Annotated in this window: 32 protein-coding genes and 1 tRNA gene (1 of these 33 only partly in view); 11 read left to right on the top strand and 22 right to left on the bottom strand. The window is 70.6% G+C overall.

Annotated features, from left to right (window positions below):
- The 7 genes from ACFO6Q_RS06150 to pyk all read right to left on the bottom strand — a co-directional run.
- Positions 1–3,059, bottom strand: a 3,059-nt coding sequence (locus ACFO6Q_RS06150) for a DUF7933 domain-containing protein (RefSeq protein WP_380019694.1), incomplete at its 3' end; no start/stop codon positions are given.
- A 393-nt stretch (positions 3,060–3,452) separates the two neighbouring features.
- Positions 3,453–6,542 (bottom strand): DUF4394 domain-containing protein, encoded by a 3,090-nt coding sequence (locus ACFO6Q_RS06145; protein WP_380019692.1) that lies wholly within the window; start codon positions 6,540–6,542, stop codon positions 3,453–3,455.
- 704 nt (positions 6,543–7,246) lie between these two features.
- Positions 7,247–8,257 (bottom strand): class I fructose-bisphosphate aldolase, encoded by a 1,011-nt coding sequence (locus tag ACFO6Q_RS06140; protein WP_380019691.1) that lies wholly within the window; start codon positions 8,255–8,257, stop codon positions 7,247–7,249.
- 116 nt (positions 8,258–8,373) lie between these two features.
- The gene (locus ACFO6Q_RS06135) at positions 8,374–9,426 is read right to left on the bottom strand and encodes a hypothetical protein (protein ID WP_380019690.1); all 1,053 of its coding nucleotides are present in this window, start codon (positions 9,424–9,426) and stop codon (positions 8,374–8,376) included.
- A 16-nt stretch (positions 9,427–9,442) separates the two neighbouring features.
- Entirely contained in the window at positions 9,443–9,883 is a 441-nt protein-coding gene (locus tag ACFO6Q_RS06130; RefSeq protein ID WP_380019689.1) for an energy transducer TonB, read from the bottom strand.
- Between the two features lie 89 nt (positions 9,884–9,972).
- Positions 9,973–10,551 carry a hypothetical protein gene (locus ACFO6Q_RS06125; protein ID WP_380019688.1) on the bottom strand — a complete coding sequence of 193 codons (579 nt, stop codon included), beginning with the start codon at positions 10,549–10,551 and terminating at the stop codon, positions 9,973–9,975.
- A gap of 26 nt (positions 10,552–10,577) precedes the next feature.
- Positions 10,578–12,044: a pyruvate kinase gene (gene pyk / locus ACFO6Q_RS06120; protein ID WP_380019687.1), complete on the bottom strand. Its 1,467-nt coding sequence runs from the start codon at positions 12,042–12,044 to the stop codon at positions 10,578–10,580.
- A gap of 148 nt (positions 12,045–12,192) precedes the next feature.
- Here pyk and ACFO6Q_RS06115 point away from each other — a divergent pair, with 148 nt between their 5' ends.
- The gene (locus ACFO6Q_RS06115) at positions 12,193–12,624 is read left to right on the top strand and encodes an organic hydroperoxide resistance protein (RefSeq protein WP_380019686.1); all 432 of its coding nucleotides are present in this window, start codon (positions 12,193–12,195) and stop codon (positions 12,622–12,624) included.
- A gap of 169 nt (positions 12,625–12,793) precedes the next feature.
- On the opposite strand, the gene ACFO6Q_RS06110 is transcribed toward ACFO6Q_RS06115, so the two are convergent.
- Complete coding sequence (locus tag ACFO6Q_RS06110; RefSeq protein ID WP_380019685.1) at positions 12,794–13,450, bottom strand: TetR/AcrR family transcriptional regulator; 657 nt, start codon at positions 13,448–13,450, stop codon at positions 12,794–12,796.
- 90 nt (positions 13,451–13,540) lie between these two features.
- Between ACFO6Q_RS06110 and ACFO6Q_RS06105 the strand changes: the two genes are divergently transcribed.
- On the top strand, positions 13,541–14,155 hold the full coding sequence (locus ACFO6Q_RS06105; protein WP_380019684.1) for an NAD(P)H-dependent oxidoreductase: 615 nt from the start codon (positions 13,541–13,543) through the stop codon (positions 14,153–14,155).
- A gap of 20 nt (positions 14,156–14,175) precedes the next feature.
- Here ACFO6Q_RS06105 and ACFO6Q_RS06100 read toward each other — a convergent pair whose 3' ends face one another.
- The 3 genes from ACFO6Q_RS06100 to ACFO6Q_RS06090 form a co-directional block, all read right to left on the bottom strand.
- The gene (locus ACFO6Q_RS06100) at positions 14,176–14,853 is read right to left on the bottom strand and encodes an HAD hydrolase-like protein (protein ID WP_380019683.1); all 678 of its coding nucleotides are present in this window, start codon (positions 14,851–14,853) and stop codon (positions 14,176–14,178) included.
- Positions 14,850–16,022: a phosphoglycerate kinase gene (locus tag ACFO6Q_RS06095; protein WP_380019682.1), complete on the bottom strand. Its 1,173-nt coding sequence runs from the start codon at positions 16,020–16,022 to the stop codon at positions 14,850–14,852. Before ACFO6Q_RS06095 ends, ACFO6Q_RS06100 begins: the two co-directional genes overlap by 4 nt.
- An 86-nt stretch (positions 16,023–16,108) precedes the next feature.
- Positions 16,109–16,348, bottom strand: coding sequence for a DUF1272 domain-containing protein (locus tag ACFO6Q_RS06090; RefSeq protein ID WP_380019681.1), 240 nt, complete (start codon positions 16,346–16,348; stop codon positions 16,109–16,111).
- Between the two features lie 168 nt (positions 16,349–16,516).
- Between ACFO6Q_RS06090 and ACFO6Q_RS06085 the strand changes: the two genes are divergently transcribed.
- Together ACFO6Q_RS06085 and ACFO6Q_RS06080 are read left to right on the top strand one after the other, a co-directional pair.
- The gene (locus ACFO6Q_RS06085; RefSeq protein WP_380019680.1) at positions 16,517–16,978 is read left to right on the top strand and encodes an OsmC family protein; all 462 of its coding nucleotides are present in this window, start codon (positions 16,517–16,519) and stop codon (positions 16,976–16,978) included.
- A 71-nt stretch (positions 16,979–17,049) separates the two neighbouring features.
- Positions 17,050–17,126: transfer RNA gene (locus tag ACFO6Q_RS06080), tRNA-Met, on the top strand.
- Positions 17,127–17,454: 328 nt separating this feature from the next.
- On the opposite strand, the gene ACFO6Q_RS06075 is transcribed toward ACFO6Q_RS06080, so the two are convergent.
- Positions 17,455–17,772: a hypothetical protein gene (locus ACFO6Q_RS06075; RefSeq protein ID WP_380019679.1), complete on the bottom strand. Its 318-nt coding sequence runs from the start codon at positions 17,770–17,772 to the stop codon at positions 17,455–17,457.
- Between the two features lie 337 nt (positions 17,773–18,109).
- On the opposite strand from ACFO6Q_RS06075, the gene cysD reads away from it, so the two are divergent.
- Genes cysD through ACFO6Q_RS06060 form a run of 3 tightly spaced genes read left to right on the top strand, consistent with a single transcriptional unit; the run spans position 18,110 to position 21,638 of the window.
- Positions 18,110–19,012: a sulfate adenylyltransferase subunit CysD gene (gene cysD / locus ACFO6Q_RS06070; RefSeq protein ID WP_380019678.1), complete on the top strand. Its 903-nt coding sequence runs from the start codon at positions 18,110–18,112 to the stop codon at positions 19,010–19,012.
- Positions 19,012–20,922, top strand: coding sequence for a sulfate adenylyltransferase subunit CysN (gene cysN, locus ACFO6Q_RS06065; RefSeq protein WP_380019677.1), 1,911 nt, complete (start codon positions 19,012–19,014; stop codon positions 20,920–20,922). Before cysD ends, cysN begins: the two co-directional genes overlap by 1 nt.
- Positions 20,923–20,936: 14 nt before the next feature.
- Positions 20,937–21,638, top strand: coding sequence for an SDR family NAD(P)-dependent oxidoreductase (locus ACFO6Q_RS06060; RefSeq protein ID WP_380019676.1), 702 nt, complete (start codon positions 20,937–20,939; stop codon positions 21,636–21,638).
- A gap of 43 nt (positions 21,639–21,681) precedes the next feature.
- Here the strand turns inward: ACFO6Q_RS06060 and msrA are convergent, their stop codons facing one another.
- From msrA to aceE, 3 genes are all read right to left on the bottom strand, one after another.
- Positions 21,682–22,308 carry a peptide-methionine (S)-S-oxide reductase MsrA gene (gene msrA / locus ACFO6Q_RS06055; RefSeq protein ID WP_380019675.1) on the bottom strand — a complete coding sequence of 209 codons (627 nt, stop codon included), beginning with the start codon at positions 22,306–22,308 and terminating at the stop codon, positions 21,682–21,684.
- A 67-nt stretch (positions 22,309–22,375) separates the two neighbouring features.
- Positions 22,376–24,736 carry a DUF3772 domain-containing protein gene (locus tag ACFO6Q_RS06050; RefSeq protein WP_380019674.1) on the bottom strand — a complete coding sequence of 787 codons (2,361 nt, stop codon included), beginning with the start codon at positions 24,734–24,736 and terminating at the stop codon, positions 22,376–22,378.
- A 351-nt stretch (positions 24,737–25,087) separates the two neighbouring features.
- Positions 25,088–27,787 carry a pyruvate dehydrogenase (acetyl-transferring), homodimeric type gene (gene aceE, locus ACFO6Q_RS06045; protein WP_380019673.1) on the bottom strand — a complete coding sequence of 900 codons (2,700 nt, stop codon included), beginning with the start codon at positions 27,785–27,787 and terminating at the stop codon, positions 25,088–25,090.
- A gap of 255 nt (positions 27,788–28,042) precedes the next feature.
- On the opposite strand from aceE, the gene ACFO6Q_RS06040 reads away from it, so the two are divergent.
- Entirely contained in the window at positions 28,043–30,103 is a 2,061-nt protein-coding gene (locus ACFO6Q_RS06040; RefSeq protein WP_380019672.1) for a hypothetical protein, read from the top strand.
- A gap of 12 nt (positions 30,104–30,115) precedes the next feature.
- Here the strand turns inward: ACFO6Q_RS06040 and ACFO6Q_RS06035 are convergent, their stop codons facing one another.
- The 4 genes from ACFO6Q_RS06035 to ACFO6Q_RS06020 form a co-directional block, all read right to left on the bottom strand.
- The gene (locus ACFO6Q_RS06035) at positions 30,116–30,880 is read right to left on the bottom strand and encodes a response regulator transcription factor (RefSeq protein ID WP_380019671.1); all 765 of its coding nucleotides are present in this window, start codon (positions 30,878–30,880) and stop codon (positions 30,116–30,118) included.
- Positions 30,873–32,267 (bottom strand): sensor histidine kinase, encoded by a 1,395-nt coding sequence (locus ACFO6Q_RS06030; RefSeq protein ID WP_380019670.1) that lies wholly within the window; start codon positions 32,265–32,267, stop codon positions 30,873–30,875. The genes ACFO6Q_RS06035 and ACFO6Q_RS06030 overlap by 8 nt, the downstream gene beginning before the upstream one ends.
- A gap of 165 nt (positions 32,268–32,432) precedes the next feature.
- A complete protein-coding gene (locus ACFO6Q_RS06025) occupies positions 32,433–33,620 on the bottom strand; it encodes a hypothetical protein (protein WP_380019669.1) in 1,188 nt (395 codons plus the stop codon).
- Positions 33,617–35,917, bottom strand: a complete 2,301-nt coding sequence (locus ACFO6Q_RS06020) for an NADP-dependent malic enzyme (RefSeq protein WP_380019668.1) — start codon at positions 35,915–35,917, stop codon at positions 33,617–33,619. Before ACFO6Q_RS06020 ends, ACFO6Q_RS06025 begins: the two co-directional genes overlap by 4 nt.
- Positions 35,918–36,138: 221 nt before the next feature.
- Between ACFO6Q_RS06020 and ACFO6Q_RS06015 the strand changes: the two genes are divergently transcribed.
- On the top strand, positions 36,139–36,702 hold the full coding sequence (locus ACFO6Q_RS06015) for an ECF-type sigma factor (protein ID WP_380019666.1): 564 nt from the start codon (positions 36,139–36,141) through the stop codon (positions 36,700–36,702).
- 10 nt (positions 36,703–36,712) lie between these two features.
- On the top strand, positions 36,713–39,526 hold the full coding sequence (locus tag ACFO6Q_RS06010; RefSeq protein WP_380019665.1) for a serine/threonine-protein kinase: 2,814 nt from the start codon (positions 36,713–36,715) through the stop codon (positions 39,524–39,526).
- Positions 39,527–39,726: 200 nt separating this feature from the next.
- On the opposite strand, the gene ACFO6Q_RS06005 is transcribed toward ACFO6Q_RS06010, so the two are convergent.
- The gene (locus tag ACFO6Q_RS06005; protein WP_380019664.1) at positions 39,727–43,818 is read right to left on the bottom strand and encodes a choice-of-anchor Q domain-containing protein; all 4,092 of its coding nucleotides are present in this window, start codon (positions 43,816–43,818) and stop codon (positions 39,727–39,729) included.
- A gap of 215 nt (positions 43,819–44,033) precedes the next feature.
- Between ACFO6Q_RS06005 and ACFO6Q_RS06000 the strand changes: the two genes are divergently transcribed.
- Complete coding sequence (locus ACFO6Q_RS06000; protein ID WP_380019663.1) at positions 44,034–45,818, top strand: patatin-like phospholipase family protein; 1,785 nt, start codon at positions 44,034–44,036, stop codon at positions 45,816–45,818.
- 254 nt (positions 45,819–46,072) lie between these two features.
- On the opposite strand, the gene ACFO6Q_RS05995 is transcribed toward ACFO6Q_RS06000, so the two are convergent.
- Both ACFO6Q_RS05995 and ACFO6Q_RS05990 read right to left on the bottom strand, forming a co-directional pair.
- On the bottom strand, positions 46,073–47,380 hold the full coding sequence (locus ACFO6Q_RS05995; protein ID WP_380019662.1) for an amidohydrolase: 1,308 nt from the start codon (positions 47,378–47,380) through the stop codon (positions 46,073–46,075).
- Between the two features lie 102 nt (positions 47,381–47,482).
- On the bottom strand, positions 47,483–48,340 hold the 3' portion of the coding sequence (locus ACFO6Q_RS05990; protein WP_380019660.1) for a flavohemoglobin expression-modulating QEGLA motif protein. 396 nt of this gene lie beyond the right edge of the window; the window shows 858 of its 1,254 coding nt (coding positions 397–1,254); the start codon falls outside the window, past its right edge; its stop codon occupies positions 47,483–47,485.

Raw genomic sequence — 48,340 nt, 5'->3', positions numbered from 1 at the left:
CCCTGCGGTGCCCACGGCGTCGTGCTGCCGCCGCGGCGGCCGCCCACGGCCAGGGTGCTCGGCTTGCGCGCCTTCAGCTCCGCCAGCTTCGCCTCACGATCCGGGTTCGATGCGCCCGCCTTGCTCAGACGGTTGCGGTCGATGCGGCTGGTGTGCGGATACAGCACTGCCTTCGCCGCCTCGCGTGCCTCGATCGAGTACGTCAGCGCGCTGCTGCCCGCCGCGTTGGCGATGTTCACCTGCTCCGTCGCCGTCGCGTTCGACGCCACCGTGAAGCTCAGCGATGTCGGGCTCACCGTCGCCGCAGGATCGTTCAGCGGCGTTCCGCCGGTGATCGTGATCGCATTGCCGGCGCTGTCGTAGCAGTAGTCGATCAGCGTCGCCGGGAAGCCGGTGGTGCCGGTCGAGGTCATGTGCGCATAGCCGTAGCAGGTGCCCGCGGCGCAGGTGAACTTGAAGCCGAGGTAGCCGTCGACGCCGGCGCTCCAGTTGGTCGCCACGCCGGTCGCGCTCGAGAAGGTCGAGGACGGTCCGACGACGGCGCCGTTCTGCAGCACCAGCCAGTCGCGCTGGCCGTCCGTCGCCGCCACGCCCGCGTCACCGCCCGACGAGTTCCAGAAGAACGCGAAGGAGCCGCTGCTGCCGTAGGGGTTGAAGTTCCAGCCGCTGAAGGTGTCGTCCGACACCTGGCCGGACACCCAGCCGAAGTAGCTGCCGTCGAGGTCGGTGGCGATCGTGTGGTTGATCGGGTTCGAGCACACCACGCCAGCCGCCGAGGTGACGGTCAGCGTCGCGCTCGCGTCCGCGGCATTGCTGCCGGCGCTGGTCTGCAGCGCACCGGCCGGAATCGTGTTCGTGTAGCTGGCGGCCGCTGCCGACGAGACGTCGACCTTGACCGTGCAGCTGCCCGAAGCCGGAATCGACGAACCGCTGCCCGCCAGCGTGACCGAACCACCGCCGGCCGCCGCCGTGACGGCACCGCCGCACGTGGTCGACGCATTCGGCGCCGTCGCGACGACCAGACCGTTCGGGAAGGTGTCGACCAGATCGCCGCTCAGCGTCAGCGCCGAGGCGTTGTCGTTGGACAGCGTGATCGTCAGCGTGCTCGTGCCGCCTTCCGAAATGCTGGTCGGCGCGAACGCCTTCGCCAGCGTCGGCGGATTCAGGCCGCTCGCGTTGACGGTCAGCGTCGCGGTCGCCTCGGCCGTGCTGTTGCCGGCGTCGGTCTGCAGCGCACCGGCCGCGATCACGTTGTCGTAGCTGCCGTTGACGGTCGAGGTCACCGAGACCGTGACGGTACATGCACCGCTGGCCGGGATCTTCGCTCCGCTGCCGAGGCTGACCGAACCCGCGCCGGCCGTGGCCGTGACGGTGCCGCTCGTGCAGGTGGTGCTGGCCGCAGGAGTCGAGGCCACGACCAGGTTGGCCGGGAACGTGTCGGTCAGCGCGGCGGTCAGCGTCGCTTCGCTCGCCGCCGGGTTGGACAGGTGGATCGTCAGCGTGCTGCTGGCGCCGTTGGAGATCAGCGCCGGCGCGAAGTCCTTCGTCACCGACGGCACGGCGCCGGCGGCGCAGTGCTGGATCGAGGCGTTGACCGCGGCCAGCGCATCGATCTCGCCCCAGCCGGTGGCCTGGTTCGGCACGTTGCCCGGGCCGTCCGACGGACTGCCGGTGGCGACCGGAACCGGATTGGCCGTGCTCATCAGCAGGGTGCCGGTGGTGGCGTAGTCGCCGCGCAGGCACTCGGCCGCGCTCCACATCAGCGCGATCACGCCGGAGGCGGTGGGCGCCGACATCGAGGTGCCGGTTTCGTTGTAGTAGTTCGAGTCGCTGCTGCTGCCCGACGAACGGATGCTCACGCCCGGCGCGACCACGTTCGGCTTCAGGTTCGGGAAGCCGGCCGGATCGGGATAGTTCGGCAGACCCGGATTGGGGTTGTCGGTCGTGCCCTTGTTCGAGTGCGACGCGTACAGGCCGTTGGTGGTGCCGGTCGAGCCGATGCCGAGCACCTTGCCCGAACGCCCCGGATTGCCGACCGTGTTCAGCGGCGGATTGCTCGGATAGCCGCAGTTCGACGCGTTGCCGTTGGAGAACACCGGCACGATGCCGGCCGCGATCCAGCCGTCGATGACGCCTTCGTACCAGTCGTCGTAGCTGCGGCCGCAATCGCCCCAGGAATTGTTGACGATGTCCGGGTGCTTGGTCGGATCCGGCGTACCGCCGCCGGCGGTCGGATACGGCGCCAGCGCCCACTGGCCGCACTCGAGCAGGCCGGCGTCGGTCGCGCCTGCGCCCGACAGGCCGAAGCCGATGCAGGCCACCCATTTCGCGTCCGGCGCGGCGCCGGTCTGCGTGGTCGAAGTGCCGCCGTCACCGACCATCGTGCCCATCGTGTGCGAGCCGTGCGGATCGGAGTAGCGCGGCGCCGCCGAATGGTTGTACGGGTCGTACCAGTTGTAGTTGTGATCGAAGCTGCCGCTGCCGAGATTGCCGCGGTACTTTCCGACCAGCGCCTGGTGCGTGTAGCGCACGCCGGCATCGATGTTGGCGACGACGACGCCGGCGCCCTTGTGCCCCAGCGCCCACACTTCCGGCACCTTGATGTGGGCCAGACTCGATACGGCGTCGTTGAGCTGCCACGGTGCGGTTTCGGTCACCGGCTCCTGCGGCAGCGGAATCTCCTTCTGCACGCGCACCGACTCGACGTTCGGATCGGCTTCGAGCGAGCTCAGCATCGGCGCGGAGAGGCGCGCGATCGCGATGCTGTTGTCGATCCACAGCACGGTGTATTCGTGCGCCGCCTCGCTCAGGCTGTACTGCGAGGCGAGCGTCTGCACGACGCTGGCCTGGCGTGCCGTCGCGAAGTCGCGCAGCGTCTCGTAGACGTAGGTCGCGCGCGCATTGCGCTCGGTCATGCCGAACGCGGAGGACAGATCCGCCTTGCCGCGGAACTTGACCAGTACCGCCGGAGTCTCACCGGCCGTCAGTGCGTTGCGGACCGCCTGTTCGACGGAGACCGCGGCGGCTTGCGTGATGCCTGCCGGTGCCTGCGAAGGCACGGCCGCTGCGGCCGGCCCCGCACCGGCGAGGAACGTCAGCGCTGCGAGCGATGACGCCAGCGAAAGCGTGCGAGGCCATGGCCGGCCCGCGCCGCGTTTTTTCATGTTCGGCATGTAGGTTTTCCCAGGAGATTTGGATCGAACGAACCAAGGGCCGGGCTGCCGTCGAAGCGGCAGGACCGGTCCGGTGGATGCGGAACGCCCGAAACACCCCATGGCGGCCGCATCAGGACCGTTTATCGGATCCGGCCGGACGGCCGCACCTGCCGGAAGTCATGCACGGCGCAGATTCATACGAACGTTCGCGTACATCGACGTTCGTCGATTCCGCCGCCCCAAAAAAAAAGGGCCTCCCCGGAGGGAGGCCCTTGAGTTCACGCATCGATCTTCGAGTTACGGGATCGTGATGGCCTCGCCCACGCTGTTGTAGCCGTAGTCGAGCGCCTGCACCGGGAACCCGCCCGCACTCGTCGTCACGTGCAGGTAGCCGTAGTTCACCGCGCCCGTTCCCTCGTTGTAGAACGCCACGCCGATGTAACCGTCCACGCCCGCTTCGAACGCACTCATGTCCGCGCCCTGCGAGGCCGCCGACACCGGCGAGTCCGGACCGATCGTGTCACCCGACTGCAGCACCTGGAAATCCGTGCCGCCCGGCGTACCCACCACGCCACCGACCACCTCCGCGAACTCCGCCGGCACCATGTCGCCGTACCAGTACACGGCGATCGCCGGCAGGCCCAGCGTGTAGATGTTGATGTCGTCCGCGGTGATGCTGCCGCTGTACGGGTGGAAGTCGCCCAGCGCGAAGTCGAACGCGCTGCCGTCGCCGTCGCCGGTCACCGGCTGGTTGATGTCGCCCGTCACCACGTTCGGATCGCCGGCGCCGTCGAAGCCGTCGGCGAAGATCAGGTCGGCCGGCGAAACCGTCAGCGCGACCGGGATCGAGATCGTCGCCTGCGCCGGATCGTTGGTCGCCAGGCACAGCACCGCCGAGTACGAACCGACCGCGAGCGAGGCGGTGTCGACGGCCGCTTCCACGGACGCGGGCGTGCCGACCGTCACGTCGCCGCTGGTCGGCGAGGCGCTCAGCCAGGCGACGTCGGACGGCGTGCCGCAATCGGTTTCCGCTTCCGTCACCGTGAAGGTCAGGTGGCTGCCCGGACTGCCGGTGTTGCTGACGGTCAGGGTGTCACTGCCGGTTCCGCCGGTTTCGACCGTGAAGTCCAGCGAAGTCGGATCGACCGTGGCCGCCGGAGCGACCTCGCCGACCGCGAACTCGACCGGAACGCCGATGCTGCGATGGGCCGGGTCGTTGCTGCCGACGCACACGTTCGCCGTGTAGTAGCCGTCGACGAGGCCGCTCGGATTGAGCGTCACCGTGGCGACGTCCGCCGCCGCACCGACCTCGACCGTACCGCTGGCCGGCGACACCGACAGCCACGGCACGTCTTCCGGCTGCGCACAGCCGCCGCCCGCGATCGCGATCGCCAGGCCGAACAGCTCGGCGCCGTCGGCGACCGGGGCCACTTCCGTGGCCGCACCGGAGGTCAGGTCGACGGTGTAGATGCTGCTGACGCCGCTGCCCTGATAGCCCGCCCAGTACAGGATGCCGGTCGACGGATCGAAGTCCATGCCCTGCGCGAAGTTCGCGTTGATGCCGGTCGAGCCGATCACCGTCGCGTTGCCGTTGCTCTTGTCGATCGCGATGAGCACGTCGTCGACGATGTCGATGCCGTACATCAGGCCTTCCGGACTGAGCGCGATGTTGACGACGAGCGCGCCGGGATTCAGATCGGGGCCGCTGAGCGGACCGACCAGCGTGGCCGCACCGGTGGTGGTGTTGATCGTGTAGATCGCCGGATCGTCGGCCAGCGCGTACAGGTTGCCGGTGGTGGCGTCCCAACGCATGCTGAGGTACGTGGCGCCCGAGGTTCCGCCGGTGATCGGGCCGATCTCGGTGAGCGCACCCGTGGTCGTGTCGACGGTGCCGAACACGCCGGCGTCGGTGATCACGTACTCCTTGCTGAAGTCGTTGTCGACGAAGCTGGCCGCATAGATCTGGGCCGGAGCCGGGTCGACGATCGAGGTCAGCGTGCCGGGCGCGGCCAGGTCGAGGGACAGATAGTCCTCGTGCGTCCAGCCGGCGAAGCTGTAGGCCGGAACCGTGCCGCCGCCGAGCAGACCCTGCTTCGAACGGCCGGCGAGCTGACGGCGCTTGGCCACCACTTCGGCGTTGGCCGGATCGAGCTTGACGCTGGCCAACGGATCGACCTTGTGCGCGACGCGACGCGGCGTCGACGGGAAGTGCGCGCGCGAATCACCCGGAGCTTCGGCGATCGTCCAGTCGAGGTCGCGGTCGCCGGTGTTGGCGATCGACAGGTCGACGGTGACCGGCGTGCTGCTGCCGGACGGGGCGGTCTCGCTGATCGAGGTCGGCGTCACGCCGATGACCGGCGCTCCGACGTCGAGGCTGGTGCTCGCCGTCGCCGTCAGGATCGTCGCCGTGCCGGAGGTCCAGGCGATCGCCGACGGAGCCGGATGCGACAGCACCGTGTTGAACGAGTACTGGTTCGACAGCGAGCCGTCGGCGTTCTGCAGGCCGATCGTCGCGCTGATGCCGTCGTCGAAGCTGGCGTTGCCGAAGTCGGTCGACTGGTACTGGAACGAGAGCGAGCCACCCTCGTTGAGGATGACTTCCAGGTTCGCGTTCGACGGAGTCGGATCGCCGCCGTCATAGTGCGGGCGATCCCACTGCACGATCACGCGCCGGTTCGGCGAAGTGCCGTCGGCCAGCCAGTAGACGTCGCCGCTGCCTTCGAAGAAGTCGTCCCAGAACGGCATGATCGCCGCGCCGCCGAAGCCGGTCGCCGGCAGCGCCGTGTTGGCGAAGGCGACCGCGCAGGTCGACACGCCGAACACGATGGCGCCGTTGTTGCCGACGCACAGCTGGTCCGACGACGCGCCGTAGAACGAGAACTGGAACGGGATCGTGATGCCGATCTCGTCGTCGTCGCCGAGGCCCAGTGCCGTGCCCGTCGTGCTGATGTCGACGAAGCCCGCCGCCGCGGTGTCGTCGGGCGTGTAGCCGGGCAGGAGGTCCTGCGCCGTCCAGGTGGCGTTGTAGGTGTTGTCGGCGGTCGCCACCACGTTGCGGTGGTAGACGTAGGTGCCGCCGCTGGCCGCGATCGCCGTCGCCTGGTTCGTGAAGATGTTGCCGTCGACGCTGTCGTCCAGCGTGCTGAAGGCCATCGCGGTGGTGGAGTTGTTGGTGACGGTGTAGCAGAAGTCGATCGGGTCGCCGACGTTGGCTACGAGGGAGGTGTCGGTGCCGCAGGTGGAGCCGTCACCGTTGAGGGTCATGCCGACGGTCAGAGCGAGATCGGATCCGGTCGGCTGTTCGGCCTTGGTGGATACCCTGGCCTGCATCTTCTTGTAGGTGGCCCTCTTCGCCGCATCGGCTGCGGGTTGATTGGCCTTGGCCATGGCATCGTTGGCATCGAAGATGACGCCTTGCAGAGCAAGGAATCCTGCGATGCCCAACGCCATTCGAATGTTCGGTTTGAGCAAACGACTCAGGTCTTTCATCCTGTATTCCCCATGAGAATATTTGGATCGAAAAAAACGCGTTTCAGGCACGCGCCAGTGAGTTGTTCAGCGGACGACGTCGCTTTCGTCGCCTGGGGTTCTTCCTCGTAAGTTGAATGGAATGTCGAGCGTTCGACGAATCAGGATTCCTACGTCCGGACCGAACGGGACCGCCCTCTGATTCGTCTGCAGGTGGGGGTGGCGGAACTATAGGCGCGCGAAACGGTCGCGACAACTTCTCGCCACTGACTTCAGGATGCAGCCTGCCAATGCTTGCACGACGCGGCCAGGCAATAGGGAATCGACCTCGCAAATCCGCGGACCACCACACAGATTCGTGTCGAGAGAAGGCTGAATTGCCGAACCGTGAAGTGCGCGTTCAAAAAACGATAAGAAGTCCGTAAGCGGCGCTGGAATTCCCTGAAACGCGCTTTCGGTCACGGATGCATTCGCGGGCCTCGTTCTCATCGAAGGTGCGTGCAACATCAGCATGGCACAAAAGAAAACGGGCGCCGATGGCGCCCGTTTCTCGTTGCCCGATCCTCATTCGACGCAAGGCTCGACGTCAGCCGAAACCTTCGCGTCGGGAACAGGAGAGCTCTTCAGGCCACCTTCTTCCACTGCCCCAGCGCGGCCAGGCCGTTCTGCTTGGCGCGCAGCGCGACGGTCTTCTGCGCCTCGGCGAAGTTCGCCTGCATGTCCTTCGCCCACAGCGTCAGCGCGGCGGACTGCATCGCGCGGCCGTAGGAGAACGACAGCGGCCACGGGTGCGGACCCATCTGGTTCATCGCGTTGAGGTGCGCGGTGGCCTGCTCGTCGGACTGGCCGCCGGACAGGAACACGATGCCCGGCAGCGAGGCCGGCACGGCCGCCTTGAGGCAGCGCACGGTGGCTTCGGCGACGTCCTCGACGTCGACCTGGTCCGGACAGTCCTTGCCCGGAATGACCATGCTGGCCTTCAGGATCGTGCCCTCGAGCAGCACGTTCTGCTCGTACAGCGCGCCGAACAGCGAACGCAGCGTGGCTTCGGTGACTTCGTAGGAAACGTCGAGGTCGTGGACGCCGTCCATCAGCACTTCCGGCTCGACCATCGGCACGATGCCCGCTTCCTGGCACAGCGCCGCGTAGCGCGCCAGCGCGTGCGAGTTGGCCTCGATGCAGGTGCCGCTCGGCGTGTCGTCGCCGATCGTGATGACCGCGCGCCACTTGGCGAACTTGGCACCCAGCTTGGCGTACTCGGCCAGGCGCTCGCGCAGGCCGTCGAGACCTTCGGTGACCAGTTCGCCCGGGAAGCCGGCCAGCGGCTTGGCGCCGAGGTCGACCTTGATACCCGGCAGCACGCCGGCGTCGAGCATGATCTTGGTGAACGGCACGCCGGCCTTGGTCGCCTGGCGGATCGTCTCGTCGTACAGGATCGCGCCGGAGATGTGCTCGCCCAGCCTGGGCGTGGTCAGCAGCATCTCGCGGTAGGCGCGGCGGTTCTCTTCGGTGTTCGGCACGCCGACGGAGTCGAAGCGCTTCTTGATCGTGGCGGTCGACTCGTCGATCGCGATGATGCCCTTGCCGGGCGCGACCATCGCCTGGGCGATGCTTTCAAGTTCTTCGATGCTCATCTAGTGGCGGCTCCGTGGAAAGCGAAAACGCGCCGCGGCCGCCGCTTGCGCCGGCCGGGGTCGGATTTGGGGGGCGGAATTATAGGCCAGTTCCGCACCGGGCGTTCGGCGCGAACCTACGGTGCCTCGGGGCTGCGCCACAGGCCGTTGGGCCCCTGCCAGCGCACGCTCAGCGAGACGGCGAAACGCTCGGCCGAGGTATCCAGCGCGAGCGGCTGGACGCCGGCCGAGGAATCGATCAGTACGGCGCCCTTCTCCGAAGCCAGTTCGTCGGCGTAGTCCTCGAGTACGAACCCTTCGATCAGCCAGCGGAACGCCGCAGCGAAATCCATGCAGCGGCCGTCCTCGTGCCGCAGGGCCTGATCGCCGCCTTCCTGCGAGATCCACTGGTAGAACGGCTGCTCGCCGCAGGCCTGGGTCGGCGCGGGCCGGTAACGCAGGCCGCCGTAGCCGTCGCCGACCTCGGTGAACAGCAAGGTGCTGGCGCGCAGGTTGGCGCGCGCCTTGTCCGAGTACGACTCGCGCATCGCGTCTTCCGGCGTGCCCCAGACCTTGCGCATCTGCGTGTCGGCGTCGGCGACGTCCTCGATCGCCATCAGGCCGTGGTCGCCGATGCGCAAGGCGCCGACGCTGCGCTGGATCGAGACGAACTCCGCCGGCAGCGCGTAGCCGAGCCGCTTTTCCGCCGCGGCGATCGCCGCCGCATCCGCCGGCTTGCCGGCTTCGAGCGAGCGCACGTAGTTGGCGCCGAGCTGCCTGCCGGCGAACGCATTGGCCGCGGCGAGGAAATCGGCCACGCGCTCGCCATAGGACTTGCCGGCCGGCGTCAGCCGGCTGCCGACCGGCGCGAAATCCACCAGCGGCCAGCTCTGCTCGCCCTGGTAGCGGTAGCGCTGGTTGGTCGACCAGCGCACGCCGGTGTATTCGCCGCGCACGCTCAGCCTGGACGCCGATGCCGGCAGCTCGAACCGGCAGGCGGGTTTCTTGTGCACGTCCGCCGCGGCCTTGGCGATCTTGACCGCGCAAACTTCCTTGCCGTCGACGAGCACGACCAGATCGGCGCTGTCGCCTTCGCGCAGGTAGGGGTGAATCTGCAGCGTCGCGGCACGCGAGGCGCCAGCGGCCGCCAGCACGAAGGTGGCGGCCAGAACGAGCGAACCGGGCTTCATCCGTGAACCCTCCCGGTCAATGGTCCTTCCAGTCCAGCGTGTCGACGGCGCAGCGCTGCATGACCGCCGTGCGCGTGGCCGCATCGGCCGGCAGGTTGAACGGGAAGATCAGCCAGCTGAACACGCGGTCGCGGCCGGAATTGGACACGGTCGGTTCGAAACGCAGGTGCGACGCCGCGCTGGCGGCGATCTTGCCCAGATCGCCTTCCGGCGCGACCTTCTGCACCTTGATCGTGCTGGTGCTGCCGTCCTTCTCGACCACGAAGGACACCGTCGCGCAGCCGGGCTGCTGGATGTTCTTGCCGTAGTTCGGCGCGTCGGCCTGCACCGAGGAGGCGTCCATCTGCCAGTAGCCGGCGAGCTTGTCGGCGGGAACCACCTTCGGCGGCAGGGTCGATTGCGCGCAGGCGCCGGCAGCGGCGGCGAGCGCGCACAGCGAGATGACGAGTCGTTTCATGAGGGTTCCTCCCGCGGTCGCCATCCGGAACGTGGCGGCGTCATTGTACGGACAGACGATGAACCTTCGTGCGGCGTCGCACGCCGCGGTCATTCCTTCGCCGGCGGCGTTTCTTCCGGCTCGGCGTCGTATCGCGGCGGCGGCAGGCCGCGCTCGCGCAGGCGATGCAGCAGGCCGACCAGGCCGCGCGCGCCGAGCGTCAGGCCGATGCCGAGCGCCAGCTTCAGCAGCAGCACGAACAGGTCGGCGCCGTTCTGCCACGCGAGCGTCGGAAACGCGACGTCGCCCAAACGGGCGGACACCGCGATGCGGAGCAGGACCGACACGAGGCCGAGCAGGGCGTCGATCGCGAACACGACGCCGAGCACGCAGAACGCGATGAAGTGCAGTTCCTTCGCCGCGATCGGGCTGTCGAACACCTCGCGGCTGGCATTGCCCGCGGCCAGCCGCGCGAGCAGGCCGGGATAGAGCCACAGCACGACCGCCAAGGTCACCAGTGCGCCGCTGAATCCGATCAGCATGCCGCGTGCGCCGCCGTCGCCACCCGATGAGTCCCAGGCCTGCAGCGCCTGCCATGCGCCGGGCAGGGACACCAGGGTCTGCACCAGCAGCATCACCGCGCCCAGCCGCACCACGATGCACAGGATCGAATACAGCGAAGTCCGCATGATCGTTCCTCCCCGACGTTGCTGCGCTACAGGTCGCCCAGTCCCTCGGCCACGCCGCTCTCGCCGACCTTCAGCAGCTTGAGCGTGTTGGTGCCGCCGAGCTGGCCGGTGTGGTCGCCGGTGGTCAGGATCACGCGGTCGTCGACGGCGAGATGGCCGAGCCGGAACAGGTGCAGCACCGCCTCGCGCGCGGCCTGCGTCGGCCCAACGCCGCGCGCGTCGAACTCGACCGGATGCACGTCGCGGTACAGCAGCATGCGCCGGCGCGCGGCCGGGTTGCGCGACAGCGCGTAGATCGGCACGGTCGATCGATAGCGCGACAGCCACTGCGCGGTGCCGCCCGATTCGGTCAGCGCGATCAACGCGCGCACGCCGATCTGGTTGGCCAGGAACATCGCCGCCAGCGCGATCGCCTGGTCGGTGCGGTCCAGTCCGTGCGTGCCGGGGCTGAGGTCTTCCTTCGGCTCGAACTGGCGTTCGGCGCCGAGGCAGACGCGACGCATCGCGGCGACCGCCTTGTCCGGATGCCGGCCGGCCGCGGTCTCCTGCGACAGCATCACCGCGTCGGTGCCGTCGATGACGGCGTTGGCGACGTCGAGCACTTCCGCGCGGGTCGGGATCGGCGATTCGACCATCGACTGCATCATCTGCGTCGCGGTGATCACCACGCGCTTGTGCAGCAGCGCCTCGCGGATGATCTTCTTCTGCAGGCCCGGCAGTTCGGCATCGCCGATTTCGACACCGAGGTCGCCGCGCGCGACCATCACCGCGTCGGACACCTCGACGATGGCGCTCAGGTTCTCGATCGCCTCGGCGCGCTCGATCTTCGCCACCAGGGCCGCATCGCCACCCGCTTCGCGCAGCAGCGCGCGCGCCTGCTCGACGTCGTCGGCGGTCTTGACGAACGACACGGCGAGGAAATCCGCGCCGATCGAGGCCGCCAGCCGGATGTCGGCGCGGTCCTTGTCCGACAGCGCGGCAACGGTCAGGCCGCCGCCGAGCCGGTTGATGCCCTTGCGGTCCGACAGGCGCCCGCCGGCGAGCACGCGGCAGCGCACGGCCTGTTCGAGCACGTCGATCACCTCGAGCGAGATCAGGCCGTCGTCGAGCAGCAGCACGTCGCCGGGCCTCACGTCGCGCCACAGGTCGTGGTAGCTGACGCCGACCCGGCTGGCATCGCCCGGCGGCGCGTCGATGCGGCAGTCGAGCAGGAAATCCTGGCCCGGATCCAGGTGCACCGGCCCGGCCGCGAAGCGCTCGACGCGGATCTTCGGCCCCTGCAGGTCGGCCAGCACGCCGACCTCGTTGCCCAGTTCGGCCGCCGCCGCGCGCACCGCGTCGGCGCGCGCGCGATGGTCCTCGTGCGTGCCGTGCGACAGGTTCAGCCGCACCACGTCCACCCCTTCGGCGAGCAGCCGCTTCAGCGCACCGGGCGCATCCGTCGCCGGACCGAGCGTGGCGATGATCTTGGTTCGACGCAGTTGCGCTTGCACGTGCGAGGTCTCCGGGCGAGGCTGGGCCGTATCCGCCCGATCATACGCGAGGCCCGCGACACCCAAACGCGCCGGCGTGTTGCGATTGGCCGCAGGCGTCACAATGTGCGCGTAGAAGGTTTCCCCATCTGCCACCGAGGAGTGCGACATGAGCGTCAGCAAGATCCTGTACACCGCTACGGCGACCGCGAAGGGCGGCCGCGCCGGCCACATCAAGAGCAGCGACGGCGTGCTCGACTTCGACCTGAAGGTGCCGAAGGAGCTCGGCGGCCCCGGCGGCGTCGGCAGCAATCCGGAACAGCTGTTCGCCGCCGGCTACGCGGCCTGCTTCGAGGGCGCGATGCGCTTCGTCGCCGGCCAGAAGAAGGTGCCCGTTCCCGCCGACACCAGCGTCACCGGCCACGTCGGCATCGGTCCGCGCGAGCCGACCGGCTTCGGCATCGCGGTGGAGCTGGAGGTGAACCTGCCCGGCCTCGACCGCGCCGTCGCGCAGGAGCTGGTCGACACCGCGCATCGCGACATCTGCCCGTATTCGCACGCCACGCGCGGCAACGTCGACGTGAAGATCACGCTGGTCTGAGTTCCGCTCGCAGGCCCGGCCTGCCGCCGGATCGGCGGCGGCCGTTTGCCGGGATTCGCCGGCGTGCGGGACGACGCACCCGATTGCGCGCGGCGGGCCGCTCGCCGCTCGAGGGACACAGCCGTTCCCGCAAGTCCCCGTGATGCCGGCGGCCACGCGGATCGGCTGATCATCGGCGCGAGCGGGCGGCCGCGGCGCCGCGGCGCGCTTTGCCGGACGAGGTCCGCACCACCATCGAAAGAATCGTCTCGCGCAGTTCGTCGCGCGCCTGGCCGGCGGTGATCTCGCCGAGCGCGGCCGCGTGCGACAGCCCCTCGGCCGCGCCGAGCATCGCCCACAGGCCCGGCGCGGCGATCGCATCCGCCCCGGCGAACGGGCCGAGCACGTCGCGGCAGCGGCCGATGAACGCGATCTCGTATTCGCGCTTGATCTTCTCCAGCTCCGGCGAGCCGGCCAGCGCCGCGATCACGCCCGGTATCTCGCGCCCCTGCTGCATCACGCAGTCGACATAGGACGATGCGATCACGGCCGCGCGATCGTGCAGCGTCGGACGGCTCGCCTGCAGCGCCGCATCCATCAGCGCCGTCTGGCGTGCGTCGTATTCGCGGTAGAGCGCCGCCAGCAGTCCCTGCCGCGTGTCGAAATGATCGTAGACGACCGGCTTGGTGACGCCGGAACGCTCGGCCAGGCGGCCCAGCGTCAAGGCTTCGGTGCCTTCGGCGCGCACCAGCCGCCAGGCGACGTCGAGCAGCTGGCGGCGGCGATCCTCGCGCGGCAGGCGTCGCCGCACGCTCGCGGCGGACTTCTTCGGACTGCGGATTGACACGCTTATGTACCGAAAGTAACTTACCAAAGGTATATTGAAGTGTACGGGCGGTCCGCCGCACCCGCAATCCAGCAACGGAGTCCTTGTCCCATGCACGCGCTCATCGTCGTCGCGCATCCTGATCCCGCTTCCCTCACGCACGCCGTCGCCGCGCAGGTCGCCGCGGGCGTGGCGCTTTCCGGCGGTGGCCATTCGTCCGAGATCGCCGATCTCGCCGCGGAAGGCTTCGACCCGCGCTTCGGCATCGACGACGTCGCCGTGCACCTGCGCACCGCCTCGCCGCCGGCCGACGTGCTCGCCGAGCAGGCGCGCATCGACCGCGCCGACGCGCTCGCGCTGGTCTATCCGGTCTACTGGTGGTCGATGCCGGCCCTGCTCAAGGGCTGGATCGACCGCGTCTTCACCAACGGCTGGGCCTACGACGAGAGTACGGAAAGCGGCCTGGTGAAGCGCCTGCGCCGCCTGCCGGTGCACCTGGTCGCGATCGGCGGCGCCAACCTGCGCACCTATGCGCGGCACGGCTATTTCGGCGCCATGAAGACGCAGATCGACCACGGCATCTTCGACTACTGCGGTGCGCGCGTGGTGACGTCGGAACTGCTGCTCGAATCGCCGGACCGGATCGCGCCTTCGCGGCTGGATGCGGCGCAAGCGATCGGCAGAGGCTTGTTCACCGCGCCGCCGCAGCGCGCGGTCGCCGCGTAAGCGCCACGCGGGCGATCCGCTCAGGCGGCGGAACAGGCCGATTCGCCCGGCGCCTGCCGGGCGCGCAGCAGCGGCACCAGCAGCGCCGGCGTCTGGGCGATCGCGTCGGCACCCGCTTCGAGCAATTCCTCGCGGCTGCCGAAGCCCCAGCCCGCGCCGATCGCGCGCACGCCGTTCGCACGCGCGCCCTCGATGTCGAAGTGGCGGTCACCGACCATCGCCGCGTCGTCCGCCGCAACGCCGAAGTCGGCCAGCGCCTGCGCGATCATCGTCGCCTTCTCGCTGTGCGCGCTGTCCGGCGGCACGGCGTAGACGCGCGCGAAGGCGGCGCCGAAAGGCAGGCTGGCGACGATGCGCGGGGCGTACAGTGCGGCTTTCGAGGTGACCACCGCCAGCGTCGTCCCGGCCGCGGCCAGCGCCGCGATCGCCTCGGCGACGCCGACGTAGACCACATGCTCGCTCCAGCCGGTCGCCGAATAGCGCTCGCGGTACAGCTCGACCGCGCGCTCGATCGTCGCCGCGTCGTCGCCGAGCACGCGCGGAAAGGTCATGCGCAGCGGCGGGCCGATCCAGCTGCGCAGCTCCTCGCGCGGCGGAACCGCGGCGCCGAGTTTTTCCAGCGCGTATCCGATCGACGCGACGATGCCGGTTTCCGAATCGATCAGCGTGCCGTCGAGATCGAACAGCGCCAGCTTCACGCGCGCGCCTTCAGCGCGGCGACCGCCGGCAGTTCCTTGCCCTCGAGGAATTCCAGGAAGGCGCCGCCGCCGGTGGAGATGTAGGAAACCCGGTCGGCCACGCCGTACTTCTCGATCGCCGCCAGGGTGTCGCCGCCGCCGGCGATCGAGAACGCGTCCGACGCCGCGATCGCCCTGGCCAGGGTCTGCGTGCCGTGGCCGAAGGCGTCGAACTCGAACACGCCGACCGGGCCGTTCCACACCACGGTGCCGGCCTTGGCGATCATCTGCGCGTAGCGCTCGGCCGTCTCCGGCCCGATGTCCAGGATCATGTCCTCGCCGCCGACGTCGCCGACCTTCTTCACCGTCGCCGGTGCGTCGGCCGCAAACGCCGTCGCGACCACCACGTCGCTCGGGATCGGCACGTCGGCGCCGCGCGCCTTGGCCGCGGCGATGATCTTCCTCGCGGTGTCGATCAGGTCCGCCTCGAACAGCGACTTGCCGACCTCGTAGCCGGCCGCGGCGATGAAGGTGTTGGCGATGCCGCCGCCGACGATGAGCTGGTCGACCTTGCCGACCAGGGTTTCGAGCAGGGTCAGCTTCGTCGATACCTTCGAGCCGGCGACGATCGCCAGCAGCGGCCGCGCCGGATGTTCCAGCGCACGCGCCAGCGCGTCGAGCTCGGCCATCAGCAGCGGACCGCCGGCGGCGACCCTGGCGAAGCGGATCGCACCGTGCGTGGACGCCTGCGCGCGGTGCGCGGTGCCGAACGCGTCCATCACGTACACGTCGCACAGCGCGGCGTACTTCTTCGACAGCGCTTCGTCGTCCTTGGCCTCGCCGACGTTCATGCGGCAGTTCTCCAGCAGCACGACTTCGCCCGGCTTCACCTCGACACCGTCGAGCCAGTCCTTGATCAGCGGCACTTCGCGGCCGAGCAGCTCGCCCAGGCGCGCGGCGACCGGCGCCAGCGAGTCTTCCTCGGTCCACTGCCCTTCCTTCGGGCGTCCTAGGTGCGAAGTCACCATCACCGCCGCGCCCTTGTCGAGCGCGAGCCGGATCGTCGGCAGCGAGGCGAGGATGCGCGTCTCGGAGGTGATGCGGCCGTTGTCGATGGGAACGTTGAGGTCTTCGCGGATCAGCACGCGCTGGCCGGCGAGATCGAGATCGCTCATGCGGACGACGGACATCGGGAAACTCCTGGAGGGCGGTATCGCGGCCTACCATTACAGCGGCAGCCCCGCGGCCGCGCAACGCCCGGGCGACGCCGCGCCGCTCAGGAACCGGCGCAGACCAGCGGCCGCCGCAGGGTCGAGGCCGGATGCTTGGCCAGCGCTGCGGCAGGACGCCGCGGCCGCGGCTGCAGCTCGCCGCCGCAGTTCGGGCAGACACCGTGCAGGCGCGATCGCGCGCAGGCGTCGCAGTACGTGCATTCGAACGAGCAGATGCGCGCATCGGGCGCATCCGGCGGCAGATCCCTGCCGCAGCATTCGCAGTGCGCGCGCAGTTCGAGCATGGCGGCCTCCTCACGGTGGGAGCGGCAGCATCGCCGCCGATCGCCCGGCACGGAACGGCCACTGCCGTCGGCCCGGCCGGAGCCAATGCGACGCGGACCGCCGCGCCAATGGCACCTGCCCGGCCGGCACGGACGAGCTACGATGCGCGCCCTTGCGGAGCGAGCGCGATGAGCACCCACACGAGCACCGTACGCTGGCAGCGCGACGACGCGGACTTCGCCGCGGGGCGCTATTCGCGTCGCCACGAGTGGCGCTTCGACGGCGGCGCCGTCGTGGCCGCCTCGCCTTCGCCGGCGGTGGTGCCGGCGCCGTGGTCCGACCCGGCCGGCGTCGATCCCGAGGAAGCCTTCGTCGCGGCGATCTCCAGCTGCCACATGCTCTGGTTCCTCTCGCTCGCCGCCGAGCGCGGCCTCGTCGTCGACCGCTACGAGGACGAGGCGGTCGGCACCCTGGCCCGCATCGCGCCGGGGCGCCAGGCGATCACCGAAGTCGTGCTGCGCCCGCGCATCGACTACGCCGATGGCCGCGCTCCCGACGCCGCCGCGCAGGCCGCCCTGCACGAAGCCGCGCACGAACGCTGCTTCATCGCCCATTCGGTCCGCACCGCGATCCGCGTCGAGCCGCGCTGAACGGCCGGCCGGCGGCCCGGCCGACCCCGTTTACGCCGCCGCCCCAAGTCCTTAAACTACGCGACCCTCGTGGCTATGTAGCTCAGCCGGTTAGAGCGTGGCACTCATAATGCCAAGGTCGGTGGTTCGAGCCCACCCATAGCCACCAATCGCGCAATCCGCGGACGTCCAGGCAAGCCATCGGCGTCTGCAAATCCGCTGGAAATCAGGCATTTCGGCACTTCGCAGCCCGATGCGGCACGCCCGAGCCGGCGCCTGCCCCGCGCTACCCGACCGTGACACCGGCAGTCGCCGCCAGCCCTCAAAAAGAGCCGTTGCTGGTGAGGTGTGCCGTCCACGCAGGCGGTAGCCATCTTCGGCACATTGCTTTTCCCCGCCCGCGCAAGCGTCCTGTCCCGGACATGACGATTCACGCCTCGCCGCGAGGCCCGTTCGCACGGCTGTCGCTGCCGGAAGCATCAACCAGCAGAGGATCCTCAGGGCCTGGGCATGTTGCGCCGGGCAACCTTGAAAAGATGCCAGCCGAAAGCGACGAAAATGCCGTCGACCGCCAAATGAAGCAGAAGCGCAAGCACGGTCCGGACCGGTTGTTGCGCAAAAATCAGCTCGCTGGACACGCCCCCGAAAAAGAGGAACGTAGCCACGGCGAGAACCGCGCCGATGACGCCCAAGGCGCACAGCAACAGCCCGAACGACAGGCTGATCAAGCGTCCTCTGAAGCTGCGAGGGCCGCGAGAATGCGCAAGATGAATGACCGCAAGGATGACCAGCACACCGAGAACCGCTGCGCCCATTGTTTGATCCCGAATGCTCCAGTCGAGCCGCGCGGCGAGTGGCGATGCCCGGGCTAGGGTACCCAAAGCCCAGCGCCAATGCCGCGAAGAAACGCCCGGCCGTCCGGCGGGTTTTTTCGTCGGGCGCGCCCCGGCTGCATTGCGGACGGCGCCCCGCCAGGCAGCCCTCCCTCGCCGTCAGGCGAACCGGCCTCCGGGAGCCGGACGGCACATATGCAATCCGGGCATGCGCGTATGCGCCGCCGGCGAGCAGGCGCGGCGCGGAAACGCTATCGTAGCCTGCTCACCGGCGCCCTCCCTTCGCGCGCCCGCAACCGACCGCGAGACCCGGCTTCGCATGACCGCCCTGAACCACCTGCAACGCCTCGAAGCCGAAAGCATCGACATCCTGCGCGAGGCCGTCGCCGAGGCCGAGCGGCCGGTCATGCTGTACTCGATCGGCAAGGACAGCGCGGTCATGCTGCACCTCGCGCGCAAGGCGTTCTTCCCCTCGCGCCCGCCGTTCCCACTGCTGCACGTGGACACGACGTGGAAATTCCGCGCGATGTACGAGTTGCGCGAGCGCATGGCGCACGAGTCGGGCATGGAGCTGATCGTGCACCGCAATCCCGAGGCCGAGCGCCTGGGCATCAACCCGTTCACGCACGGCTCGGCCACGCACACCGACGTGTGGAAGACGCAGGGGCTCAGGCAGGCGCTGGACCTGCACGGCTTCGACCTCGCCTTCGGCGGCGCGCGGCGCGACGAGGAGAAGTCGCGCGCGAAGGAGCGCGTGTTCTCGTTCCGCACGGCGCAGCATCGCTGGGATCCGAAGAACCAGCGGCCCGAGCTGTGGCGCCTGTACAACACGCGCCACGCGCCGGGCGAGAGCATCCGCGTGTTTCCGCTGTCGAACTGGACCGAGCTGGACGTCTGGCAGTACATCCGCCAGGAGGACATTCCGATCGTGCCGCTGTACTTCGCCGCCGAGCGTCCGGTGGTGGAGCGCGACGGCCTGCTGCTGATGGTCGACGACGAGCGCTTCCCGCTGCGCGAGGGCGAGACGCCGACCCTGCGCCACGTGCGCTTCCGCACGCTCGGCTGCTACCCGCTGACCGGTGCGATCGAATCGCGCGCGGACACGCTGCCCAAGATCATCCAGGAGATGCTGCTGGCGCGCACCACCGAGCGCCAGGGGCGCCTGATCGACCGCGACGTCAGCGGCTCGATGGAGAAGAAGAAGACGGAAGGCTATTTCTGATGGACGAGCGCACCGCCCTGATCGAAAGCGACGTCGAGCGCTACCTCGACCTGCACGAAAACAAGAGCCTGCTGCGCTTCATCACCTGCGGCAGCGTCGACGACGGCAAGAGCACCCTGATCGGACGCCTGCTGTACGAATCCAAGTCGCTGCTGGACGACCAGCTCGGCGCGCTCGACGCCGACTCCAGGCGCTACGGCACGCAGGGCGACGCGCTGGATTTCGCGCTGCTCGTCGACGGGCTCTCCGCCGAACGCGAGCAGGGCATCACGATCGACGTGGCCTACCGCTTCTTCAGCACCGACAGGCGCAAGTTCATCGTCGCCGACACGCCCGGCCACGAGCAGTACACGCGCAACATGATCACCGGCGCCTCGACCGCGGACGTGGCGGTGATCCTGGTCGACGCGCGCAAGGGCGTGCTGACGCAGACGCGCCGGCACACGTATCTCGCCTCGCTGGTCGGCATCCGCCGCGTCGTGCTGGCGGTCAACAAGCTGGACCTCGTCGAGTGGTCGCACGGCGTGTTCGCCGGCATCGAGCGCATCTACCGCGAGTTCGCTGCGCGGCTGGGCATCGCCCACGTCGTGGCAATCCCGCTGTCGGCGCTGCGCGGCGACAACATCGTCGCGCCGAGCGCGAACACGCCGTGGTATCGCGGCCCGAGCCTGCTGCAGCACCTGGAGCAGGTGGAGATCGACGGCGGCGCCGGCGACGGCCCGCTGCGCATGCCGGTGCAGTGGGTGAACCGCCCCGACCATGCCTTCCGCGGCTTCAGCGGGCGCCTGCTCGGCGGCCGCGTGAAGCCGGGCGACGCCGTGCGCGTGCTGCCGTCGGGACGCCAGTCGACGGTGGCGCGCGTCGTGAGCTTCGACGGCGATCTCGCGCAGGCCGTGTCCGGCCAGTCGGTCACGCTGACCCTGGCCGACGAGATCGACGTCAGCCGCGGCGACGTGATCTGCGCCGCCGACGACCCGGCAGGGCTGGCCGACCAGTTCGAGGCGCACGTGGTCTGGATGGGCGAGGAGCCGCTGCTGCCGGGGCGTTCGTACCTGGTCAAGCTCGGCGCGAGCACGGTCGGCGCCTCGATCGCGGCGCCGAAGTACCTGGTCGACGTCAACACGCTCGAGCACCTCGCCGCCAAGACGCTGCAGCTCAACGAGACCGGCGTGTGCGTGCTGACGCTCGATCGCGCGGTCGCGTTCGACGCCTACGCGCAGAACCGCGACATGGGCAGCTTCATCGTCGTCGACCGGCTGAGCAACCAGACCGTCGGCGCCGGCATGCTGCACTTCGCGCTGCGCCGGTCGCAGAACATCCACTGGCAGGCACTGGAGGTCGACAAGCGCGCGCGCGTGCGCATGAACGGCCACCGCCCCGGCGTGCTGTGGTTCACCGGCCTCTCCGGCAGCGGCAAGTCGACCATCGCCAACCTGGTCGAGCGGCGCCTGCACGCACTCGGCGCGCGCACCTACCTGCTCGACGGCGACAACGTGCGCCACGGCCTGAGCAAGGATCTCGGCTTCACCGCCGCCGACCGCGTCGAGAACATCCGCCGCATCGGCGAGGTCGCCAGGCTCATGGTCGACGCCGGCCTGATCGTGCTGACCGCGTTCATCTCGCCGTTCCGTTCCGAGCGCGAACTCGCCCGCGGCATGGTCGACGACGGCGAGTTCGTCGAGATCTTCGTCGACACGCCGCTGGAAATCGTCGAGCGGCGCGACCCGAAAGGCCTGTACCGCAAGGCGCGCCGCGGCGAGTTGAAGAACTTCACCGGCATCGATTCGCCCTACGAGGCGCCGGAGGCACCGGAGTTGCACATCGACACCACGCGCAGCGATCCGGAGCGCGCCGCGGATGCGATCGTCGAGTACCTGGCGCGGCATGGCATCATCCAGGCCTTGCATTGAAGAGGAGCGAGGACGTGGCTGCAGAACTGCAAGGCAAGCGCATCGCCGTCACCGGCGCGTTCGGCGCGCTCGGCACCGCCGTGGTGCGCGCGCTGCAGGCGCAAGGTGCGCGCGTGGCCGCCATCGACCGCGCCGAGCGGCCGCACGCGCCGGACGACCTCGGCGAGGCGACGCTGCTGGGCGGCGTCGATCTCACCGATGCCGCAGCGGCCGTCGCCGCGCTGGACGCCGTCGCGCAGGCGCTGGGCGGACTCGACGCGCTGGTCAACATCGCCGGCACGTTCCGCTGGGAGACGGTGTCCGACGGCACGCTCGACACCTGGGACCTGCTCTACACGGTGAACCTGCGCAGCGCGGTCGCGGCGAGCAAGGCGGCGATTCCGCATCTGTCGAAGAACGCCGGCGGCCGCATCGTCAACATCGGCGCCAACGCGGCAGCGAAGGCCGGCGCCGGCATGGGCGCCTACGCGGCCTCCAAGTCCGGCGTGGCGCGCCTGACCGAGGCGCTGGCGGAGGAGCTCAAGGACCGCTTCATCACGGTCAACGCGATCCTGCCGAGCATCATCGACACGCCGCCGAACCGCGCCGACATGCCGAAGGCGGACTTCGACCGCTGGGTGAAGCCCGCGCAGCTCGCCGACGTCATCGTGTTCCTGCTGTCCGACCGCGCCGCCGCCGTCACCGGCGCGTCGATCCCGGTGGTCGGCCGCGTCTAGGCTTGCCGCTGCGCGGGACGAGGGCTGAGAGCTGAGGGCTGGCTCAGCTCTTGAGCAGGTCGTGGAAGCGCTTGCGGAACTTGGCGATCTTCGGCGCGACGACGAGCTGGCAGTACGGCTGCTCGCCGTGCAGCTTGAAGTACTCCTGGTGGTAGTTCTCGGCCTTGTAGAACACCTTGAACGGCTCGACCTGGGTGACGATGGCGCCGTTCCATTCGCGGCTGTCGGCGGTCTCGCGGATCGCGCGCTCGATCGCCGCCTTCTGCGCCTCGTCGCGATAGAACGCGATCGAGCGGTACTGCGGACCGACGTCGTTGCCCTGGCGGTCGGGCGTGGTCGGATCGTGGATGGTGAAGAACGCACGCAGCAGCGTGTCGCGGCTGACCACGCGCGGATCGAAGGTGATCTGCACGACCTCGGCGTGGCCGGTGCGGCCGCTGGACACCTGCTCGTAGGTCGGATCGGCGAGCGTGCCGCCCGAGTAGCCCGATTCGACGCGGTTCACGCCGCGGATTTCCGCGTACACCGCCTCGACGCACCAGAAGCAGCCGCCGCCGAGGGTCAGGGTTTCCGTGGTCGGCGCGGCGGCGCCGTTCGGTCCGGGTTCTTCGTTCATCGCGAACGCCTCCGTGGTCAGCAGCAGGAGCAGCAAAGCCAGACAGCGCAGCATCGGCGGTCTCCGTTTCGTGTGTGCCGTCATGGACCGGCCGGGAGCGCCGCGGCTTTCAGCGGTGCGCTCACGAGGCCGGCGGAACCGGCTCCGGCACGGACCGCAGCTTGACGTCGTACGGCGTCGACAGCGCGATGCCGGCCGCGCGCAGGCGCGCGAGCAGGTCGAACAGCAGGTCGCTGCGCACCGAGCCGGACTGGCGCGGACTGGCGATGTAGGCGGTCGCGACGAACAGGATGTTGCCGCCCTGGATGCCCTCCAGCAGCACCGACGGCGCCGGCTTCTCGAGTACGCCCGGATGCGCGGTGATCGAGGCCAGCAGCAGTTCGCGCACGCGGTCGGCGTCGGTGTCGATCGGCACGGGCAGGCGGATCAGCACGCGTCCTTCCGCATTGGCGAGCGTCACGTTGCGCACGCTCTTGGTGATCAGCTCGGAGTTCGGCACGATCACGGTCGAGCGGTCGCCCATCTGGATCTCGGTCGCGCGCACGTTGATGCGGCGGATGTCGCCCTCGGTGTCGCCGAGCACGACCCAGTCGCCGACCTTGACCGGCCGCTCGACCAGCAGGATCAGGCCCGACACGAAGTTCTGCACCACCGCCTGCAGGCCGAAGCCGATGCCGACCGACAGCGCGCTGGCGACCCAGGCGATGCGCTCGACGCTCAATCCCATCGCCGACAGCGCGAACGCGAACACGACCACGCCGCCGGCGTAGCCGAGCAGGGTCGTGACCGAGCTGCGCATGCCCGGGTCGATCTTCGTGGTCGGCAGGTACTTCTCGAGCAGCCAGCGCTGCAGCACGCGGATCGTGATCAGGCCGAACAGGAACACCAGCACGGCGCCGAGCACGGCGCCGGGCGTGATCAGGATCTGGCCGATCTTCAGTCCGCTGCCCGCCTGCGTGCCGCGCGCGATCAGCTCGGCCGGCTCGGAACCGAATCGCGCCACGGCGACGGCGATCGCGAACAGGAATGCGACGACGCGGAAGGCGCCGGAGAACAGCACGCCGGCCTGGTCGAGCAGGCGCGGCTCCAGGCCGAGCGTCCTCTGCGCCCAGTTCGCGCGCGAGGACAGCGCGGTCGCGCAGATGTCCTCGATCAGATGGACGAGCAGGTAGAACGTGCCGGCGACGATGCCGAACCAGACCATCTGCGTGGCGACCAGGTTCGCCAGCGAGACGTAGCCGAGCAGCGCCGCGATCACCGTCACGGCGACGCCGATCCACAGTGCTCCGATGGTGAAGCCGACCCAGGCGGGACGCGGCGCCGGCTCGGCGTCCTCCGCCTCCTCCGTCCGGCCGGCGCGCAGCAGCGCCCAGGCGATCAGCCCGGCGTTGAGGAGCGCGACCACGAGGCTGGCGGAAATGGTCGCGGAAAGGCTGACGTTGGCCAGGCGATTGAGCCGCCCCAGCACGATGGCCAGCACCGCCACGACGCCGAACGCCAGCGGGAAACGCCGCAGGCGCTGCGCCAGCGCATCGCCGATCGGCGGCAACCGCCACGAGGGCCGCGCCGCCGACAGCAGCGCGCGACCGAGGCCGGCGACGAAGCTGCCGACGAAGACCGCGTTGACCAGCGAACGCATGAGCGAACGCTCGGCGTCGGTGAGGGCACCGTGCCAGTCGAGCCCGCTGACGATCGCCTGCGCGCCGAAGCCGGTGAACAAGGTGGTGACCGCGACGACGGCGAAGGCGAGCGCCGATCGGCGTAGTCGGCCGTGCGGGACGCGGTCCGCGGTCAGCTGCATCAGCCAGCGCTCGGCGCGCCAGCGGCCGAACACGATCAGCAGCAGCCCGATCGCCAGCCCGCCGAGCGCGAACCAGCGATTGTCCGGCGCGAAGCTGTCGCGCAGCGCCGTGACGAGGCCGGTACGCACGCTGCCGACGCGCGTGGTGTCGCGGGCGAAATTGTCGCCGATGCCACCCCAGAAACCGGGCGACAGCGGCGAGTCCGTGCGCTGCCCGAAGCGGGCGCGGAAGCCGGCCCGGCGCGCCTCGGCGATGTCGCCGACCAGCTGCTGGCTCTCCTCCGCGATCAGGTTGGCCTGCTTGACCTCGCCGTCGATCGCGGCGCGCTGCTTCTCGATGTCGGCGCGCTGCGCGGCGATCTCGGGCGCTTCGGCGACACCCTTCTCCGGCGCCGGCCCGAGCGCGTTGCCGCGCGCTGCGAGGGCGGCCAGTTTCGGCATGCGGTCGGCCGCCAGCGCGTTCGCCTGATCGAGCAGGGCGCCGGCGGCGTCGCGCAGCTTGCCGAGCTGGGCGTCGTCGAGTTCGGACGGATCCTCGGTGCTCGCCTTGAGCTGCTTGCGGATGTCGGCGAGCTGCTGGCGCGCGTCGTCGAACGGCTTGGACGCGTCCGGCCCCTGCGCGAAGCACGGCGCAGCGAGCAGCAGGAAAAAGAGGAAAACAAGGCGCTGGATCGAAGGCATCCGCGCATCATCGAAGCGCCTGCCAGGGGGCGTCAATCGAATGGGCTGCGGTGGTTCGGCGGGGCTTCAGGGGCGATGCGGGTGGGCGGTGACGAGGGTGTGCGTGAAGTCATCGGAAAAGGCGCGCTCCCGCCGGGCCCTCGCGCATCGCTCCCCTCACCCGCCGCGCGGTACGCGGCGACCTCTCCCGCTTGCGGGAGAGGTCAAGGCAACGCGCTGTTCCCCTCCCTCTCGCTTGCGGCAGAGGTGAAAGCAACGCCATTCCCCCTCTCCCGCTTGCGGGAGAGGGCCGGGGTGAGGGAAGCCGGAGTGGAAGACCGCCCCGAACGGGAAGGCCTTCGCCCCGCGACCTCAGACGGTCACCGGATTGGGCTTGTCCGGATCGAGCTTCCACAGCTTGATCGCGCGCGCCACGTCCTCGGGATTCATCTTGCCCTCGGCGGCGAGCGCGGCGATCGCCGCATGCGCGACCCAGTAGCGGTCCACCTCGAAGAACGCGCGCAGGTTCGCACGCGTGTCGCTGCGGCCGAAACCGTCGGTACCGAGCACGGTGTAGCGCTTGCCGTCCGGCATGAACGCGCGGATCTGGTCGGCGTACTCGCGCACGTAGTCGGTGGCGGCGATCGCCGGGCCGGCGCGATCCTCCAGGCAGGCCGTCACGTGCGCCTTGCGCGGCTTCTTGTCCATCGGATGCAGGCGGTTCCAGCGCTCGGCGTCGAAGCCGTCGCGGCGCAGCTCGGTGAAGCTCGGGCACGACCAGATGTCGCTGGCCACGCCGAACTCCTTCTCCAGCAGCTCCGCCGCCGCGATCACCTCGCGCAGGATCGTGCCGCAGCCGAGCAGCTGCACGACCGGAATCTTGCTCTTGCCCTTGCTCTTGCCCGAATCGCGCAGCAGGTACATGCCCTTGATGATGTCCGCCTCCGCGCCCGCCGGCAGGTCCGGGTGCGCGTAGTTCTCGTTCATCACGGTGACGTAGTAGTAGACGTCTTCCTGCTCCTGCAGCATGCGGCGCGCGCCGTCCTGCACGATCACGGCGACCTCGTAGGAGAAGGTCGGATCGTAGGCGCGGCAGTTCGGGATCGCCCCGGCCAGCAGGTGCGAATGGCCGTCCTCGTGCTGCAGGCCCTCGCCGTTGAGCGTGGTGCGGCCGGAGGTGCCACCGACCAGGAAGCCGCGCGCGCGCATGTCGCCGGCGGCCCAGGCGAGGTCGCCGATGCGCTGGAAGCCGAACATCGAGTAGTAGATGTAGAACGGCAGCATCGGCACGTCCGACACCGAGTAGCTCGTCGCCGCGGCCATCCACGCGCTCATCGCGCCGGGCTCGCTGATGCCTTCCTGCAGCACCTGGCCCTTCTGGTCCTCGCGGTAGTACATCAGCTGGTCGGCGTCGACCGGCTTGTACTTCTGGCCGAACGGCGCGTAGATGCCGATCTGGCGGAACATGCCTTCCATGCCGAAGGTGCGCGCCTCGTCGGCGACGATCGGCACGATGCGCGGACCGACCTGCTTGTCGCGCAGCAGCAGGTTGATGCCGCGCACGAACGCCATCGTGGTGGAGATCTCGCGCTCGCCGCTGCCCTTGGTGATCTGCTCGAACGCCGACAGGTCCGGCACCGCGATCGAGGCGCTCCTGGTGCGCCGCTGCGGCAGGAAGCCGCCGAGCGCCTTGCGCCGCTCGAGCAGGTACTGCACCTCCGGCGAATCCTTGCCCGGGTGGTAGTACGGCACCTCGTCGACCTTGTCGTCGGCGACCGGAATGTTGAAGCGGTCGCGGAACGCGCGCACGGCCTCGTTGTCGAGCTTCTTCTGCTGGTGGGTGGGGTTCTGCGATTCGCCCGCCGCGCCCATGCCGTAACCCTTGACCGTCTTGGCCAGGATCACCGTCGGCATGCCCTGGGTGTTCACCGCCTGGTGGTAGGCGGCGTAGACCTTGTGCGGATCGTGGCCGCCGCGGTTCAGGCGCCAGATGTCGTCGTCGGACAGGCTCGCCACCAGCTCGCGCGTCTCCGGCGTCTTGCCGAAGAAGTGCTCGCGCGTGTACGCCCCGCCGAAGGCCTTGCAGTTCTGGTACTCGCCGTCGACGGTCTCCATCATGATCTTGCGCAGGTTGCCGCTGGTGTCGCGCGCCAGCAGCGGATCCCAGTAGCTGCCCCAGATCAGCTTGATCACGTTCCAGCCGGCGCCGCGGAAGTTGCCTTCCAGCTCCTGGATGATCTTGCCGTTGCCGCGCACCGGGCCGTCCAGGCGCTGCAGGTTGCAGTTGATGACGAAGATCAGGTTGTCCAGCCCTTCGCGGCCGGCCAGCGAGATCGCGCCGAGCGATTCGGGCTCGTCGGACTCGCCGTCGCCGAGGAAGCACCACACCTTGCGGTCGCTCGGCGCGATCAGGCCGCGGTTCTCCAGGTACTTCATGAAGTGCGCCTGGTAGATCGCCTGCAGCGGGCCCAGGCCCATCGACACCGTCGGCACCTGCCAGTACTCGGGCATCAGCCACGGATGCGGGTACGAAGACAGGCCCTTGCCGTGGCCGGCCACTTCCATGCGGAAGTAGTCCAGCTGCTCCTCGCTGATGCGGCCTTCGAGGAACGAGCGCGCGTACACGCCGGGGCTGGAGTGGCCCTGGTGGAACACGAGGTCACCCGGATGGTTCTCGTTCGGCGCGCGCCAGAAGTGGTTGAAGCCGACGTCGTACAGGGTCGCCGACGAGGCGAAGCTGGCGATGTGGCCGCCGAGGTCGCCCGGCTTGCGGTTCGCGCGCACCACCATCGCCATCGCGTTCCAGCGGATCAGCGAGCGGATGCGCCACTCCATCGCCGCGTCGCCCGGCGAGCGCGCCTCCAGGTGCGGCGGGATCGTGTTGACGTACTCGGTCGTCATCTCGAACGGCAGGTAGCCGCCGGCGCGGCGCGTCTCGTCGACCATTCGCTCGAGCAGGTAGTGCGCGCGATCGGTGCCGTCGGCGTTGATCACGCCCTTCAGCGCGTCGGTCCATTCCTGCGTTTCGGTCGGGTCGAGGTCCTGGTCGAGGATGTCGGTGAGCTGGTTCATGCGGATCTCTTCAAAGCGGCGCAGGGACGCCGCGCGGTGGTCGCGTACGGCGCAAGCCCGTCGCGAGGGAAGGCACCAGTTTAGTCGTCCCGCGTTTCCCGTGCATGCTGCACAGCCGTGCACACCGCGGCACGTCACGCCTGCGACCCGGATCCGTCGCGTCGCAGGCGGCATACTCGCGCGAACGGTGCCGATGTCCGGATGCGTCGCGAAACGGCGTAGAAGGAGGCAGCACCGGACCGCAGGGGGAAAACCATGAATCGATACGGGCCGCGCGCCGCGCTCGGCGCCCTGTTCGCGTTCGCCGCGGCGCACGCGCACGCCGCGCTGGTCGTCTACGACGACGCGCTGCGCAACACGTTCCAGGACTATTCCTACGGCGGCGGCAGCGACTTCGGCAACGCCGCCCCGGTGCACGCCGGCACGCACTCGATCCGCTTCGACGGCAACGCCTACAACGCGGTGTCATTCTTCCACGCCGGCGGCGCGCTGCCGCTGGCGCAGTACCCGCAGCTGCGCCTGTGGATCCACGGCGGCAGCAGCGGCGGCCAGCAGCTGACCCTGTTCCTGCAGGACAGCAGCGACGGCTCGATCGCCAGCGTCGCGCTGAACGCCTACATCGGCGGCGGCGCGCCCGCGGCCGGCGCGTGGCGCGAAGCGGTGGTGCCGCTGGCCTCGATCGCGCCGTTCGCCGCGCTGGGCGCGTTCGACCGCATCGACATCCAGAGCAATGCCGCCGGCACGCAGCCGGCGCTGTACCTGGACGACGTCAGCCTGGAAGGCAGCCAGCCCGATCCGATCTTCGGCGACGGTTTCGACGGCGGCGGCGGAGCGGCCGACGGGCTGGCGATCGATCAAGACGTGCCGATCGACGGCCTCGCCGGCGACCGCTTCCGCTGGCGCGACAGCGCCGGCCAGCCACGCGCGGCGGTACTGGCGCACAACGACGGCGGCACCGGCAGCGGCGGCACGCGCGGCGGCGAGCTGCGCGAGTTCCGCTACCAGGCCGGCGCGCAGACGCGCGTCGTGCGGCCGACCTCCGACGGCTTCGGCGGCTTCGGCTACGTCGTCTCGCATCCGTCCAGCGAGGACTTCTGCACCGGCGGCGGCGACCCGTCCAGCCTCGGCCACTTCACGCCGGGCCAGTTCGAGCGCGTGTTCGCCGGGCGCCATCACGCGATCCTGCGCTTCACGCAGAACTACCCGCGCTACTGCACGCGGCTGGCGCCGGCGCAGCGCTACGACGTGCCGGTCACGATCGAATGGACCTTCTCGACCGGCCGCGACCACCCGCTGTGGTCGGTCACCTACGACCTGTCCGGCGTGCCGGCCGACCGGCTCGAGGACGATTCGCGCGGTCCGTACGGGCAGCTGCGCATCGACGGCGCCGAGAACGACGGCGCCCGCGCGCTGATCGGCGGCGTCGCCTGGGGCGACTACTACCGCTTCGCCAGCAGCACCGATCCGGTCACCTTCGGCAGCGCCTGGAGCTGGAACGAAGCCAACACGGTGCCGTTCGTGAAACTGTGGAGCAGCGGCGTCGACGCGACGATGGGCCTGGTGCAGACGCAGACGATCCGCCAGCAGGACGCCGGCGGCTACTGGGGCCAGGACCTGTGGAACACCACCAGCGCACAGGGCGCCGGCTGTCCCGGGCAGTACGCGATGCCGTGCGACTACGACTGGCCGTTCCAGTCGGTCAACTACGAACTCGGCGGCGGCGCGACGCGCAACGCGCGGCTCGCCTGGGGCACCAATTTCGGCTTCCTCGGCCTGCAGCAGTACCGCATCCGCGGCAACGCCTGGTACGGCGGCGGCGGCAACGGCACCGCCCTGCCGGGCGATCCGACCGCGCCGGGCTGGCCGAAGAAGAGCTACGCGACCTGGATCGTGCTCGGCACGCACGGCAGCGATCCGGTCGGCGCGCAGCGGCGCGAAGTCGAAACGGTCCAGAGCCTGACCCTCGGCGCCAGCGTCGGCAGCGTCGCCGTGCAGGGACCGGCCGGCGTCGCCGACACAAGCCCGGCGACGTACCAGCCGCCCGGCTACGATCCGGTGCGCGGCGCGCTGACGTTCCAGGCCGCCGGCAATCGCCTCGACGCGAACGTCGCGGTCGGCGCCGGCACCTTGAAGCATCCGCTGGTGATCGTGCGCGGCTACGCCGCCGCGCTGCCGGCGACGGTGAAGCTCGGCGGCGCGGTGCTGACGCGCGACGTCGACTACTTCCCGTCGCTGCGCGCCGACGCGGCCGAGCTGTGGATCACGCTGAACCGCGATCTGACCGGCGCGGCGAACCGGCTGGAGATCGCTCCCTGAGGAAGGCGCGCGTCAGTCCGCCGGCGAGCGCTCGCAGCCGACCAGCACGTAGCCGCGTCCGCGCACCGAACGCAGCGGCAGGGTCTGGCCGGTGTTCTCCACGACCTTGCGCCGCAGGCGGTGCACCAGCATGTCGAGCCGGTGCGGATCGAATTCGTAGCGGCTCTCGCCGAGCGCCGCGATCAGCTGCTCGCGCGGCACCGGCTCGCCGTTCGCCGCGAACAGGCATTCGAGCACGCCGCGTTCGGCGCGGTTGAGCACGACGTCGCGGCCCGACGGCGCGGCGAGCCGCCAGCCCTGCGCGGCCAGCCGCCAGCGCGATGCGGATGCGGGCGCCGGCGCAGGCACCGGCGCGCGCGCCACCGCCGGCAGACGCATGCGCCGCAGCAGGCTGCCGATCGTCGCGGCGACCACCTCGACCTCGACCGGCTTGGCCAGCCAGGCGTCGGCCCCGTCGTCCAGCGCGCGCAGGCGCTCGGCCGGGCGGCTGCGTCCGGTCAGCATGACGATGCCGAGCGGCGAGCCGGCGCGCAGGTGGCGCGCGACCGACAGGCCGTCCTCGTCGGGCAGGCCGACGTCGATCACGGCGACGTCGAACGCCGTCGCCAGCAGCCGGCGGTACAGGTCGGACGCGTGTCCGAAGCCCTCGACGTCGTAGCCGTTGGCGGCAAGTCCCGGCACGAGGATGTCCTCGCGCAACGCCTCGTCGTCCTCGAGCACGGCCACGCGCGCACGGGGCGAGGTCCTCGTCGCGGCGGCGGCGCCTGCCTCAGGCATCGGCCAATCTCCGCTCCAGCGCCGGCAGCACGACGCGGAATGCCGCGCCACGGCCCGGTTCGCTGTCGACCTCGATGCGGCCGCCGGCGGCGGCCACCAGGTCCTGTGCCACCGACAGGCCGAGCCCGGTGCCGCGTCCGGCCGGCTTGGTCGTGAAGAACGCTTCGAACAGGCGTGCGCGCACCTGCTCGTCGATGCCGTGGCCGCTGTCGCGCAAGGTCAGCGCGACCGGCGCGCCGTCGTCGCCCGCGCGCAGCGTCACCTCGAAGCGGCCGCCATCGGGCATCGCGTCGTTGGCGTTGGAGGCGATGCTGAGCACGACCAGGTCGAGCTGCGCGCGGTCGAACTCGATCGGCACCGGCGCCTCCGGCAGGTCGAAGGCGATGCGCACGCCGGGGGCGAACAGCTGGCGCAGCATCGGCTGCAGGTCGCGCAGCGCCTCGACCAGGTCGAAGCGCTCGACGCGCGCGGCGTCGCGGCGGCCGAAGGTGAGCAGCCGCTGCGTCACCGCCGTCGCGCGGCGCGCGGCCGCCTCGACGCCGGCGAGCGCCTTCTTCGCCTCGCCCGCGTCGTCGAGCCGGCGTCCCTTCTCGGCGTAGCCGAGGATCAGGCTGAGCAGATGGTTGAAGTCGTGCGCGACGCCGCTGGCCAGTCGCCCGACCGCCTCGACCTTCTGCGCGTGCACCAGCTGCTGCTGCACCCTCTCGCGCTCGGCCATCTCCGCTTCCAGGCGCCGGTTCGCCGCCGCCAGCGCGTCGCCGCGACGCGTCGCATCGGCCAGGCTCTCGCGCAAGGCGCGCACGCTGCGGTCGATCACGATCGCGATCAGCAGATAGATCACGCCGCCGATCACCACGCTGATCGTCACGTTCATCGGCGTGTCGATCGGATTGCCGCGGCCGGCGTCGACCACGCCGCCAGCGACGAAGGCTGCCAGCACGCAGGCGTACATCAGCCACAGCGCGCGGCGTCCGATCATCAGCCCGGCCAGCACCATCCAGACGATCGCCAGCGGCTGCTCGTAGCCCTGCCGGCTGCTGCCGTCCAGCGCGTGGCTGAGGATCATCACGATCGCGATCAGCGCCAGCGTCTGGCGGATCGCCCACTGGAAGCGGCCGCGCCGGATCAGCACCACGCCGAACAGCGCGAACGCGCTGACCGCCAGGCTCATGATCAGGCTGGCGGTTTCCTCCGCGCGCCATGGAATGCCCGACAGCGCGATGCGGTACGCCCACATCAGCGGCGGCAGCGAACCGAGGATCAGCAGCACGACCTGCAGCATCGGCGCATTGCGGCGATCGACCGGATCGGCCACCGGCGCGCGCCACAGCCAGCCGGCGCGCGGCCGCACACCCTCCGCCGACGGCGAGGAAGGAAGATCTGACATGCCCCTGGAGTCTTCGTTTGGGGCCGGCGCGGAAGCTTCCTGCCTAAGGCGCGGCGTGTACGGTGGATTCGTATCTTTGTACGGAAAGATACCCCAAAGGCCCAGGGCCGCGAAGGCGCCGGCGGCGCGCCGACACACTTCGACGCAGTTGCCGCCGCGCGCGCGTCAGTTCGGCGTGGCGAGGATCGCGCGCAGCCAGCCGGGCGTCCACCACGCGCTGCGCGGAGCGCGCGCGCAATCGGCGCGGATCGCCGCCGCCGGCGGGCGCGGCAGCCAGGACATGTCCGAGGCGTCGTCGAGATACTGCGCGACCAGATCGACGAGGCCGGGCTGCTGCGGATCGGATACGGTATCGGCGGCGTAGACGCGCAGGCGCGCGTGGAACCACAGCCCGTGCGCGGGAAGGCGGCGCGCGCGCTGCTCACGCAGCGCACGGACCAGCGGCTCGATCTCGCCGCTGCGCGCATGCGCCACGAAACGCCGGCCGCGCTCGGACATCGTGCCGATGCGGAAGAAGTCGCCGGCGCAGACGACGTGCAGATCGTCGTAGCTGCCGCGATATCCTTTCGGCCGGTCCTGCTGCACCAGCGCGCGCAAGGCGCGCCAGTCGGCGCTGGCGCGCTGGCGCTCGTGCACCGCCTTCACGTGCGCGTCGAAGAACCGGCGCAAGGCGTCGTGCGGCACGCGCCGCCGCGCCAGCGCGGCGAGGTCGTCCTGGCCGGTCTGCCGGCGCAGCCATCCGCCGAGCGCCTTGCGCGCCCGGCGTGCGGCGGCGAGGTCGGCGCGTGCGTCCGCGTTCGCCTCCTCGCCTTCGCTCTCGGCGTCGCTCTGGAACTCGCTCCACGAGAACCCGTCGCTCTCGCCGGCATCCGGCTCGTCGAACTGCGCCGTAGCCAGGCGCGCGAGGAAGCCGGCGAACGAATCGGCCAGCACCACCGCCTCGCCCTCGCCGCCGATCAGCACCACCGGCCACTGCGAACTCGCGCCGCCCTCGCGGTTCCAGAGCGCGACGTCACCGCCGTCGCCGATGGTCAGGAAGATCGCGAACTGCTCCGACAGGTCGGCGCCTTCCTCGATCCAGAAATCGTTGAAGCGCGACGTCCACCGGCCGTCGTCGCCGCTCAGGCCCTCGGCCAGCGGCAGGCCGGGCGGCGCCTCGGCGTCCAGCCAGCGTGCGAACTCGAGCAGCAGCTGCGGCGCCTGCGCCGGCGGCGCGAATGCGCCGCGCAGCTGCGCGGGATCGATCCTGCCGTACGCGCCCGCCGCCGACGCGCGAGGGCCGTGCAGCAGTGGCGCGAGCAGCGCGGCGCCGGCCAGACCCGCACCGGCGCGCAGCAGGCCGCGCCGCTTCACGGCGCCGGTTTCGCCGCGACCTGCTCGCGGATCTGCGCCTCGACCACGGCCAGCGCGGTCATGTTGAACACGCGGCGCACCGTCGCGGCCGGCGTCAGCACGTGGGCCGGCTTGGAGAAGCCCATCAGGATCGGCCCGAGCACCACGCCGTCGGTCATCACGCGCGTCATGTTGAAGGCGATGTTGGCCGAGTCCATGTTCGGGCAGACGAACACGTTGGCCGAACCGGCCAGGCGCGAGTTCGGGAACAGACGTTCGCGCACCTCGGGATTGAGCGCGGTGTCGGCGTGCATCTCGCCCTCGATCTCGACCTTGGGCAGGCGCTCGCGCAGCAGCTCGACCACGCGGCGCATCTTCTGCGCGCTGACGTCGTCGTGGCTGCCGAAGTTGGAGTGCGACAGGATCGCCACCTTCGGCGTGATGCCGAACAGCTTGAGCCGCAGCGAGGCCTGCGCGGCGGATGCCGCGATGCGTTCGGCGTCCGGATCGAGCGCGACGTGCGTGTCGAGGAAGAAGAACACGCCGCGGTCGTTGAACACCGCGCTCATCGCCGAGACGTTGTCGACGCCGGGATCGAGCGGCAGGATGCCGCGCAGGTAGCCGAGCTTCTTGTGGTAGCGGCCGACGAGGCCGCAGATCAGCGCGTCGGCCTCGCCGCGGCGGAGCATCAGCGCGGCGATCACGGTCGAGCGCGAGCGCACGATCGCCTTGGCGCTGTCCGGCGTGACGCCGCGGCGCTCCATCAGCTCGTGGTAGAGCGTCCAGTAGTCCTTGAAGCGCGGATCGCTCTCGATGTTGCACAGCTCGAAGTCGACGCCGGGCCGCAGGCGCAGCGACAGGCGCTGGATGCGCGACTCGATCACCGACGGGCGGCCGATCAGGATCGGCCGGGCGGTGCCCTCGTCGACCACCGCCTGCACCGCGCGCAGCACGGTCTCCTCCTCGCCCTCGGCGTAGACGACGCGCTTGGGATCGTTCTTGGCGCGCGCGAACACCGGCTTCATCAGCAAGGTGGTGCGGAACACGAACTGGTTGAGCTTCTCCCAGTACGCGCGCAGGTCCTCGATCGGGCGTGTGGCCACGCCCGAGTCCATCGCCGCCTTCGCCACCGCCGGCGCCAGCTGCACGATCAGGCGCGGATCGAACGGCTGCGGGATCAGGTAGTCCGGACCGAAGGTCAGCGTGCGTCCGCCGTAGGCACGCGCGGCGATGTCGCTCGACTCGCGCCGCGCCAGTTCAGCGATCGCGTGCACGCAGGCGATCTTCATCGCCTCGTTGATGACCGTCGCGCCGACGTCGAGCGCGCCGCGGAAGATGTACGGGAAGCACAGCGCGTTGTTGACCTGGTTCGGATAGTCCGAACGGCCGGTGGCGATGATCGCGTCGGGGCGCACCGCGCGCGCCTCCTCCGGCAGAATTTCCGGCGTCGGGTTGGCCAGCGCCAGGATGATCGGCCGCTCGCCCATGCGCTCGACCATCGCCGGCTTGAGCACGCCCGGCGCAGACAGGCCGAGGAAGATGTCGGCGCCGTCGATGATCTCATCGAGCGTGCGCGCGTCGGTGTCGCGCGCATAGCGGCACTTGTTCGGATCCATCTCGAGGACGCGGCCCTTGTAGACCACGCCAAGACGGTCGGCGACCCAGATGTTCTCCGGCTTGACGCCGAGCCCGACCAGCATGTCCAGGCAGGCGATGCCGGCGGCGCCGGCGCCGGTGGAGACCAGCTTGATCTCGCCGATCTCCTTGCCGGCCACGCGCAGCGCGTTGATGACCGCGGCGCCGACGATGATCGCGGTGCCGTGCTGGTCGTCGTGGAAGACCGGGATCTTCATGCGCTCGCGCAGCTTCTTCTCGACCTCGAAGCACTCGGGCGCCTTGATGTCCTCGAGGTTGATGCCGCCGAAGCTCGGCTCCAGGCTGGCGATGATCTCGACCAGCTTGTCCGGATCGTTCTCGGCGACCTCCAGGTCGAACACGTCGATGCCGGCGAACTTCTGGAACAGCACGCCCTTGCCTTCCATCACCGGCTTGGCGGCGAGCGGGCCGATGTTGCCCAGGCCGAGCACCGCGGTGCCGTTGGTGATGACCGCGACGAGGTTGCTGCGCGCGGTCAGCGTGGCGACCTCGCCCGGATCGCGCACGATCTCCTCGCAGGCGGCGGCGACGCCGGGCGAGTAGGCGAGCGAAAGCTCGCGCTGGGTGACGACGGGCTTGGTCGGCGTGACCTTGATCTTTCCGGCCGGGTCCTTGCGGTGGTAGGCGAGTGCGGCTTGCTTGAGTTCTTCGATCGTCGGCATGGCGTCCCGTGACCGCGCGGAACGGACCGCGCGCTGCTTGAGCTGCGAGCGCGCGACTATAGCATCGCGCATGGCGCCAGCCGCCGGCCCGGCGGGCGGCGCGACGACCTGTCACGCGGCCGCGACGGCCGATGCGGCGGCGGCGACCGGCAGCGGCACCGTCCCCGTGGCGCGCGGCGACCTTGCTATGCTGGCGGCCGGAACAGGAACCGAAAACGACGATGACGGGAGGCTCCGCCGACGGCGACGTGACGCGCCTGCTCCTGCGCTGGTCGCAGGGCGACGACGACGCGCTCGACCGCCTGACGCCGCTGATCTACGAGGAGCTGAAGACGCTCGCCTCGCGCGAGCTGGCGCGCGAACGCGCCGACCACACGCTGCAGACGACCGCGCTGGTCAACGAGGCGTTCGCGCGCATGATCGGGCACGGCGACACGCGCTTCGAGAACCGCGCGCATTTCGCCGCGATCGCCGCGCGCGCGATGCGGCGCGTGCTGGTCGACCACGCGCGCCGGCGCCGCGCCAGGAAGCGCCCGACCTCGGACGAGCGCGTGTCGATCGAGGAGATCGACCTCGAAGGCGCCGCCGGCGTCGATCTGATCGGCCTGGACCTGCTGCTCGAGCGGCTGGCGCAGATCAGCCCGCGCCAGGCGAAGGTCGTCGACATGAAGTTCTTCGCCGGACTGGAGCTGGAGCAGATCGCCGACCTGCTCGACGTCGCGCGCCCGACCGTCGTGCGCGACTGGCGCATGGCGCGGGCCTGGCTGCAGCGCGAACTGTCCTGAGCATGTGAGCATGGACGAGCAGGACCGGCGCTACGCGCGCGCGCAGGCCATCACACACGAACTGCTCGACCTGCCACGCGCCGCACGCGCCTCGCGGCTGGACGCCCTGTGCGAAGGCGACGCCGACCTGCGCCGCGAGGTCGAATGGCTGCTCGACCGCGCCGAGGACGCCACGCTCGACGACGACGGCCTCGCCGCGCGCGTTGCCGACGCCGCCGGGCGCCTGACCGCGCAGCTGCGCGTGGACGCCGGCGCGCCGGGCAGTTACCGCCTGATCCGGCGCCTGGGCGAAGGCGGCATGGGCGTGGTCTGGCTGGCCGAACGGCGCGTCGGCGGCGCGCTTCAGCACGTCGCGCTCAAGCGCCTGCGTGCGGACGCGGTCCCGCTGCAGCAGCGCTTCGACGAGGAGCAGCGCATCCTCGCCTCGCTCAGCCACCCGAACATCGCCCACCTCGTCGACGCCGGCAACGACGCCGACGGCGAGCCGTTCCTGGCGATGGAGTACGTCGAAGGCGAACGCATCGACCGCTGGTGCGAGGCGCGCGGGCTCGACCTGCGCGAGCGCGTCGCGCTGTTCCTGAAGGTCTGCGCGGCGGTGTCGTACGCGCACGAGCGCCTGGTCATCCATCGCGACCTGAAGCCGGCCAACATTCTGGTCGATGCGAGCGGCGAGCCGAAGCTGCTCGACTTCGGCATCGCGCGGCTGGTCGACGCCGACACGGCCGTCACGATGGCGACGCGCGCGATGACGCTGGCCTACGCCAGCCCCGAACAGATCGAGGGCACGCGGCTGGGCACGTCGACCGACGTCTACTCGCTCGGCGTGGTGCTGTACGAGCTGGTCGCCGGCGTGCGTCCGTTCGATCACATCGCTTCCGACCATGCGCGCTCGAATGCGATCGTCTCCGGCGAGATCACGCCGCCGAGCCTGCAGGTGCGACGCTCCGCCGCAGCGCCGCCGCGAGAGGACTCGCCGCGCAAGGCCGGCGCGCGCCGCATCCCGGCCGACGTCGACGCGATCGCACTGAAGGCGCTGCGCCGCGAACCGGTGCAGCGCTACGCCTCGGTGCACGAGCTGGGCGCGGATCTCGAGCGCTTCCTCGCCTCGCAACCGGTACTCGCACGGCGCGGCCGCTGGAGCTATCGCGCGCAGCGCTTCGCCTGGCGCAACCGCTGGGCGCTCGGCGCCGCCGCGCTGCTGATCGTGATCGTCGCCGGATTTACCTGGCGCACGGTGCTGGCCGAACGCGAGGCGCGCCTGCAGGCGCAGGTCGCCGACCGCACGACCGAGTTCCTGGTCTCCACCTTCGCCCTGTCCGATCCGACGCGCTCGGGCCGGCACGATTTCAGCGCGCGCGAAGTGCTCGACCAGGGCCACGCGCGCGTCGACCATGAACTCGCCGACCAGCCGCGCGTGCGCGCGCGCCTGCTCGAAGCCCTCGGCAACGCCTATCGCGGCATCAACGAAGGCACCGCCGGCGCACCGCTGCTGGAGGAAGCGGCACGGCTGGATCTCGATCCGGCCGTGGCCGATCCGCTGGCGGCCGCACGCAGCCTGCGCGCGAAGGCCAGCGGCATCCTGGCAGTGAGAGGTTCGTCGGAGGAAGCCGAGCACGCCGCCCAGCGCGCGCTCGAACTGACCCGCCGGCACGCCGCCGACGACGACGCGCTGCTGGCCGACGCCTACGGCACGCTGGCGCAGGCGCTCGACGCCGCCGGCAAGGGACCGCAGGCGATGGCCGCGGCGCGACAGGCGCTGGCCCTGCGCGAACGCGCGCACGCCCCGCCGCTGGCGGTCGCACGCAGCCTGCTCGACATCTGCGCCGTGGCCTCGGGCGGCGGCGAGCAGGCCGAAGCGCTGCCCTTCTGCGAACGCGCGCTCGCGCTGTACGGCCAGGCGGGAGCGACGCGCACGAACGACTATCGCCTGGCGCTCAGGCAGTACGAAACCACCCTGTTCTACAGCGGCGACTACGCCAAGGGCATCGCGGTCAATCGCGAGCGCCGCGCCCTGACCCGCGACCTGTTCGGCGAGGACAGCACCGTGCTCGCGATGGAGCGCGTCGTCGCCGCCGAGACGCTGGCCGAGCGCGGGCTGTTCGACGAGGCCGCCGCCTCGCTGGCCGAAGGCACTCCGGTGATCCTGGCGCGCAACGGGGCGCAGAGCACGCAATACGCGCTGGCCGTGTTCAACACCGGCTGGATGAAGTACCTGCTCGGCCAGTTCGACGCGGCGGTGCCGCTGCTGCGCAAGGCGCTGGACATCTACCAGGCCGCCGTGGACGGCAAGGACAACGATCGCCTGCCCGTGCTGCGCGTGGACCTGGCGCTGGCCCTGATCGATTCCGGCCGCGCCGACGCCGAAGCGCGCACGCTGCTGGATGCGGTCGTCACCGCGCGCAGCGCGGCGCACGCCGACACCGCCGGGCTGGCCTATGCGCGACTGCCGCTGGCGCGCTGGCACGTGGCGCATCGGCAGTACGACGAAGCGCAGGTCCTGCTCGACCAGGTCGAGGCAGTCGGAGACCGCATCGAACCGGAAATGCACGCGCGCGCCGCCGCGGCGCGCGCGCAGATCCGGCGTGCGCAGGGCGATCCGGCCGGCGCGCTGCGTTTCGAGCAGACCGCCTACGACCTGACCCTGCGCGACGTGGGTGAACAGCATCCGCGCACCGCGCGCTACGCCCTGGCCTACGCCAAGGCGCTGCGCGAGGCCGGCGAGAATGCACGCGCCGAGGCGCTGGAACGCGAGTTCGGCCCACGGCTCGAACAGGCCTATCCGGCAGACTCGGCGTTCCGGCGCCTGCTGCCTGCGGGGGGCTGAAGGCGAGAAGCGTTGTTTTCTCGCAGAGACGCAGAGGACGCAGAGAGAGAGAGCGTTTTTTCCTTCTTTTTCCTTTCTCCGCGTTCTCTGCGCCTCTGCGAGAGAGCTTTTTTTGGGAAGTGTTGACGCTGCCCGCCCCCTTGCGCGGAGGAAAAAAACCGCCCCGCAACGGTCGTGCCGTTGCGGGGCGGTGGTCCCCCCTACGAACCGTCGGGGCGCAGCGTCGCGCTGGCCTGCGCGGCTTCGAGCAGCCAGGCATCCGCCTCCTGCGTACGTACGTGCGCCAGCGCGCAGGTGGCGCCGTCGGCGGACGCAATCCATGGCGTGACGCGCTCGCGGCCCAGCGCATCGCGATGCAGCAGGCGCAGCAGCGAAGTCCTCGCATCGAGCGGCGTGCGCTGCACGCGCAGTTGCGTGGATCCGCCGCGCACGACCATCACGTCGTCCAGACGCTCCCCGCTCGCCGGCGGCAGCACGAACGCGTGCGTCGCTTCGCCGCCGAGCAACGCCTCGGCCTCCGCGCCGGCGATCTGCGTGCCGTCGCCGTACGGCACGTCGAAGCCGTCGCGCAGCAGCACCAGCACGTTCGTGTCGGACACGTTCTGCGGCGCCGCGCCGCCGAGCGCGAGCGCGAAGCTCACCTCGGATTCGTCGCTGTCGAAGCGCACCGGCACGCTGACGCGCCAGGTCAGGCTGCGGCCGGGTGGCAAGGTCACGCGGTCGCTCAGCGGGCCCTCGCCGCTCGCCGCGCACGATGCACCGCCGTCGCCGCCGAAGCACTGCCAGTGCGCGTAGGCGGCGTCGAACGCGGCCGACAGGCTCGCATCCAGCGCGACGTCGGCCGCCGTGCCGAAGCCGTCGTTGCGCAGGCTCACGGTGTAGTCGACCACCTGGCCGTAGCGCGCGAACGCGCGGCCGTCGTCGATCGTCAGCACGAGCTGCGGCGGCAGCGCGGCGCAGTGCACGGCGACGTCGGTCACGTCACTGCCGGCCACCGTGCCGCTGCCGCGTTCGACCGTGCAGCCCTGCCCGGCCGGTGCGCCCGCCACGCTGACCGCATAGGCATTGCCGCTGGGTACGGGCGTGGCGAAGACGAACGCGCCGTCGGCGGCGATCGGCAAGGTTTCGCCACCGTCGAGCTGCAGCACCAGCCCGTCGCCGGCGACGCCGTCGACGACGCCGCCGATCGTATGCGCGTCGGTGGTGCAGGTGACGGCGACGTCGGTCACGTCGGCATCGCCGATCGTGCCGCTGCCGTCGGCGACGGTGCAGGTCTGCCACGGCTGCTCGGGCTGCGCCGCGACGGCGACCTCGTACGCGGCGCCGAACGGGAGCGCGGTCGGAAATACGAACGCGCCGTCGGCGGCGATCGCCAGCGTCTGCCCACCGTTGATCTGCAGCTGCAGGCCGCTGCCGGCCAGTCCGCCCACGCTGCCGCCGACCGTGCGCGCGTCGGGCGCGAACACCGCCAGTACGGCGCAGTCGGCATCGAGCGCGGCGATGGTGTAGGTCAGGCCGTCGAGCACGCCGATCGAAGCGCCGTCGGCGCCGCAGGTGTCGGAGACCGAATCCAGGTGCGCGTGCGCGGCGGGTGAGAGATCCAGCACGACTATCGCCGCGGACGGCTCGGTCGCGTAGCCGGCGATGCAGCCGTCGCCGTTCTCGTCGCAGCCTTCGATGCCGCCGCTGGCCGGCAGCGTGCCGCCGGTGGCGGCGGCCGCGACCGAACCGGGCCCGTCGAGCGCGACGACGAACTGCGCCTGACGCAGCTCGACCGCGCCGAGGTCGCAGGCCGCACCTTGCGGACGCGCCACGCCGCGCTGGTCGGCGTCGTACGGCGCGGCGCCGCAAGCGGCCGGATCGCCGGCATCGAGGGCCGAACCGCCGATGCCCGGCAGCAGGGTCGGCGCGGCCCCGCCGTTGTCCTGCAGGGGGCCGAGCTGCGGATCGGCGGAGACGACGCCGCTGCAGGTCGCATTCGCCGGGCAACCGCCCTGCACCACGCTGTCCGACAGCGTGACGCTGCCGCCGCTCGAGGAGATTTCCCCACCCGGGCCGCTGTCGCCCCAAAGGATCAGGCGGCGCAGGCTCGCCGCCGTGTTCCTGGCGAAGATCGCGCCGGCCGTGGTGGCGGCGGCGTTGCCGGTGAACGTCACCTGGTCCAGGTCCGGCTGGCCGCGCTCGATCTGGATCGCACCGGCCACGCCGTTGGTCGCGCGATTGCCGGCGAAGGTCGACTGCCGGATCGACAGCGCGCTCGCCGTGAGGTAGGCCGCGCCGCCGCCCCAGCGCGCGCGATTGCCGCTGAACGTGCTGCGGCTGAGGATCGGGTCGGCGCGGCCACCGTCGCCACCAGTGCCGTTGCCGCCGTCCACCATCAGCGCCGCACCCCAGTCGGCGCTGTTGCCGCTGAACCACAGCCGCGAAAGGGTCGGGCTGCAGGCGTGCCCATCGTCGTGGCCGACGCCGTTGCAGTACAGGCCGCCGGCCACCGAGCCGTTGTAGATCGGATACTGCCAGCCGGTGCCGCCGGTGATCGCGAAGCCGTCGAGCACGGTGTCGTTGCCGATCGGACCGGCGGCGCCGGTGCCGTCCATGACCACCACGTTATAGGTGTTGCCCCCGGCGATCTGCTCGGCGTCGCGCACCACGCCGTCCGCATCGACCGCGTCGTTGCCGTCGATGTCGCCGGACAGCACGGTGCGGTGCGCGCCGGGGTCGGCCTGTTCGCGCGCGCTCTCGCCGCCGGCGAAGCCGCCGTAGACCGCCAGGCCCGGACGGATCGCGAAACTGATCGCGCGGTCCGTTCCCGCGGTCGGCTTGTACACGCCCTTGGCAACCCAGACCTCCTCGCACAGCGGCTCGCGCAGCGCCGATTGCAGGTCGGTGTAGGCGCTGGCCCAGCCGAGGCCTTCGTTGGCGCCGGTGGCGGAGCGGTCGACGTAGCAGCGGTGCGGCGGCACGATCTCGACCGCGCCCAGGTCGCAGCCGCCGCCCTGCGGGCGCGCCACGCCGCGCTGGTCGGTGGCCGGGCAGGCCGCGGCGTCGCCCGTGTCGATCGCCGGTCCGGCGGCGTCGGGCAGCAGGGTCGCGCCGAAGCCGCCGTGCTCGCCGAGCGCACCGAGTCGCGGGTCCACGTCCTGCACGTCGGTGCACGTCGCACCGGCCGGGCAGCCGCCCTGCACGATGCTGTGCGAGATCGCCGGCTGCGCGCCGACGGTGTTGTGGAACTCGGGCAGGGCGTTGGCCTGGTCGCCCCAGAAGATCGCGTTGACGATGCGCGGCGTCGCGCCGACGCCCTCGTTGACCATAGCGCCGCCGAGGTGATTGGCGCCGTTGGCCGTGTTGCCGCTGAAGGTCACGTTGGTCAGCGTCATCGCGCTGCTGCCGCCGACGCCGGCGTTGTAGATCGCACCGCCGTTGCCGATGCTGGTGCCGAGACTGGCGTCGTTGCCGCTGAAGGTGACGTTGACCAGGCTCGCGTCGGCGGTGCCGCCCTGGCCGCCGCTGGAGTTGTAGATCGCGCCGCCCTTGTCGGCGCGGTTGCCGTTGAACGTCGCGCGTTCGATGCCCGGGCTGGCGACGCCGTTCAACTCGGCCCAGACGTAGATCGCGCCGCCGTAGCGCGTGGCGAGGTTGCCGTCGAACACGACGTCGGAAAGCGCCGGGCTGGCGCTGCCGGCGCCGTCGGCGCGCAACGCCATCGCGCCGCCGTAGGCCGCCATGTTGGCGACGAAGCGCAGCCGCGCCAGGGTCGGATCGCAGCGGCGTCCGGCGGCCGCGCCGGTGCAGTACAGGCCGCCGCCGAGCGTGGCCGGGAACGGGCCGTTCGCGTTGCCGTCGCGGATGGTGAAGCCGTCGAGCACGGTGCTCGCGGTGATCGCGTCGGCCGCGGCGGTGCCGTCCAGCGTGACCACGTGCCAGCTGTTGTCGGCGGCATCGCCGGGCGCGCCGATGTCGCCGGACAGCACGGTGGCGTGTGCGAGCGGATCGCGCGCCTCGCGCACGCTCTCGTCGCCGGCGAAGCCGCCGTAGACGGCGCTGCCCGGCCGCACGGCGAAACTGTCGCCGCGCGCGGCGCCCGGCGTGTAGGTGCCGGCCGCGACCCAGACCTCGCCGCAGGCCGCATCGCGCAGCGCCGATTGCAGGTCGACGTAGGCATCGGCCCAGGTCGCGCCGTCGTTCGCGCCGGCGGCGCCGGCCCTGACATGGCAGGCAGCGTGTGCCGCGCCGCTGCCCAGGAGCGCCAGCAGCAGTGCGCCGCGTGCGGCGAGATGGAGCGTGGTGTTCATCGATCGTCCCGTGTCCGTGGCCTGTCCCGAACGGGCCGTGCCGCCGCGAAAGGCGGCGGTGCAAGGTCCGTACGACAGGCAACGCGCACGATCGCGGCGCCGAGGATCACGGCACGACTCTTGAAACCTTCGCCGCGGCACCGAATCTCAAGCCGCGACGCGACTGGAGCCGGCGACCGATCGCCGGCCGGCGATCGCCATCGGACGCAAACGCTATGGACGCCGGCACCATCCTTGCCCAATGCGGCCTGTTCGCGGCACTGCCGCCGCCGGCCCTGCGCCAGCTGGCCGCGCTGTGCGAGCCGCTGGAACTGCGCGGCGGCGACGTGCTGTTCGGCATCGGCCAGCCGGCCGAGCACCTGTACCTGGTCGCGCTCGGCCGCCTGCGCGCGCGGCTGGCCGACGGCAGCGTCGCCGGAGACATCGCCCGGCTGGAACCGGCCGGCGAGATCAGCCTGCTGTCCGGCGAGCCGCACTCGGCCGAGGTCCACGCGGTGCGCGACAGCCTGCTGCTGCGCCTGCCGCGCGCGCCGCTGCTCGAGTTCCTGCAGGCGCATCCGGCCACGCTGCTCGCGCTGACGCGCACGATCGTGCAGCGCATGCGCCGCAACCAGCGCGAGGCGGTGAAGGAAACCGCGCGCCGCGGCCAGACCCTGGCGCTGATCGGCGGCGGCGGCCTCGACGTCGCCGCGCTGGCGCGGCGCCTGCAGGACGCGCTCGCCGGCGGCGGCGCGCCGACCGAGCTGATCGGCGCCGACACCATCGACGCGGTGTTCGGCGCCGGCGCCGCGCACGCGCCGCTGCGCGAGATCGAATTCGACGCGCAGCGCATGGCCTGGGTCGGCCGCATCGAGAATTCCGGCCACACGCTGCTGCTGCACGCGCGCGCGGAGGACCCGCTCTGGGCCGAACGCTGCCTGCGCCAGGCCGACCGCATCCTGGTCGCGGTCGATTCCGCCGAACCGGCACGCGACACCGCGCTGCTCGCGCGCCTGCGCGAACTCGCCCTGCGCACGCCGGTGGAACTGCTGATCCTGCGCCCGGAAGGCGTCGCCGCCGGCGACGTGCAGGGCTGGCGCCGGCTCGGCGGCGCGCGTGCGCATTATTTCCTGCGCCCGCAGCCGGAGTCGGCCGACGCCGCGGACTGGGCCAGCCTCGCGCGCCAGCTCAGCGGGCGCGGACTGGGCCTGGTGCTCGGCGGCGGCGGCGCGCGCGGCTTCGCCCACATCGGCCTGATGCGCGCGCTGGAGCAGCTGCGCATCCCGGTCGACCTCGCCGGCGGCACCAGCATGGGCGCGTTCTTCGCCGCGCTGCGCGCCTGCGGCGCCGACAGCCACGAGATGCTGCGCGTCGCGCGCGAGACCTTCGTCGAGCACAACTACCTCAACGACTACGTGCTGCCGCGCGTGTCGCTGATCCGCGGACGCAAGTTCCTCGCGCACCTGCGCGCGATCTTCGGCGAGCAACGCATCGAGGAACTGCGCCTGCCGTACTTCGCGGTCAGCACCAACCTCTCGCGCGCGACCACGATGGTGCACGACAGCGGGCCGCTGGCGGTGTGGATCGGCACCAGCATGTCGGTACCGGGCTTCTCGCCGCCGGTCGCCTACCGCGGCGAGCTGCTGGTCGACGGCGCCGTCACCAACAGCCTGCCGACCGACGTGATGCTGCAGCTCGGCCGCGGCCCGATCGTCGCCTCCGACGTCAGCACCGACGGCAGCCTGCTCGCGCCGGGCATCGAAGGCCCCGACCAGGAGGCCCTGCTGAACCAGGCGGTGCGCCCGCCGGTGAGCCTGATCGACATCCTGTTCGCCAGCGCCGTGCTGACCAGCGAAAGCGGCGTGCGCCAGCGTGCCTCGCGCGCGGACCTCTACCTGCGCATGCCGGTAAGCGGCATCGGCCTGTTCGACTGGAAGCAGATCGACGCGATCGTCGAGCGCTGCTGCGAGTACGCGCTGCCGCGGCTGGAGGCGTTCGGAAGCGGGCTGCCGGTTGCTTGATGGGAGCTTCGAAAACCCCGCATGCAGCGCTGCCCGAACCTTGCACGTAGCGCCGCCCGTGCGGCGCCGGAAACGGCTCCACCGGCCAGTGCGTGATCACTTCGCGCGGCGCTTGCACGCCGTCATTCCCGCGCAAGCGGGAATCCACTTTGACTTTCCCCAGCGCGATCAAGAACAAGAGCGAATGGATTCCCGCTTGCGCGGGAATGACGTCGCCCGGGATTTTTCCGAATTTCCCGTCCGGCCAGCCCGGCTCAACCCGGCGCGTAGCCGAGATAGTCCAGCGCCGCCTGCAGCATCGCCGCGCTGCCGGCGCCGAGCGCGCCTTCGTCGAGGAAGAACTTCGGCGAGTGGTTGGACGGCGCCGCGGCCGGATCCTGCCCGGCCGGCGTCGCGCCGACGAAGAAGTACACGCTCGGCGCATTCAGCGAGCGGCCCAGGTGCGGGAAATCCTCCGAGGCGGTCCAGCGCTGCGCTTCCTGCACGTGATCCTTGCCGAGTGCGGTCTCCAGGCTGGCGCGCACGCGCGCGGTCAGTGCCGGATCGTTGTAGTTGACCGGATTGCTGCTGTCGGGCGACAGCGGGATCTTCGCTTCCACCGTCGCCCCGTGCGCGGCGGCGACGTGCTCGGCGATGTTCGCAAGACTGGCCAGCGCCTGCTTGCGCATGCCGTCGTCGAAGGCGCGCACGGTGCCGTGCAGCTCGGCCTTGTCGGGTACGATGTTGAAGCGCTGGCCGGCGTCGAAGATGCCGAACGTGACGACCGCCGGTTCCTTGTTGATGTCCAGCTCGCGGCTGACGATGGTCTGCGCGGCCGTGACGATCTCGGCCGCGGTCACGATTGGGTCGATGCCCTTCCACGGCGTCGCGCCGTGGCTCTGCCGGCCGCGCACGGTGATGCGGAACGTGTCGGAACTGGCCATCGCGCCGCCCGCGCGCACGGCAACGGTGCCGACCGACAGCGCGCTGACCACGTGCATGCCGAAGATCGCGTCCGGCCTGAAGTCCTTGAACACGCCGTCCTTGACCATCAGCGGCGCACCGCCCTCCTCGCCCGGAGGCGCGCCCTCCTCGGCCGGCTGGAACACCAGCATGACCTCGCCCGGCAGGTCCTTGCGCAGCTTCGCCAGCGCCGCGGCGACGCCGAGCGTCATCGCCACGTGCGCATCGTGGCCGCAGGCGTGCATCACGCCGACGGTCTTGCCGAGGTACTCGCCCTTCTCCTTCGAGGCGAACGGCAGGTCGACCTCCTCGGTCACCGGCAGGCCGTCCATGTCGGCGCGGATCGCCAGCTTCGGCCCCGGCCGGCCGCCCTTCAGCACGCCGACCACGCCGGTCCTGGCGATGCCCGTACGCACCTCGTAGCCGAGTTTCTTCAGTTCCCCGGCGACGATCTTCGAGGTGCGCGTCTCGCGGTTGGACAGCTCCGGATGCTGGTGCAGGTCGCGGCGCCAGGCGGTGATCTCGGGCAGCAGCGGCTGGATCTGCTGCGACGCGGTTTCGGCGGCGCCGGCCGCGGTGCCGGCAAGCGCGAGCGCCGCGGCGATCAGGGGTCGATGCATGGCGATCGTCCGTTGGTGGAGAAGTGCATGGGAAAGCATCGTGCAAGAGGATGCAAGCGTTGGTGGGGTTCGCAAGCGCGCCACGCGCATGGCTGCTTCGACTCACAACCCCAGCACCAGGTCCTCCGCCTCGACGCGGTCCACGCGGATGCGGTTGGCGAACAGCGAGAACGCCAGCATGCCGGCGAGGCCGTGCGCGTGCTGCACCCACGGCGGCAGCCAGCGCGGCGGCGCGATGGTGCCGTCGTCGAAGTACGGTTCCAGCGCCAGCACGTCGCGCAGCGCGAGCTTGCCGGCGAACAGGTTGCGGCACAGCGCCATGCGCTGGTGCTTGAGCGCCCAGCGGAAGAAAGTGTGCACCGAGAGCAGGCCGTGCAGGTAGACCGCGTCCTTGGTGAACGCGGCGCCGCCGCCGAGCGGCGCGCCGCGGAACACGCGTTGCGCCGAGGTGAAGCTGTCGACCTCGTTCTGGCCCGAGCCGAGGAAGAAGCGGAACACCTCGACGAAGTCCGCGCCGTGCAGCGCCATGTCGATGCCGAGGATGCGCAGGGAGATGCGCTTCATGCGCGCGATGTCGATCGAGCCGGACATCAGCTCGGCGAACACGGCCAAGCCTTCCTGCGTCGCGGTGATGCGCGGCGAGGAGCGCGCCAGCGACTTCAGGTGCGGCTGCTCGCGTCCGTTCAGCGCGGTCAGCGAATGCACGAAGGCTTCGTGGTTGAGCAGCTGGTCGCGGTCGTAGTCGCTGAAGCTGATGGCCGAGCGCAGGCGGATGCGCGTGGCGCCGGCCGCGGCCTTGGCGATCAGCTCCGGATCGGTCTCGACGCGGACCACCTCGGCGCCGAAGAACGCGTCGAGCCGCTGCTGCAGGTCGGCCCGCAACGCCTCGGCCGGAATCTCGCCGGATACCTCCTCCAGCGGCGCGTCGCTCGAATACTCGTCGGCGATTTCGATGAAGTG

Source organism: Dokdonella ginsengisoli (assembly GCF_042652785.1).
In the GTDB taxonomy this organism is placed as follows: Bacteria; Pseudomonadota; Gammaproteobacteria; order Xanthomonadales; family Rhodanobacteraceae; genus Dokdonella_A; species Dokdonella_A ginsengisoli.
This window is presented reverse-complemented; position numbering and strand designations above follow the sequence as displayed.

Coding starts and splice junctions, on each gene's coding strand:
- ACFO6Q_RS06035 (WP_380019671.1), bottom strand. CDS start 30,880: ATGCCTGAGGCAGGCGCCGCCGCCGCGACGAGGACCTCGCCCCGTGCG.
- ACFO6Q_RS06000 (WP_380019663.1), top strand. CDS start 44,034: ATGGACGCCGGCACCATCCTTGCCCAATGCGGCCTGTTCGCGGCACTG.
- ACFO6Q_RS06040 (WP_380019672.1), top strand. CDS start 28,043: ATGAATCGATACGGGCCGCGCGCCGCGCTCGGCGCCCTGTTCGCGTTC.
- ACFO6Q_RS06030 (WP_380019670.1), bottom strand. CDS start 32,267: ATGTCAGATCTTCCTTCCTCGCCGTCGGCGGAGGGTGTGCGGCCGCGC.
- ACFO6Q_RS06135 (WP_380019690.1), bottom strand. CDS start 9,426: ATGAAGCCCGGTTCGCTCGTTCTGGCCGCCACCTTCGTGCTGGCGGCC.
- ACFO6Q_RS06010 (WP_380019665.1), top strand. CDS start 36,713: ATGGACGAGCAGGACCGGCGCTACGCGCGCGCGCAGGCCATCACACAC.
- ACFO6Q_RS06050 (WP_380019674.1), bottom strand. CDS start 24,736: ATGCCTTCGATCCAGCGCCTTGTTTTCCTCTTTTTCCTGCTGCTCGCT.
- ACFO6Q_RS06015 (WP_380019666.1), top strand. CDS start 36,139: ATGACGGGAGGCTCCGCCGACGGCGACGTGACGCGCCTGCTCCTGCGC.
- ACFO6Q_RS05995 (WP_380019662.1), bottom strand. CDS start 47,380: ATGCATCGACCCCTGATCGCCGCGGCGCTCGCGCTTGCCGGCACCGCG.
- ACFO6Q_RS06095 (WP_380019682.1), bottom strand. CDS start 16,022: ATGTCCGTCGTCCGCATGAGCGATCTCGATCTCGCCGGCCAGCGCGTG.
- ACFO6Q_RS06005 (WP_380019664.1), bottom strand. CDS start 43,818: ATGAACACCACGCTCCATCTCGCCGCACGCGGCGCACTGCTGCTGGCG.
- ACFO6Q_RS06075 (WP_380019679.1), bottom strand. CDS start 17,772: ATGGGCGCAGCGGTTCTCGGTGTGCTGGTCATCCTTGCGGTCATTCAT.
- cysN (WP_380019677.1), top strand. CDS start 19,012: ATGGACGAGCGCACCGCCCTGATCGAAAGCGACGTCGAGCGCTACCTC.
- msrA (WP_380019675.1), bottom strand. CDS start 22,308: ATGCTGCGCTGTCTGGCTTTGCTGCTCCTGCTGCTGACCACGGAGGCG.
- cysD (WP_380019678.1), top strand. CDS start 18,110: ATGACCGCCCTGAACCACCTGCAACGCCTCGAAGCCGAAAGCATCGAC.
- ACFO6Q_RS06140 (WP_380019691.1), bottom strand. CDS start 8,257: ATGAGCATCGAAGAACTTGAAAGCATCGCCCAGGCGATGGTCGCGCCC.
- aceE (WP_380019673.1), bottom strand. CDS start 27,787: ATGAACCAGCTCACCGACATCCTCGACCAGGACCTCGACCCGACCGAA.
- ACFO6Q_RS06145 (WP_380019692.1), bottom strand. CDS start 6,542: ATGGCCAAGGCCAATCAACCCGCAGCCGATGCGGCGAAGAGGGCCACC.
- ACFO6Q_RS06085 (WP_380019680.1), top strand. CDS start 16,517: ATGAGCACCCACACGAGCACCGTACGCTGGCAGCGCGACGACGCGGAC.
- ACFO6Q_RS06090 (WP_380019681.1), bottom strand. CDS start 16,348: ATGCTCGAACTGCGCGCGCACTGCGAATGCTGCGGCAGGGATCTGCCG.
- ACFO6Q_RS06105 (WP_380019684.1), top strand. CDS start 13,541: ATGCACGCGCTCATCGTCGTCGCGCATCCTGATCCCGCTTCCCTCACG.
- ACFO6Q_RS06115 (WP_380019686.1), top strand. CDS start 12,193: ATGAGCGTCAGCAAGATCCTGTACACCGCTACGGCGACCGCGAAGGGC.
- ACFO6Q_RS06130 (WP_380019689.1), bottom strand. CDS start 9,883: ATGAAACGACTCGTCATCTCGCTGTGCGCGCTCGCCGCCGCTGCCGGC.
- ACFO6Q_RS06020 (WP_380019668.1), bottom strand. CDS start 35,917: ATGCCGACGATCGAAGAACTCAAGCAAGCCGCACTCGCCTACCACCGC.
- ACFO6Q_RS06125 (WP_380019688.1), bottom strand. CDS start 10,551: ATGCGGACTTCGCTGTATTCGATCCTGTGCATCGTGGTGCGGCTGGGC.